The sequence below is a fragment of the Rugosimonospora africana genome, from assembly GCF_016862975.1.
In the GTDB taxonomy this organism is placed as follows: domain Bacteria; phylum Actinomycetota; class Actinomycetes; order Mycobacteriales; family Micromonosporaceae; genus Rugosimonospora; species Rugosimonospora africana.
Genome location: NZ_BONZ01000020.1, coordinates 1 through 47,205 on the forward strand (window position 1 = coordinate 1; position 47,205 = coordinate 47,205).

Annotated in this window: 40 protein-coding genes; 16 read left to right on the forward strand and 24 right to left on the reverse strand. The window is 72.2% G+C overall.

The window, feature by feature from the left end; translation table 11 throughout:
• Window positions 1-44 precede the first annotated feature (44 nt).
• From prcA to Raf01_RS10750, 9 genes are all read right to left on the reverse strand, one after another.
• Complete coding sequence (gene prcA / locus Raf01_RS10710) at window positions 45-986, reverse strand: proteasome subunit alpha (RefSeq protein ID WP_373319520.1); 942 nt, start codon at window positions 984-986, stop codon at window positions 45-47.
• A 62-nt stretch (window positions 987-1,048) separates the two neighbouring features.
• Window positions 1,049-1,888 (reverse strand): proteasome subunit beta, encoded by an 840-nt coding sequence (prcB, locus tag Raf01_RS10715; RefSeq protein WP_203917637.1) that lies wholly within the window; start codon window positions 1,886-1,888, stop codon window positions 1,049-1,051.
• 162 nt (window positions 1,889-2,050) lie between these two features.
• The gene (locus Raf01_RS10720) at window positions 2,051-2,269 is read right to left on the reverse strand and encodes a ubiquitin-like protein Pup (RefSeq protein WP_203917638.1); all 219 of its coding nucleotides are present in this window, start codon (window positions 2,267-2,269) and stop codon (window positions 2,051-2,053) included.
• A 237-nt stretch (window positions 2,270-2,506) separates the two neighbouring features.
• A complete protein-coding gene (dop, locus tag Raf01_RS10725) occupies window positions 2,507-4,015 on the reverse strand; it encodes a depupylase/deamidase Dop (RefSeq protein ID WP_373319521.1) in 1,509 nt (502 codons plus the stop codon).
• A gap of 213 nt (window positions 4,016-4,228) precedes the next feature.
• On the reverse strand, window positions 4,229-5,824 hold the full coding sequence (locus Raf01_RS10730) for a DUF2142 domain-containing protein (protein WP_203917639.1): 1,596 nt from the start codon (window positions 5,822-5,824) through the stop codon (window positions 4,229-4,231).
• 72 nt (window positions 5,825-5,896) lie between these two features.
• Entirely contained in the window at window positions 5,897-6,829 is a 933-nt protein-coding gene (locus Raf01_RS10735; protein ID WP_203917640.1) for a glycosyltransferase family 2 protein, read from the reverse strand.
• Window positions 6,830-6,831: 2 nt separating this feature from the next.
• A complete protein-coding gene (locus Raf01_RS10740) occupies window positions 6,832-7,779 on the reverse strand; it encodes a Gfo/Idh/MocA family protein (protein WP_203917641.1) in 948 nt (315 codons plus the stop codon).
• Window positions 7,772-8,884 (reverse strand): DegT/DnrJ/EryC1/StrS family aminotransferase, encoded by a 1,113-nt coding sequence (locus Raf01_RS10745; RefSeq protein ID WP_203917642.1) that lies wholly within the window; start codon window positions 8,882-8,884, stop codon window positions 7,772-7,774. The genes Raf01_RS10740 and Raf01_RS10745 overlap by 8 nt, the downstream gene beginning before the upstream one ends.
• A 37-nt stretch (window positions 8,885-8,921) precedes the next feature.
• Window positions 8,922-9,464: an acyltransferase gene (locus tag Raf01_RS10750; protein ID WP_203917643.1), complete on the reverse strand. Its 543-nt coding sequence runs from the start codon at window positions 9,462-9,464 to the stop codon at window positions 8,922-8,924.
• 182 nt (window positions 9,465-9,646) lie between these two features.
• On the opposite strand from Raf01_RS10750, the gene Raf01_RS10755 reads away from it, so the two are divergent.
• Window positions 9,647-9,982, forward strand: coding sequence for a GtrA family protein (locus Raf01_RS10755; RefSeq protein WP_203917644.1), 336 nt, complete (start codon window positions 9,647-9,649; stop codon window positions 9,980-9,982).
• Window positions 9,983-10,045: 63 nt separating this feature from the next.
• On the opposite strand, the gene Raf01_RS10760 is transcribed toward Raf01_RS10755, so the two are convergent.
• From Raf01_RS10760 to Raf01_RS10780, 5 genes are all read right to left on the reverse strand, one after another.
• Window positions 10,046-11,974 (reverse strand): hypothetical protein, encoded by a 1,929-nt coding sequence (locus Raf01_RS10760; RefSeq protein WP_203917645.1) that lies wholly within the window; start codon window positions 11,972-11,974, stop codon window positions 10,046-10,048.
• A 210-nt stretch (window positions 11,975-12,184) separates the two neighbouring features.
• Window positions 12,185-13,966, reverse strand: a complete 1,782-nt coding sequence (arc, locus tag Raf01_RS10765; protein ID WP_203917646.1) for a proteasome ATPase — start codon at window positions 13,964-13,966, stop codon at window positions 12,185-12,187.
• 365 nt (window positions 13,967-14,331) lie between these two features.
• On the reverse strand, window positions 14,332-14,913 hold the full coding sequence (locus Raf01_RS10770) for a hypothetical protein (RefSeq protein ID WP_203917647.1): 582 nt from the start codon (window positions 14,911-14,913) through the stop codon (window positions 14,332-14,334).
• Between the two features lie 82 nt (window positions 14,914-14,995).
• Window positions 14,996-15,958: a tRNA (adenine-N1)-methyltransferase gene (locus Raf01_RS10775; RefSeq protein ID WP_203917648.1), complete on the reverse strand. Its 963-nt coding sequence runs from the start codon at window positions 15,956-15,958 to the stop codon at window positions 14,996-14,998.
• On the reverse strand, window positions 15,955-17,166 hold the full coding sequence (locus tag Raf01_RS10780; RefSeq protein WP_203917671.1) for a site-2 protease family protein: 1,212 nt from the start codon (window positions 17,164-17,166) through the stop codon (window positions 15,955-15,957). The genes Raf01_RS10775 and Raf01_RS10780 overlap by 4 nt, the downstream gene beginning before the upstream one ends.
• A gap of 622 nt (window positions 17,167-17,788) precedes the next feature.
• Here Raf01_RS10780 and Raf01_RS10785 point away from each other — a divergent pair.
• The 4 genes from Raf01_RS10785 to Raf01_RS10800 all read left to right on the forward strand — a co-directional run bounded on the left by Raf01_RS10785 (window position 17,789) and on the right by Raf01_RS10800 (window position 23,007).
• Complete coding sequence (locus Raf01_RS10785; protein ID WP_239133519.1) at window positions 17,789-18,799, forward strand: RecB family exonuclease; 1,011 nt, start codon at window positions 17,789-17,791, stop codon at window positions 18,797-18,799.
• Between the two features lie 3 nt (window positions 18,800-18,802).
• Window positions 18,803-19,507, forward strand: a complete 705-nt coding sequence (locus Raf01_RS10790) for a response regulator (protein ID WP_239133515.1) — start codon at window positions 18,803-18,805, stop codon at window positions 19,505-19,507.
• 180 nt (window positions 19,508-19,687) lie between these two features.
• Window positions 19,688-20,455 (forward strand): ABC transporter ATP-binding protein, encoded by a 768-nt coding sequence (locus tag Raf01_RS10795; RefSeq protein ID WP_203917673.1) that lies wholly within the window; start codon window positions 19,688-19,690, stop codon window positions 20,453-20,455.
• Window positions 20,455-23,007 (forward strand): ABC transporter permease, encoded by a 2,553-nt coding sequence (locus Raf01_RS10800; protein WP_203917650.1) that lies wholly within the window; start codon window positions 20,455-20,457, stop codon window positions 23,005-23,007. The genes Raf01_RS10795 and Raf01_RS10800 overlap by 1 nt, the downstream gene beginning before the upstream one ends.
• A gap of 93 nt (window positions 23,008-23,100) precedes the next feature.
• Here Raf01_RS10800 and Raf01_RS10805 read toward each other — a convergent pair whose 3' ends face one another.
• A complete protein-coding gene (locus tag Raf01_RS10805) occupies window positions 23,101-23,772 on the reverse strand; it encodes an HAD family hydrolase (protein ID WP_239133516.1) in 672 nt (223 codons plus the stop codon).
• A 250-nt stretch (window positions 23,773-24,022) separates the two neighbouring features.
• Between Raf01_RS10805 and mscL the strand changes: the two genes are divergently transcribed.
• Window positions 24,023-24,466 (forward strand): large conductance mechanosensitive channel protein MscL, encoded by a 444-nt coding sequence (gene mscL, locus Raf01_RS10810; protein WP_203917651.1) that lies wholly within the window; start codon window positions 24,023-24,025, stop codon window positions 24,464-24,466.
• 18 nt (window positions 24,467-24,484) lie between these two features.
• Here the strand turns inward: mscL and Raf01_RS10815 are convergent, their stop codons facing one another.
• From Raf01_RS10815 to Raf01_RS10825, 3 genes are all read right to left on the reverse strand, one after another.
• Window positions 24,485-24,841 carry a hypothetical protein gene (locus Raf01_RS10815; RefSeq protein ID WP_203917652.1) on the reverse strand — a complete coding sequence of 119 codons (357 nt, stop codon included), beginning with the start codon at window positions 24,839-24,841 and terminating at the stop codon, window positions 24,485-24,487.
• 159 nt (window positions 24,842-25,000) lie between these two features.
• A complete protein-coding gene (locus Raf01_RS10820; RefSeq protein ID WP_203917653.1) occupies window positions 25,001-26,515 on the reverse strand; it encodes a glycosyl hydrolase family 79 C-terminal domain-containing protein in 1,515 nt (504 codons plus the stop codon).
• A gap of 150 nt (window positions 26,516-26,665) precedes the next feature.
• Window positions 26,666-29,563 carry a M36 family metallopeptidase gene (locus Raf01_RS10825; RefSeq protein ID WP_203917654.1) on the reverse strand — a complete coding sequence of 966 codons (2,898 nt, stop codon included), beginning with the start codon at window positions 29,561-29,563 and terminating at the stop codon, window positions 26,666-26,668.
• Window positions 29,564-30,070: 507 nt separating this feature from the next.
• Here Raf01_RS10825 and Raf01_RS10830 point away from each other — a divergent pair.
• From Raf01_RS10830 to Raf01_RS10860, 7 genes are all read left to right on the forward strand, one after another.
• Window positions 30,071-31,306 carry an amino acid ABC transporter substrate-binding protein gene (locus Raf01_RS10830; protein WP_203917655.1) on the forward strand — a complete coding sequence of 412 codons (1,236 nt, stop codon included), beginning with the start codon at window positions 30,071-30,073 and terminating at the stop codon, window positions 31,304-31,306.
• Window positions 31,303-32,190, forward strand: a complete 888-nt coding sequence (locus Raf01_RS10835) for a branched-chain amino acid ABC transporter permease (protein WP_203917656.1) — start codon at window positions 31,303-31,305, stop codon at window positions 32,188-32,190. The genes Raf01_RS10830 and Raf01_RS10835 overlap by 4 nt, the downstream gene beginning before the upstream one ends.
• On the forward strand, window positions 32,187-33,257 hold the full coding sequence (locus Raf01_RS10840) for a branched-chain amino acid ABC transporter permease (protein ID WP_203917657.1): 1,071 nt from the start codon (window positions 32,187-32,189) through the stop codon (window positions 33,255-33,257). Before Raf01_RS10835 ends, Raf01_RS10840 begins: the two co-directional genes overlap by 4 nt.
• A complete protein-coding gene (locus tag Raf01_RS10845; RefSeq protein ID WP_203917658.1) occupies window positions 33,254-34,171 on the forward strand; it encodes an ABC transporter ATP-binding protein in 918 nt (305 codons plus the stop codon). The genes Raf01_RS10840 and Raf01_RS10845 overlap by 4 nt, the downstream gene beginning before the upstream one ends.
• Window positions 34,168-34,860 (forward strand): ABC transporter ATP-binding protein, encoded by a 693-nt coding sequence (locus tag Raf01_RS10850; protein WP_203917659.1) that lies wholly within the window; start codon window positions 34,168-34,170, stop codon window positions 34,858-34,860. Before Raf01_RS10845 ends, Raf01_RS10850 begins: the two co-directional genes overlap by 4 nt.
• A 75-nt stretch (window positions 34,861-34,935) precedes the next feature.
• Window positions 34,936-35,619 carry a response regulator transcription factor gene (locus Raf01_RS10855; protein WP_203917660.1) on the forward strand — a complete coding sequence of 228 codons (684 nt, stop codon included), beginning with the start codon at window positions 34,936-34,938 and terminating at the stop codon, window positions 35,617-35,619.
• A gap of 10 nt (window positions 35,620-35,629) precedes the next feature.
• Window positions 35,630-37,042 carry a sensor histidine kinase gene (locus Raf01_RS10860; protein WP_203917661.1) on the forward strand — a complete coding sequence of 471 codons (1,413 nt, stop codon included), beginning with the start codon at window positions 35,630-35,632 and terminating at the stop codon, window positions 37,040-37,042.
• On the opposite strand, the gene Raf01_RS10865 is transcribed toward Raf01_RS10860, so the two are convergent.
• Together Raf01_RS10865 and Raf01_RS10870 are read right to left on the reverse strand one after the other, a co-directional pair.
• Entirely contained in the window at window positions 37,021-38,004 is a 984-nt protein-coding gene (locus Raf01_RS10865) for a TAXI family TRAP transporter solute-binding subunit (protein WP_203917662.1), read from the reverse strand. The genes Raf01_RS10860 and Raf01_RS10865 overlap by 22 nt on opposite strands.
• 121 nt (window positions 38,005-38,125) lie before the next feature.
• Window positions 38,126-39,310 carry an FAD-dependent monooxygenase gene (locus tag Raf01_RS10870; RefSeq protein ID WP_203917663.1) on the reverse strand — a complete coding sequence of 395 codons (1,185 nt, stop codon included), beginning with the start codon at window positions 39,308-39,310 and terminating at the stop codon, window positions 38,126-38,128.
• A 65-nt stretch (window positions 39,311-39,375) separates the two neighbouring features.
• Here Raf01_RS10870 and Raf01_RS10875 point away from each other — a divergent pair, with 65 nt between their 5' ends.
• From Raf01_RS10875 to Raf01_RS10885, 3 genes are all read left to right on the forward strand, one after another.
• Complete coding sequence (locus Raf01_RS10875) at window positions 39,376-40,140, forward strand: TetR/AcrR family transcriptional regulator (RefSeq protein ID WP_203917664.1); 765 nt, start codon at window positions 39,376-39,378, stop codon at window positions 40,138-40,140.
• Between the two features lie 78 nt (window positions 40,141-40,218).
• Window positions 40,219-40,992, forward strand: coding sequence for a hypothetical protein (locus Raf01_RS10880; protein WP_203917665.1), 774 nt, complete (start codon window positions 40,219-40,221; stop codon window positions 40,990-40,992).
• A gap of 323 nt (window positions 40,993-41,315) precedes the next feature.
• The gene (locus Raf01_RS10885; RefSeq protein WP_239133517.1) at window positions 41,316-41,894 is read left to right on the forward strand and encodes a response regulator transcription factor; all 579 of its coding nucleotides are present in this window, start codon (window positions 41,316-41,318) and stop codon (window positions 41,892-41,894) included.
• Here the strand turns inward: Raf01_RS10885 and Raf01_RS10890 are convergent.
• From Raf01_RS10890 to Raf01_RS10905, 4 genes are all read right to left on the reverse strand, one after another.
• A complete protein-coding gene (locus tag Raf01_RS10890) occupies window positions 41,873-43,852 on the reverse strand; it encodes an ATP-binding cassette domain-containing protein (protein ID WP_203917666.1) in 1,980 nt (659 codons plus the stop codon). The genes Raf01_RS10885 and Raf01_RS10890 overlap by 22 nt on opposite strands.
• Window positions 43,849-45,624 (reverse strand): ABC transporter ATP-binding protein, encoded by a 1,776-nt coding sequence (locus Raf01_RS10895; protein ID WP_239133518.1) that lies wholly within the window; start codon window positions 45,622-45,624, stop codon window positions 43,849-43,851. Before Raf01_RS10895 ends, Raf01_RS10890 begins: the two co-directional genes overlap by 4 nt.
• A gap of 32 nt (window positions 45,625-45,656) precedes the next feature.
• Window positions 45,657-45,788 (reverse strand): SapB/AmfS family lanthipeptide, encoded by a 132-nt coding sequence (locus Raf01_RS10900; RefSeq protein WP_203917667.1) that lies wholly within the window; start codon window positions 45,786-45,788, stop codon window positions 45,657-45,659.
• Between the two features lie 31 nt (window positions 45,789-45,819).
• Window positions 45,820-47,205: lanthionine synthetase LanC family protein (locus Raf01_RS10905; protein ID WP_203917668.1), on the reverse strand; the 1,386-nt coding region annotated here is incomplete at its 5' end.

Sequence of the window (47,205 nt, forward strand, 5' to 3'; positions counted from 1 at the left end):
GGCGTTGACAGTCGGACGCGGCGTTGACAGTCGGACGCGGGTTATCAGTCGGTCTCGGCGGACTGCGTCGAGTCGGGGCCGGTGTCCTCATCGCCAGCCGTGCCCGCATCGGCCGGTGGTGCGTCCGTTGCGGCACCGGACCCGGTCGCCTCCGGTGCGGTCGCCCCGGCGTCCTTGGCAGCAGCGTCCTTGGCGGCACCGTCCTTGGCGGCACCGTCCTTGCCTTCGCCAGCCGCGCCCTCACCACTCGCGCCCTCACCAGCCGCACCCTCGGCGGCCGGCTGCTCCGGCGCGGCCAGGAGATCGGTCAGCGCCCGGTCGGTGAGCCGGCGGAACGCACGCCCGCGCCGGTGCCGATCCAGGATCGCGACTTCCAGCTGGGTGGCGGTCAGCGTGCGCGGGGCGTTGCCCTCGCCGCCCACGCTGCCCAGCGCCTCGACGGCCAGCCGCAGCGCGACGTCGAGCGCCATGTCCGGGCTGTGCCGCTGGCGCAGGCCGCCGGAGATGGACTCGGCCTGGCCACCCATGGCCACCACGCCGGGCTCGTCCTGCACCGAGCCGTCGTACGTGAGCCGGTACAACTCGTCCTGCTCCGGGGTCGCGCCCACCTGGGCGACACACAGCTCCACCTCGAACGGCTTGGACTGCTCGGTGAAGATGGCGCCCAGCATCTGCGCGTAGAAGTTCGCCAGTGCCCGGCCGTTGACGTCTCGCCGGTCGTAGGAGTAGCCGCGCAGGTCCGCCAGGCGTACCCCGGCGGCGCGCAGGTTTTCGAACTCCGGGTACCGGCCGACCGCCGCGAAGCCGATCCGGTCGTAGATCTCGCTCACCTTGTGCAGCGCGGTCGACGGGTTCTCCGCCACGAACAGCACGCCGCCGGAGTACGTGAGCACCACGACGCTGCGGCCGCGCGCGATGCCCTTGCGCGCGTACTCGGAGCGGTCTCGCATGATCTGCTCAGGCGAGGCGTAGAACTGCATGGCCACGGCGGGCGGTCTCCTCGGTCTCGACGATCGGTGGGGACGGGGCGGTATCGGTCAGCGCGGCGTCAGCCGCCGGGGTTCTCCATGCGACGGGCCACCACGGCCTCCGACACCTCCGCGGACTGCTCGTCGGAGATGCGTCGGGTGCCGTCGGCTCCGGCGGTCATCACGACCGGGAAGATGCGGCGGGTCAGATCGGGGCCACCGGTCGCGGTGTCGTCGTCGGCCGCGTCGTACAGCGCCTCGACCGCGAGGGTGATCGCCTCCTCGACCGGCAGGCCGGGGCGGTACCGCTTCTTCAGCGCGGCCTTCGCGAACAGCGAACCGGAGCCGATCCCGTCGAAGCCACGCTCCTCGTAGACCCCGCCAGCCACGTCGAAGCTGAAGATCCGGCCGGCCCGGCCGGGCTCGGCGGCGTCGAGGTCATACCCGGCGAACAGCGGGATCACCGCGAGCCCCTGCAGCGCCGCGCCGAGGTTGTTACGGATCATCGTGGCCAGGCGGTTGGCCTTGCCGTCGATCGAGAGCATCGCGCCCTCGATCTTCTCGTAGTGCTCCAGCTCGACCTGGAACAGGCGCATCAGCTCTATCCCGACGCCGGCCGTGCCGGCGATGCCGACCAGCGAGAACTCGTCGGCGGCGTGCACCTTCTCGATGTCCCGGTTGGCGATCAGGTTGCCCATCGTGGCCCGCCGGTCGCCGGCCATCACGACACCGTCCGCGCAGCTGATCGCGATGATCGTGGTGGCGTGCGGGGCGATGTCGGCGTTGATCCCCGTTGGCAGCGGCCTCCGGCCGGGCAGCAACTCCGGCGCGGCGGCACCCAGAAACTCGCTGAACGACGACAGGCCAGGCACGGTGAACGCCGCCGGTAGCCGCCAGGATGGATCAAGACCCGCTGCCACGTGTGTTCCCTTCAGGTACGCGATCAGGTTGCCACCGCAATCGTTGGCACCGCACTCGTTGCCGCTGCACTCACCAGCGCCTGCGGCGGCGAGGTTGACCCGTGCCGCCGCGGGCGCTTGCCGAGATGGGACGCGTTGAGACTACCGTCCCGATGATCGGGTTTACTGGCCGCCCTTCTGGACGTACCCCCGGACGAACTCCTCGGCGTTTTCCTCCAGTACCGAGTCGATCTCGTCGAGCAGGTCGTCGACGTCCTCGGTCAGCTTCTCCTGCCTCTCGGCCACCTCCGGGTCGACCGCCGGCGCTCCGGCGTCGTCGATCTCTTCGTCGCGCCGGCTGCGACCCGACTGCGACTGTCCGCCCGTGTCCCGGGTTGCCATCGTTGCCTCCTGCTAGCTGCGCGGCCCCGCTTGCGTGCCCTGTGCGACCAACTTACCCCGACCGTCGACCCCGGTCCCACCGACGCGGCGGCCGGCCGGGCGCCACGCGGGGCCCCGGAGCAGCCTGGGCCGGGTCGGCGGTTTCGCCCATGGCGTAACGATCGTCGCCCGCGACGCCGTGTCCGGGCGGGCGTCCGGGAGGGGGCGGTGCGGCCCGGTCCCGGCGGGGGGGGCCGGTCAGGCGCCGGTCAGCGCCTCCAGCAGGTCCTTGGCGCTCGGACAGCGGTCGAACAGGGCCCCGACGTGGGCCTTCGTGCCCCGCAGCGGCTCCATCATCGGTACCCGTACCAGCGACTCGCGCCCGACATCGAAGATCACCGAGTCCCAGCTCGCCGCGACCACCTCGGACGCATACTGCGCCAGGCACCGCCCTCGGAAGTATGCCCGGGTGTCCTCCGGCGGCTCGGTCATCGCCTCCCGGACCTGCTCCGGGGTGAACAGCGTCTTCATCGCCCCGCGGGCCACCAGCCGGTGGTACAGGCCCTTCTCCGGGCGGACGTCGGAATACTGCAGGTCGACCAGCTGCAGCTTGGGCGAGCCCCAGCCCAGGTCCTCCCGGTCGCGGTATCCCTCCAGCAGGCGGAGCTTGGCCACCCAGTCCAGCTCGTCGGCGCAGGACATCGGGTCCTTGCCGAGCCGGTCCAGCACGGACTCCCAGCGGCGCAGCACGTCGAGGGTCTGCTCGTCGCCGCCCCGGTTGTCGACGAACGCCGTGGCCCGCTCCAGGAAGGCCCACTGCAGGTCCAGCGCGGTGAGCCGGCGGCCGTCCCGCATCTTGATCCGGTAGGTGAGCGTCGGGTCGTGGCTGACCTGCTTCAACTCACCGACCGGATCGGTGATGCCCAGGTCGGCGGTGAGCGCCTTCTCCTCGATCATCTCCAGGATCAGCGCGGTCGTGCCGACCTTGAGGTACGTGGAGGTCTCGGACAGGTTCGCGTCCCCGATGATCACGTGCAGCCGCCGGTACTTGTCGGCGTCGGCGTGCGGTTCGTCCCGGGTGTTGATGATCGGCCGCTTCAGCGTGGTCTCCAGGCCGACCTCGACCTCGAAGAAGTCGGCGCGCTGGGAGATCTGGAAGCCGGGCGTCGAGCCGTCCTGCCCGATGCCGACCCGGCCCGCGCCGCAGACGATCTGCCGGGTCACGAAGAACGGGGTCAGGAACTGCACGATGTCGGCGAACGGCGTCTGCCGGCGCATCAGGTAGTTCTCGTGGGCGCCGTAGCTCGCGCCCTTGTTGTCGGTGTTGTTCTTGTAGAGGTGGATGGGCGCGCTTCCCGGGATCGTCGCGGCCCGGCGGGCGGCCTCGGCCATCACCCGCTCCCCCGCCTTGTCCCACAGCACGACGTCGCGCGGGTTGGTCACCTCGGGCGTCGAATACTCCGGGTGGGCGTGGTCGACGTAGAGCCGGGCGCCGTTGGTGAGGATGACGTTGGCCAGCCCGAGATCCTCGTCGGCCAGCGCCTCGGAGGGGTCGTACAGCGCGCCGGAGTAGGTGAAGCCGCGCGCGTCCCGCAGCGGCGACTCCTCCTCGTAGTCCCACCGGGCCCGTCCGTTGCGGGAGAGCTCCGGCCGCGCGCCGTAGGCATTCACAATCTGAGACGAGGTCACCATCGGGTTGGCACCCGGCTGGCCCGGCACGGAGATGCCGTACTCGATCTCGGTCCCCATCACCCGGTGTACACCCATACCCAGAGCCTAGTCGAGCGCCTCCGGTTGGCGGTCATCCTCGTCGTACCGCGTTGTGCCATCGACGCCGAATTGCGGCCATCTGGACGGGAAAGGACGCAGCCGCGGCGACGCCGACGGACCGGCCGCCGGCTGGCGCCCGCCCTACGGCGGCGACTGGTCTGGCTCGGCGCATCTGACGCCGCGCCGCGACCCAGACCAGTCAAAAGGGTTTCAGGCGCCGGCCATGGCGGCTTCCGCCGGGCGGTCCGGATCGGCTTCCCGTGTGTGCTCGACCTGCCCCGCGGCGGAAAGCGAGGACAGTTCGGTGGCCGGCCGGCCCACGGTTCGCCAGAGCAGCGCTCCGACGACCACCAGGCCGGCCACCTCGACGAGCAAGGGAGTCAGCGAGCCGACCACCGGATGCCACGGGCCAGCCAACGGGTTGAGCTCGTGTGCCTTGGGATAGCTCTTCGTGATGCCATGCTGCCAGCGGACCATCGTGTAGCCGAGGGCGACGATCTGCAGCGGCAGCAGCGTACCGGCGACCAGCCGGGCGATGGTGCGGGCACGTCCCGCGCCGACGCCGCGCTCCTCCATGATGAAGGCGGCCATCAGGACCAGCCCGACCAGGACCGGCAGTAGGTACCGCCCCTGCGTCACGAAACCCTGTTCGTTGACGTACTTGATCTGCATCAGGGTCGGCACCACGGCGCCACCGAGGAACACCACGAACAGCCGCCACCGGTCCAGCCGGTTACTCAGGACGACACCGGCCAGGATCAGGGCACCCACGGCCAGTTCCCAGATGATGTAGAGGAACGCGGGCAGCCGCAGGTCCAGCCAGGACATCACGCCGACCAACTCGTCCGTGTACTCCCGCCACTGCTGCAGCACGGCCCAGGTCGCCTGCCCGTGCGAGAGCCAGACCGTGTGCCGGAAGTCCCCGAGGTCGGTGGCCTTCTGTACGACGGTCCACCCGACACCCGCCACGCCGACCACGAGAAGACCGGCCAGGCACCAACGCACCGCTCCGATCCCCCACAGCCGGCGGATTCTCGAGGGGCGCAACGGCAGCAGCAGCGCCAGGGCCGAGAACGCCAGCCACAGCGGGCCGGCGGCCCGCAGCGTGGCGAGGATCGCGGCGGCGATCGCGACCTGCCACAGCAGTCTGCGGTCGAACCGTTCACCGTCGGGCCGCATGAACAGCGGGACTCCACTGGCGAACAAGGCGATGCCGGCCGCGATCTCCAGACCGCTGGGGTTGACCGCGCTGGACATCTGCAGCGTCATCGGCGTGGCGACGGCCACCAACCCGACGGCCAGGAGCCGGAACCGTGACCAGCGCATGGCGCTGACGAAGGCACCGGCGAACAGGGCGGCGCTGGCGGCGGCGCAGATCAGCCGAGCCAGCAGCACCCCCGGCCAGCCCGGCCACAACCGGAGCGGCCAGCCGACCAACGCGTAGAAGACGGGGTTGTATCTCCCGGCACCGGTCGGCACGGTCACCGGAGTCCGGTCGGCGCTCGGCGACGTGGCGCACGCCGCCGACTTGGTCTGGTCGTAGGCCCAGCAGTTCGTCCTGACCAGGCCCTTGGGCACCGTCTGGAAGGCGCCGGAGCCGTGGGACGCGGCGACCGGCGCCGGCGCCACCTGGCCCGAGTCGACGCCCGCGGCCCGGATGATGTGCGCCTGCTCGTCCGGCGTCCCGTCATACGGCGCGGCGAGCGACCAGGCAGCGATCATGAAGAAGAAACCCACGAAAGCCAGCAGGCCATACCGGCGCACCCGGCGCCTGACCAGGGCCTGATTGTTCTGGTCGCCTACCATGGCGCGCCACCAATCGGTTCGAGTCGACTTCAACGGCCCGTGACGGCGGGCCACCTGAAAGGTGCGAGGCGCTCAGTCGGGCGTTGCCTGTATATCAAGAGTCCAGGCCGAGATCAACATATGGATACCGGTCAATAGTGGGCCCACGCTGAGCAGCACACTTCCGGTCGACGCGGCGGGCGGACCGAGCGTCTCGACGAGCACCCAGACACCCACCGCCAGCCCCCAGGCGCACAACGCCAGGCCGCTGAAGAACAGCAGGGCGATCGGGGAGAACGAGGCCAGGACGTGCTTGAGCATCAGCCGCCGCCAGAAGCCCCGCAGCAGCAGGCTGGCGATCGTCGGCGCCACCTTGCTGATCTTCATTGTCGAGACCTCGTCGCCGTAACGCGCCGGGATCGGGACGTCGCGAGCGCGCGCGTTCGCGATGTTCAGCCAGATCAGCAGGTCGTTCTCGAACTCATAGCCGCGCGCGATGAGGTTGAGGTCGAGCCGGCTCAACGCCGAGCGGTGCACCGCCGTATAGCCGTTCTGCGGGTCGAACAGATTCCAGTAGCCGCTGGCGACCTTGGTGGCGAACGACAGCCCGACACTGCCCAGCATGCGAACCGTCGGCATGGCGGCGTACGAACTGCGGGAGAAGAACCGGTTCGCCTTGGTGAATTCGTAGCCCTGGGTGCAGATCGGGCTCAGCAGGGCGGGCAGGTACTGCGGGTCCATCTGGGCGTCGCCCGCCATCACCACGTTGACATCCGAACCGAGTTCGAGCGCTTTCGTGTGCCCGTCCAGAATGGCACCGCCGACGCCGGTGTTCTTGGTGTGCTCGATCAGCACGACCCGAGAGTCGCCGACCTCCAGCGCGCGCTGCGAGGTCTCATCCGTCGAGCAGTCGTTGACGACCACAATGATGTCGACGAAGTCCGGCATCGTGGTGATGGTCGTGCCGATGAGTTTCGCCTCGTTGTACGCCGGTACCACCGCCGCGATGGTGCAGCCCTCGAACACGGCTACCCCACCACCGCGGAGTCCCGGATGTCCAAGCAGATCCGCAGCGCCGCCAGGCCGTCCGCACCACTGACGAGCGGATCGGTGCGCTGCGTCACGCACTCGGCGAAGTGGCTCAGTTCGTGCATGAGTGGCTCCCCGTGCTGCGACAGGAACGGGATCTCGACCCGACCGCTCTGGCGGTACCGTACGCCGCCGTCGTCGAGGTACTCCGAGTGCTCGATGCGGTGCACCTCGACGTGCTGGCGCAGCAGGTCGGCGACGACGCTGTTCTCACGCTGAGTGAGCGTGATGCGACGGATCTTGTTCTGGCTCACCCGACTCGCCGTGATATTCGCGATCACGCCGTTCTCGAACCGGAGCAGGGCGCAGGCCAGGTCCTGGTCGCCGGAGCGCACCACCCGGGCCATGGCCTCCTGCTGGACGACGTTCTGCCCCACGATCGCCATCGCGAGATCGACATCGTGGATCATGAGGTCGAGCACCACGTCGGCCAGGTTGCGGCTGGAGAACGGGCCGACCCGGGTGATCTCCAGGGACAGCGGCTCGTCGACCAGCTGTCGCAGCTCGACGACGGCCGGGTTGAACCGCTCGACGTGGCCGACCATCAGGATCCTGTCGTTCGCCGCCGCCGCCTCGACCAGCCGCTCGGCGTCCGCCACCGTGGTGGCGATCGGCTTCTCCACCAGCAGGTCCCGGCCGCTCTTCAGGATCCGCTCGCCGAGCTCGCCGTGCATGTCGCTCGGCGCGGCCAGCACGACCGCCTCGGCGTCCCGGATCGCCTCGTCGAAGTCGGTGGTGGCGACCGCCTGGAGCGGACCGGCGACCGCCTCGGCGCGGGCCAGGTCGGGGTCGCAGATCGCGGTGACCGTGTACTGCGGCATCGACCGCGCGACCCGCCCGTGATTGGCGCCCATGATCCCGGCGCCGAAGATCGCTAGATTAACCATTGAACGCCTCCCGGACGGTGCCGACGATGCGGTCGAGCTGGCTCGGCGTGAGGTTCTGGTGGACCGGCAGGGACAACACCTCAGTGGTGATCTGCGCGGCTACCGGCGTGGGGTCCACCGTGATCTGGGGGTGCCCGCGGTAGCAGTCATAGTCGTGCATGAGCCGGGGATAATACAGTCCGTAGCCGATCCGCGCCTGCTCCAGCTTCTTGGCCAGATCCTCCCGGTCGATCGGCGCCTCCGGGGTGACCCGGATCGTGTACTGGTGCCACACGTGCCCGCGACCGGCGGGTACTCCCGGCGTGATCAGGCCCGGCAGCCCGGCCAGCCCCTCGTTGAGGGCAGCGGCGTTGGCGGCCCTGGCGGCGCCGTTGTCCGCCAGCCGGGCGACCTGCGGTACCGCGATTGCCGCCTGCAGGTCGGTCAGGCGCCAGTTGTGTCCGGCCGCCTCGTACTGGTACCGCACCCGCATGCCCTGGTTGCGCAGGAGCCGCAGCCGGTCGGCGAGCAGGTCGTCGGACGTGGTGATCAGGCCACCTTCGCCGCACTGCAGGTTCTTCGTCGCGTAGAGGGAGAAGCAGCCGACGCCGAAGGAGCCGACGACTCGGTCCGCGATCGTGGCGCCGTGCGCCTGGGCGGCATCCTCCACCAGGTGCAGGTCGTGGGCTCGGGCGATCTCGGACAGCGCGTCCATGTCCGCCGGCAGGCCGTACAGGTGCACCGGGAGCAGCGCCCGGGTGCGCTCGTTGACCAGGGAACGGACCGAGTCCGGGTCCATGGTGAAGTCGTCCCGGATGTCGGCGAACCGGACCTTCGCCCCGCTCTCCAGGATGGCGTTGAGGGTGGCGACGAAGCTGAACGGGGTGGTGATCACCTCGTCGTCCGGGCCGAGGCCCAGCGCTTCGAGGGCGGCGACCAGAGCAACGGTGCCGTTACTGACCGCGACGGCGTGCGGGACGCCGGTCAGCTCGGCGAACTGCCGCTCGAGTTCGGCCACAACCGGTCCCTGGGCGAGCATGCCCGAGTCGAGAACCCGCTGCACCGCCGCCTTCTCTTCGGCACCGATAACCACAGAGGTGATGGGAATCGGCTGCGGGGTGTTCATGAGGGGAGATGCCTCGCTATCTGTCGGGGGTCAGGGATCAGAGGCCGGCCGGACGTTGCGGGTCGCGCGACACGACCTCACCACGCTCGTCGACCCAACCTCGGGGACGGGCCGGGTTGCCCGCCACGAGTTGGTTGGGCAAGACGTCGCGGGTCACCACGGCGCCCGCTGCCACCAGGGCGTACTCGCCGATCTCGACGCCGCAGACGATGGTGGCATTGGCGCCGATCGACGCACCTCGGCGCACCCTGGTCGGGGTGATCTTCCAGTCGGTGTTGGTCGCCCGGGGATTGTGGTCGTTCGTGAACACCGCGCTCGGACCGACGAAAACGTCGTCCTCGATGGTGACGCCCACGTAGACCGAGACGTTGTTCTGGACCTTGACGTGGTCACCGATGGTGACGTCGGCGTCTACGTAGACGTTGCGACCGACGGTGCAGCCCGCACCGATGCGTGCCGTCGAACGCACGTGAGCCACGTGCCATATCTTTGTGCCCGGGCCGACCACAGCGCCATTCTCGACTTCGGCGCTCGGATGGATGTAGGGCGACGGTTCGGGGGGAGAACCATCTGGCGACACAGACAGACCCTTTCGAAGAACGATTCAGCGTACCGCGACCGATCGCTGCACCCGGCGGAACGATAGCCTGTTCGATCTGGCCCCCGCATCAGGGGTCGCGGACAGGGGGAATTCGAGTGTCGTCGAGTCTTACCGCCTCTATCACCAACCTGAGCAGGCATAGCGCGGTCAGGTTCGTCCTGGTGGGCGGCACCAGCTTCATACTCGACGCCGGCACGCTCTTCTTGTTGCACGGTGTGTTGAAGCTCTGGTTACCGTTGGCGACGGTATTGGCATATGCCGTTGCATTCGTCGCCAACTTCGGCCTAAACCGCAAATGGGCCTTCGCCGCCGAGGGCCATGTCGGGCGCCAACTGCACCGCTATCTCTATCTCGTCGCCGCGAATCTGGTGCTGACCGTCGTGGGAGTGCAGGGACTGACCTGGCTGGGCCTGCCCTACCTGGTGTCGAAGGTGGTCACCTCGGGCGTGGTCGCGGCCATCAACTACGTGGCGTTCCGGTTGTGGGTCTTCCGCTGAGTGCCCCGGTGCCACCCGGGAGCGCAGCGGCCTCAGGAACCCGCCGGAGCGCCGCCCGGGCGGTCAGCCGCCCGCGTTGAAGTCCACGACCTCCAGCTTCCCCGACGGCAGCGTGGCGGCGAACGCGCGCAGGTCGGCCAGGTCCTGCGGATCCTTGGCGATCACCCGTACCGGCCTCGTGCTGCTCGCGATGAGCGGCTCGATCTGCGGCAGGTTGTGCTTGCCGTTCCAGGGACGGATGTGCTGCGCGAAGTCCTCGGCCGTGCCGTACTGGTGGTGCATGATGCCGAGGTAGATGGTGGTGTAGAACTGCGGCCACTGGCCGTCCATGTAGACCACGGTGAGCTTGTCGTCGGCGTGCGGGAAGCGCTGGAACACCGCGACCGTGTCGCGTGCCGCCGGGCTCGGCTCCGCAGTCCGGCCGGTGAGGTAGCGCCGGCCCTCGCTCATCGAGGTCGCCGTGCCCCGGGCGAAGTACCCGACCGACCCGATCGCCACGATCGCGGCCGCGACCGGGGTGACCAGCCGCCACCAGGAGCGGTGGGACAGCCTCGGCGGCAGCCGTAGCACCGCGGCGAGGACGCCGCTGGCCACCAGGATCACGATGATCGCCTCGTGCAGCGTCTTGTACCAGAAGTACGAGGCCCCCGCGTTGGCCGCCTGGTACTTGTTGACGCCGGCCGAGAACGCCCCGACCACGATGACCGCGACCGCCGCGACCACGCCGAACCGGCGGCGCCGGGCGATCAGCAGGATCGAGGCGGCGACGCAGGCCAGCCCGAGTCCCCAGAGCGGGTGGGTGCGCACCGGGATCGCCTGCCCGTTCTGCAGCAGTACGGTGCCCGGATCGGCGGACCGGTTCAGCAGTGGGGGCACGGCGGCCAGCGCCAGCGACACCACCCCGACGACGAGCGTGTACCGCCACCGGGGCAGCACCCGCCGCCGGTACGCGACCAGCCATCCGAGCGCGATGACGCCGGCCACCGGCAGGAACAGGTAGTAGGTGAACGAGATCGCCACCAGCAGCGCGCCGACCAGGAGGATCTGCTCACGGTCCCGGGCAATGGGGCGGATCGCGACGCCGGCCAGCATCGCCACCACGGCCAGGGACGTGACCTCCTGCGGGTACCCGGAGTCGAACACCGTGATCGGGACGTCGAGCAGCAGGTATGCGGTGATCAGCGCGCCGAGTGCGCCGGCCCGCCAGATCCCGACACTGGGGCCGGCCACCCGCTGCGCCGCCCACAGGACCGCGAGACACATCGCGATGAACCCGAAGGTGTGCAGCCAGATGAAGTTGCTCGTCCAGGTCAGCGGGTTGCCCGGCACGGCCGAGGACTCGAGGAAGTTCTCCAGCAGGGCGTAGGTGAAGTGCCCACCCTGCGGGTAGGTCAGGAAGCCCGGCTCGTAGACGTGACCGATCGACTGCGCCTTGTGCAGGAACAGGTAACCGCCCTGGGTCCGGATCGTGTCGTAGATCATCAGGTGCCGGGAGAAGTCCTCGACGTGCATGAACAGCGACAACCGGCCGGCCAGGTCGCGGCGTACCAGTGGGAGGAGCGCGACGGCCGCGCACACCGCGGCGTATCCCAGGGTGATCAGGTCGGATCGCCGGAGCAGCCGCGGCAGCTGCGGGCGGCGGCCGGTGACCGCCGCGACGGCGGTCAGCACCGTGCCGCCCAGCCCGGCGGCACCGACCGGGGCCAGGTGCCAGGGCCAGACCGACAGCAGAAGCCCGGCGGCCAGGGTCGCCCCGAATACCAGCGCCATCGCGCACATCAGGCGGTCGAGCACGGTACGTCCGGCGCGCAGCAGCGAGGCGGTCGCCAGCAGCAGCAGCGGCGGCAGCAGCCAGTCCACGTGGGCCAGGTTGGTCAGGAGCGGCACGACCCAGGACGCGACGAGGGCGACCAGCAACGGCACGAGACGCTTGCGGCCGGTGGCCGGCGACGTCTCGGTGGCGGGGACGGTGGGCGGGCGTTCAGTGGACATGTTGCCGGTGATCACTGTGTGCGGCCCCCTGCCGTCGCCAGATGTCGGGCCCGGCCACGATCACCGGGCGCTGTCCGACGGCATATTACGTCCCTTTGGTGGGTGCCGGCGCGCCGGCACCCGGCAGCGTACGTGGTACGGCAGGGCTGCCCTGTGGGTCGCCCTGCCGTACCACGATCATGCCGCTCTCCGGTCCCCTGCGGGGGACCGTTACAGGTACTGTCCGGTATTGGTCACCGTGTCGATCGAGCGCCCGGATTCGGTGCCCTTGCCTCCGGAGACCAGCGTGCGGATGTAGACGATCCGCTCGCCCTTCTTGCCGGAGATCCGTGCCCAGTCGTCCGGGTTGGTCGTGTTGGGCAGGTCCTCGTTCTCCCGGAACTCGTCGACGCACGCGTCGAGCAGGTGCTGCAGGCGCAGCCCCTTGCGGGCCGAGGACAGGTACTCCTTGATCGCCATCTTCTTCGCCCGGTCGACGATGTTCTGGATCATGGCGCCGGAGTTGAAGTCCTTGAAGTACAGGACCTCCTTGTCACCGTTGGCGTAGGTGACCTCCAGGAACCGGTTTTCCTCCGTCTCCGAGTACATCCGCAGCACCGCGGCCTCGATCATCGCGGCCACGCACGCCTTGGGGTCGCCCCCGTGCTCGGCGACGTCGTCGTCGGCGAGCGGCAGGTCCGACAGGATGTACTTGCTGAAGATGTCCCGTGCGGCCTCGGCGTCCGGTCGCTCGATCTTGATCTTCACGTCGAGCCGACCCGGGCGCAGGATCGCCGGGTCGATCATGTCCTCACGGTTGGACGCGCCGATCACGATGACGTTTTCCAGGCCCTCCACGCCGTCGATCTCGGAGAGCAACTGGGGAACGATCGTGTTCTCCACGTCGGACGAGACGCCGGAGCCACGAGTGCGGAAGACCGAGTCCATCTCGTCGAAGAACACGATCACCGGTGTGCCCTCGCTGGCCTTCTCCCGGGCGCGCTGGAAGATCAGCCGGATGTGGCGCTCAGTCTCGCCGACGTACTTGTTGAGCAGCTCGGGCCCCTTGATGTTGAGGAAGTAGCTGGTGTGCTTCTCCTCGCCACGCCGCTCGGCGATCTTCTTGGCCAGCGAGTTGGCCACCGCCTTCGCGATCAGGGTCTTGCCGCAGCCGGGCGGCCCGTAGAGCAGCACGCCCTTCGGGGGCCGCAGCTGGTGCTCACGGAACAGGTCGGCGTGCAGGAAGGGCAACTCGACGGCGTCGCGGATCTGCTCGATCTGCGAGTGCAGGCCGCCGATGTCCTCGTACCCGACGTCCGGCACCTCCTCGAGTACCAGCTCCTCGACCTCGCTCTTGGGCACCCGCTCGTACGCGTAGGCCGAACGCGGCTCGATGAGCAGCGAGTCGCCGGAACGCAGCGCCGCCACGTTCAGGCTCTCCGCCAGGTGCACCACCCGCTCCTCGTCGGCGTGGGAGATGACCAGGGCGCGGTCGGGCTTGCCATCGATCGGGCTGTCCAGGACCTCCTTGAGCATCACCACCTCGCCGGCGCGCTCGAAGCCGAACGCGTCGACGATGTTGAGGGCATCATTCAGCAGGACTTCCTGGCCCCGGCGCAGTTCTTCGGCCGCGAGTGCCGGAGAGACCGCGACCCGCAGCTTGCGACCGCCGGTGAACACGTCCACCGTGCCGTCCTCATGCCGCCCGAGGAACACGCCGTAGCCGCTGGGCGGCTGGGCGAGCCGGTCGATCTCCTCCTTGAGGGTCACGATCTGGGCACGCGCCTCCTTCAGCGTGGCCACCAGCCGCTCGTTGTTCTCGGTCAGCCGGGCCAGCTGAGACTGAGTCGCGGCAAGCCGCTCCTCCAACTGGCGCACGTGCCGCGGGCTCTCGGTCAGCTTGCGCCGCACCAAGGCGAGTTCCTCCTGAAGGAACGCGACCTGGGTCGAGAGATCGTGGGCCTCCTTCTCCCAACGGGCGGCGCGGGTCTCCGCGTCGTCACTACGTGCCACGTCCCACCTCCCCGGGGGCTCGAACGTTGTGGTCTAACACTAACCGCTGATCGCCTCTGTTCGCCCCTACCGGCTAGGCCGTCACAGACTCTTATTGTTCCGGGTACCTTCAGGGTGATGTTCGCGGCATTTTCCGGGCGGTTCGGCGTGTCGGCGTTGACCGATGGGCTGAGCGCCAAGAACGCGCCGTCCGCACCGCGGTCGGGAATGCTCGACGCGGCCGGCGACCGCCCGCCGGGCCACGTCCCGGGCATCCGGAGCAGCGGCGCGACCCGGACCCGTCGCGGCCGATCGATGGCCGCGAGATCGCTGGCCCGGACACCGAGGACCGATCCCCCGTATCGCCTCTCACCGCTCATCATGGGCTAAATGGGACGACCGACGAGGGACGCCACCAGGCGGGCGAACTCCTCCAGGCGCGCGATCTGCCCGGCTCCCCCGTCGTCGAGCGTCTTGCCGAACCGCAGCGCGTCGTGCCGGATCAGCGTGCTGGCCTCCTCGCTGGCGACGGTGCCGAGACCGGCCTCGTCCAGCGAGCTGAGCAGCAGGTACACGTCCACGCTGTCGACCCGGACCGGCCCGCCGCCGCCCCGCGTCAGCCGTCGCCGGCAGCCCACCTCGGTCACCGCGGACAGCGGCACCACCCGCAGCGAAGAGGTCATCGAGCCGGGTGGGCCCTCGCTGGGCGGCACGTCCTCGCCGTGCCAGAGCACCAGCCGGGTGCCGTCGCAGACCACGACCTCCTGCCAGACGCCGTTGACCTCGTTCACGAACCGTTCGAGGGTGAAGCCGAGAACGGTGGCGCCGCGCAGCACTCCGCCCAGCGCGTCGAGGGCCACCTCCGGATCGCGCAGGTAGGCCCGCGCGGCGGACTCCAGGTCGGGGTACGGCGACCAGTCCGGGAAGACGGCGGGCAGGTCGTTGAACGCGGGACCGGACGGGGTCATGCGGCCTCGCTCTCCGTGCTGCCCGGGCGGGCGGGTCGAGGGGTCCGGGCACCGCCCGGCGCAGGGGTGCGGACGCGACCGGTCACGTCGCGTCCTCGGGCAGGCTCGCCGGCGGTGCGTCGGCCGGCGCGGCCGGCACCTCGCCGGACGGCTCCACGGACGGCTGGGTCGCGGCCCGGCGCAGCGCGTACGCCTCGGCGCCCTTGCTCGGCTTGCGGCGGCGCGGTGGCGCCAGCACTCCGGGAGCCAGCCGGCGCGCGCTGACCAGGAACGCGGTGTGGGCGATCATCCGGTGGTCGGGGCGGACCGCGAGGCCCTCCGCGTGCCAGTCCCGGATCAGCGACTCCCAGGCCCGGGGCTCGGTGAACCCACCCCGCTCGCGCAGCGCCTCCACCAACTCGGACAGCTGGGGCGTGGTGGCGACATAGCCGATGAAGACCCCACCCGGTACCAGAGCCCGGGAGACGAGGTCCAACATCTCCCACGGGGCGAGCATGTCAAGAATGATCCGATCGAACCCGGTCTCTTGGCAATCGGCGACGTCGCCGGTACGCAGGGTCCAGTTCTCCGGACGCTCCCCGAAGAAGTCGGCCACGTTACGCTCCGCGATCGCCGCGAAGTCCGGCCGCAGCTCGTACGAGATCAGCTCACCGCGCGCCCCGACCGCCCGCAGCAGCGAGCAGGACAGCGCGCCGGAGCCGGCGCCGGCCTCCAGCACCCGCGCCCCGGGGAAGATGTCACCCATCGCGACGATCTGGGCCGCGTCCTTCGGGTAGATCACCTGAGCGCCACGAGGCATGGACAGCACGTAGTCGGCCAGCAAGGGCCGCAGCGCGAGGTAGGCCGTGCCGCCGCTGGAGCTGACGACGCTGCCCTCCGGCGCGCCGATGAGGTCGTCGTGGGCCAGGCCGCCCCGGTGGGTGTGGAAGATCCGGCCGGGCTCCAGTACCAGCGTGTGCAGCCGCCCCTTCGGGTCGGTGAGCTGGACCCGGTCGCCGGGCTGGAACGGGCCGCGCCGGGCGGTGACGGTGGACGGTGCGGTCAACGGGACTGCCCCCTGGGTTCGAGTACGCGCATGAGATCGGCGACCCGCAGGACGCCCACCACATCCTCGCCCAAGGTCACCACGTACTCGCTCGCCGGGTTGGCCTGAACGGCCTCGACCAGGTCCATCCCGCCCAGGCCGGCGGGCAGCACCTTGGCCCGGTCCAGCCCGGCGGCCACGGTGTCGACCGCCACCCAGGCCCGGCGCTCCTGCGGTACCGCGGCGACCGCGGCCTCGTTGACGACGCCGAGCAGCTGGCCGGCCGAGTTCACCACGACCAGTACCGGCGGCTGCGGCGGGAACGGGGCGGCCGGATCCGGGTACACCGGCGGGGACGGCGGCCCCTGGGACGCGGGTGGCGGGGACGGCAGCGGCGGGTACCCAGCCGGCGGCGGGGGCGACGGCGCCTCCCCGTACCGGCGCAGCGCCTCGGCCAGCGGAGTGCCGGTGAGCACCGCGACCAGCGGCCGGGCCAGCCGGCCGGCGTTGACCATCGGCAGCCGTACCCCGATCCGGCCGAACCGGATCGACTGGCTGGCCCCGCTCCACAGCGTCCAGGCGACCAGCACCGTGATGATCAGGCCGAGCCAGAGCAGGATGTGGCTGAGATACAGCGCCACGGCGGCGAGCAGGCTCGCGACCGCGACCAGCCGCCCGGTCCAGCCGGCCACCCGGTCGCCCAGGTGCCGGTCCTTGCTGATCGCCCAGACCCCGGCGCGCAGCGCCCGGCCGCCGTCCAGGGGCAGCCCGGGCAGCACGTTGAACACGGCCACCACCAGATTGCTGAACGCGAGCTGGAACGCCAGCTCGTGCAGGACGGTGCCGTCCGGCAGCACGGCGGTCGCCAGGGCGGCGAGCAAGCCGATCGCGAACGACACGGCCGGCCCGACCAGCGACACGATCGCCTCGATCCCGGGGCGGGGCGAGTCCCGGTCCATCTCGGTGTAGCCGCCGAGCATCTCCAGGGTGATGCCGCGGACCCCGATGCCGTACCGGCGGGCGGTCAACGCGTGCCCCAGCTCGTGCAGCAGCACCGAGACCAGCAGGCAGATGACCAGGCCGAACCCGATGAGGTAGGCGAACCCGGTGGGCAGCTCCGGACGGCGCGCGGCGACCACGCCGCCGTACGTCACGGTGATCAGGACGGCCAGCACGAACCAGGAGGCGGTCAGGAACACGGGTACGCCGGCCACCCTGCCCAGCGGCATGCCGGCGTTCCGCGGCGGTGGCGAGCCGGCGGGGGTGTTCCCGGCCGGGGGTGGCGCGACTCGGTCCTCCATCGTGTCGATGCTACGGACTCACGGCGACGCGTACCCAGCCGCAGGGCGCGGCGACCGTCTGGGTCATTCCGCGGCGCCAGACGCGGCCCCGCGCCAGCCGCGCCGGGCCTGAGCGGGCGTCCGGTCCGAATTGCGGCGCGGCCGTCAGCCGCGTCGGGCCAGAGTGGTCGGCGACTGATCCCGGTCGCGGCGCGGCGCCAGACGCGCCGCGGCCCAGACTGTCGAAGGTTTCGTCGTACCCCTGCCCTAGCCTTGTCCCATGACGGTGCACGCGGCGACGACGGGTCCGGGTAAGGCGAACACGGCACTAGACGACTCGGCACCAGACGACTCGGCACCAGACGCCGCGGCACCGGGAGACGCGGCACCAGACGTCGCAGCGCCGAGAGACGCGGCACCGGCCTGGGCGGGCGGCATACCCGCCCAGGGCAAGGGTCCGGAGTTCCACCGGTCTGGCTCGGCGCGTCTGCCGCGCGACGCCCCAGGCAGGTCGCCGGGATCGGCACCGGCCGGGGGCACACCGGAGGAGGCCGCGCCCCGCCGGCCCTCGCTGTCCCCCTCCCGGGCGGCCGACTTCAAGACCTGTCCCCTGCTCTACCGGTTCCGCTCCATCGACCGGCTCCCCGAGCGGCCGACGCCGGACCAGTTGCGGGGCACCCTGGTGCACGCGGTGCTCGACCGGCTGTTCGACCTGCCGGCGGCCGATCGCGTCCCGCAGCGGGCTGTCGACCTGGTCGAGCCGGAGTGGCGGCGGATGGTCGAGGAGCAGGCCGACCTGCTGGAGGTGTTCACCGCCGCCCCGGCACCCGGCGAGACCGGGGGCACCGCTCCGGCCGACCCGCCAGCCGCTCCCGCTGACGGACCGGCGGCTCCCGCTGACGGCCCGACCGCTGCCGCCGACGGGCCGGCCGCTGCCGCTGACGGGCCGGCGGCTCCCGCCGACGGGCCTGCCGGGCCGGCCGACGTGCCCGCCGGGCCGCGCGCCGTCGCCATGACCGCCGAGGAGTTCCTGGCCGGCGCCAGGGACCTGCTCGGTGGGTACTTCGCCGTCGAGGATCCGCGCCGGCTGGCGCCCGCCGAGCGGGAGTGCCTGGTCAGCGTCGAGGTCGACGACGGCCGGCTGCTGCTGCGCGGATACATCGACCGGCTCGACGAGTCTCCGGCCGGCGACCTGCGGGTGGTCGACTACAAGACCGGTGGCGCGCCACGCGAGGCGTTCGAGGCGCGGGCCCTGTTCCAGCTCAAGTTCTACGCGCTGGTGCTCTGGCGCACCCGCGGCGTGGTCCCGAAGGTGCTGCGCCTGCTCTATCTCAAAGACGCCGAGATCTGCGACTACGCGCCCGAGGTCGACGAGCTGGACCGGTTCGAGCGCACGCTGATCGCGCTGTGGGACGCGATCGACCGGGCCACCGCAGAGCGCGACTTCCGGCCCAAGCCGAGCCGCCTGTGCGGCTGGTGCGCGCACCAGGCGCTGTGTCCGGCATACGGTGGCACCCCGCCACCGTTCCCGCAGCTCGTGGTGGCGCCGTCGGCGGAGCCGCCGGGCCCGATGGACAACTGAACCGTGGCCACCCGCCGGCCGGTGCGGCTGCTGATCGCCGACGACCAGGCGTTGCAGCGCACCGGATTCCGCACCGTCCTGGCCGCCCACGGCGACCTGCACGTGGTCGGCGAGGCGGGTGACGGGACGGAGGCGGTCGACCTGGCCCGCCGGCTGCTGCCCGATGTCGTCCTGATGGACGTCCGGCTGCCGCGCCTGGACGGCATCGCGGCCACCCGGGCGATCGCCGCCAGCGGGTTGCCGGTCCGGGTGCTCATCCTGACCAGCTTCGACGTCGACGACTACGTGGTCGGCGCGTTGCGGGCCGGGGCGCGCGGCTTCCTGGCCAAGGACGTGGCCAGCGAGGACCTGGTCGCGGCGATCCACACCATCGCGGCCGGGGGCGCCGTGATCGCACCGCCCGTCCTGGGCCGCCTGCTGGACCGGTTCGGCGCGGCGCTGCCCGATCCGGCCGAGCGGGTTCCGGACAGCCTGTCCGCGCTGACCGACCGCGAGCGGGAGGTGCTCGTGGAGGTCGCCCGGGGGTGGACCAACGCCGAGATCGCGGCGCGGCTGTCGGTCAGCGAGACCACGGTCAAGACGCACGTCGCGCACGTGCTGGCCAAGCTCGGCGTGCGCGACCGGGTGCAGGCGGTGGTGCTGGCCTACGAGTGCGGCCTGGTGCGTCCGGGCGCCCGGGCGGCGGCGCCGGCCCGAGGTCAACCCTGACTCGGGGTCAACCCTGACTCCGGGTGGGGGCTGACCCCCACCCGGAATTCCGCCTCGGTTACACCCGTGGGCGGAGGTCGGCAGCCGATCGTGCCCCGAGGATGGGCAGTGCCGGCCGGGTGAACCGCCCGGCCGGTCCACATCACTCGGGAGGAATCGGTGACAAGGACGCCGGGAACCATCACGGCATCTTCGACGGGGGTCGCCGCCCGTGCGACAGACGTCTGGAAGGTGTACGGCGCGGGTGAGGCTCAGGTCGTCGCCCTGCGCTCGGTCAGCGTCGAGCTACGCCGCGGTCAGTTCACTGCCATCATGGGGCCGTCCGGCTCCGGCAAGTCGACCCTCATGCACTGCCTCGCCGGCCTGGACACGGTGACCCGCGGCGAGGTGTCGATCGGCGCCACGAAGCTCGCCGGCCTGTCCGACGCGGGGCTGACGAAACTGCGCCGCGATCAGGTCGGCTTCATCTTCCAGCAGTTCAACCTGCTGCCCACGCTGACCGCGGAGGAGAACATCCTGCTGCCGCTGTCGATTGCCGGGCGCAAGCCCGACCCCGCCTGGTACGACACAGTGATCGAGACGGTCGGCCTGCGCGAACGGCTGCACCACCGGCCCAGCCAGCTCTCCGGCGGCCAGCAGCAGCGGGTCGCCTGCGCCCGCGCGCTGGTGTCCCGACCCGAGGTCGTCTTCGCCGACGAGCCGACCGGAAACCTGGACTCCCGCTCCGGCGCCGAGGTGCTCGGCTTCCTGCGTCACTCGGTACGCGACTTCGGCCAGACGATCGTCATGGTCACCCACGATCCCAACGCCGCCTCGTACGCCGACCGGGTCATCTTCCTCGCCGACGGTGAGGTCGTGACCGAGCTGCGGGAGCCGACGGCGGACGCGGTCCTGGAGACCATGAAGCGCATCGACGTGCTGGCCGCCAGCCGGGACGGAGACGTCTGATGCTGCGCGCCACGCTCAAGAGCCTGATGTCGCGCAAGCTGCGGCTGGTCCTGTCGGGACTCGCCGTGGTGCTCGGCGTCATGTTCGTCGCCGGGGCGTTCGTGCTCACCGACACCCTCGGCCGCTCGTTCACCAGCCTGTTCTCGACCGCGTACGCCAACACCGACGTGCAGGTGGCCGCGAAGTCGAAGGTCGCTACCGGGGTCGGCAACGACCAGGGCGTGGCGAGCCTGCCCGGATCGCTGGTCGACACCGTCCGGCAGGTACCCGGGGTGGCTTCGGCCACCGGTGAGGTACAGGTGGACGGCGCCCGGGTGATCGGCCACAACGGCAAGGTCGTCACCACGTACGGCGCCCCCCAGTTCGGCATGAACTGGACCGGCGGCGGGTTCGCCCAGCTGGAGCCGGGCAGCCGGGCTCCGGCGGCGGACGACGAGATCGTGATCAACGCCGGTCTCGCCAAGACCGCCGACCTCAAGATCGGCGATCAGGTCTCCGTGCTCACGCTCGAGCCGAAGAAGACGTTCACCCTGGTGGGCATCTTCGGGTACAGCGGTGGCCGCGACTCGCTGGGCGGCGAGCAGAGCGTCGCGTTCACCACGCCGGTGGCCCAGCAGCTCATGCTCGGTACGCCGGACGCGTACTCGGACGTCGACGTGCGGGCAGGCCCCGGGGTGAGCGACTCCGCGCTGCGCGACCGGGTCGCCACCGCGGTCGGCGGTGACTACCAGGTCAAGACCGGCAAGCAGTTGGCCGATGACGCGTCGGCGGGCTTCCAGAAGGCCCTGTCGTTCTTCAACTACGTCCTGCTCGGCTTCGCCGGCGTGGCGCTGTTCGTGGGCATCTTCCTGATCCTGAACACGTTCTCCATCATCGTGGCGCAGCGCGTCCGCGAACTCGCGCTGATGCGCTCGCTGGGCGCCAGCCGCCGCCAGATCATCAACTCGGTACTGCTGGAGGCGCTGGTCATCGGGACCATCGCGTCGGTACTGGGGCTGGGCGCCGGGATCGGCGTCGGGGCGCTGCTCGCGTACCTGTTCGCCAACCTCGGCGCGAGCGGCCTGCACCTGGCCGGGATCGGGGTACCCGCCTCGGCGGTGATCGCGTCCTTCGCGGTCGGCGTCGTCATCACCCTCGTGGCCGCCACGCTCCCCGCTCTGCGGGCCGCCCGGGTGGCACCGATCGCGGCGATGCGCGAGGTGGCCGCCACCGACCGCCCGCTGACCCGGGTGACGGTCGCCGGCAGCGTGGTCACCGCGGCCGGGATCGGTGTGCTGGGGGTCGGCCTGGCCGGTGACGGCGGCGACGCGACGCTGTGGGCGATCCTTGGCGGCGTACTCGTGTCGTTCATCGGGGTCGCGCTGCTCACCCCGCTGATCGGCCGCCCGGTGGTGTCCGTTCTCGGCCGGCTGTTCGCCTGGTCCGTTCCGGGTCAGCTGGGCCGGCGCAACTCGGCGCGCAACCCGCGCCGTACCGCCATCACGGCGGCCGCGCTGATGGTCGGCCTCGCGCTGATCACCGGGGTGAACGTCATCCTGACCTCGGCGACATCGAGCATCCACAACGTGGCCGACACCCAGGTCAGCGCCGACCTGGTCATCTCCGGCGAAGGGGGCAACTCGTCGATTCCGCCGACCTTCGACAAGGCGGTACTGGACAAGACGCGCTCGACTCCCGGGGTGGCCCAGGTCGCCGGGTTCTACCACGACCAGGCGCGGGTCGACGGCAAGGTCACGGGCGTCGACGCGGTCGACGATCCCCAGGCACTGCGGGACATGTTCGGGCTGTCGGCGAAGTCGGGCACGATCGGCACCGAAGGTTCCGGGCAGCTGATCGTGGACGAGAAGCAGGCCACGTCGCTGGGGCTGCACGTCGGCAGCCAGGTACCGGTACAGCTGACCCGGGGCGACGCGCGGACGTTCACCGTCACCGGGATCTACCGGGACAACGACGTGTACGCCGGGTGGGTCCTGTCGGCCGCGGACGTCTCCGGGTTCCGGTCGGCACAGCCGCAGCAGGCGATGATCAAGCTAACACCGGGGGCGGACGTCAACTCGGTCAAGACCGCGGTGAACGGGCTGCTGGCGGACAGCCCCGGGATCAACGTCGCCGACCGTACCGAGTACGTCGACCAGCAGACCTCGCAGTTCAACACGATCCTCACGATGATCCAGATCCTGCTGGCGCTGGCCATCCTCATCGCGGTGCTCGGGATCGTCAACACCCTGGCGCTGTCGGTGCTGGAACGGACCCGGGAGCTGGGCCTGCTGCGGGCGATCGGGCTGCGCCGGGCGCAGGCGATGCGCATGGTGACGGTCGAGGCGGTGGTCATCTCGGTGTTCGGCGCGCTGCTCGGCCTCGCGGTGGGCAGCGGGCTGGGTGCCGCGGTGGTCCGTGCCCTGCGCGACCAGGGCTTCACCGTCCTCGCGTTCCCGTGGTCCCGGATGGCGCTGTACCTGGTGCTGGCCGCTGCCGTCGGGGTGGTCGCCGCGATCCTGCCGGCGATCCGGGCGGCGAAGGTCAACGTGCTGGCGGCGATCGCCTACGAGTGAGGCAGTCGTCGGCACCCGACGGGGGTGAAGACGCGGTCCGGTACGCACCGACGGGGGGTGTACCGGGCCGCGTTTCCGGTGCGGTGCCCGGCGTCAGCTCTCCCGGCTCACCATGCGGCGCAGGTACGGGAGGTCGATGTCGACCAGGCTGTCGACCAGCGTCACGCCGGCCAGCCCGGACAGGTCGACCTCGCACGGTACGGCGATCACCGCCGCACCGGCCGCGCGGGCGCTGGCCGCCCCGGTCGGCGAGTCCTCGATCGCCACGCACCGGCTCACGTCGACGCCGAGCAGGGCGGCGGCGGTCAGGTACGGCAGCGGATGCGGTTTGCTCTCGTCGACCTCGTCGCCGCAGACCACCGCGTCGAAGTACCGCCGGCCGATCGTCTCCAGCGCCACCTCGACCAGGTGCCGGCGAGTCGCGGTGACCAGTGCCATCGGGATCCCCGCGTCGAACAGCGCACCCAGCAGCTCCGCCGCACCCGGGCGGAACACCAGCCCGTCGGCGAACAGTTCCTTGACCCGCTCCTCCAGCCACTGCGTGCTGGCGTACGGGTCGCGCCAAGGCTGCCCGATGTCGTTGTGCAGGATGGTCATCGAGTCGATCATGCTGGTGCCGACCATCTGCACCCGGGCCTGTGCGGAGAGTACGCCGCCGTAGCGCGCAGCGAGCTCGGTGAGCCCGACATCCCACACCTTCTCGCTGTCCACGAGCGTGCCGTCCATGTCGAAGAGGACGGCCGCGAGGGGATCGGCGCCGGTCATGATCGCAATCTTAGCCCGGCGTGGCCCGAGACAGCGCCTGCTGTGACGCAGGTAGCGCAGCCCGCCACCGCTCGCCCGGCGACTGAGCCCGCGGCCGGGTCCAGCGGTCGGCCCGGTTTTTGGCCCCGGGTGGACGTGGCCCGGCCGGTCGCCGAACCGGCGGCGAACGGCCGGCGTACGGCACCGGGGTGGCACGCCGCGCGGCACGTGCCGGTTTGGCCGGCCGGGTCCCGCGCCATAGGGTGACCCGATGCTCAGGGGATTCAAAGACTTCATCATGCGCGGCAACGTCGTCGACCTGGCGGTCGGCATCGTGATCGGTGCCGCGTTCACCGGTCTGGTGACACAGTTCACCGACTCCTTCCTCAAGCCTCTGATCCAGGTGTTCGGGGGCAGCACCGAGACACACCAGGGTGCGACGTTCAGCGTGCGCCACGCGAAATTCGACTACGGCTCGTTCATCAACGCCGCCATCACCTTCCTGCTGACCGCCGCCGTCCTGTACTTCCTCGTGGTCTTCCCGATGAACAAGCTGGCCGAGCGGCGCCGGCGCGGCCAGGAGCCGCCGCCCGCGGCGCCGTCGGAGGAGGTTCGGCTGCTCACCGACATCCGGGACGCCCTGGTCGTCCAGCAGGGGGCGGTCCGCCCCCGTACCCCGCTGGACCCGCCGCCTCAGGGTCGCGCCCGCCCGTAAGACCCCGCCGGGGCGTCCCTACCGCGAGCAGGCGGTCGGGGATGCCTCGGCGGCGACGAGCCGGCCGGCCTCCGACGGGCGGGACACGGCCGCCGTCGGGCGTGACGTGGGGGCGCAGGCAGCGGAGCCGGCCCGGTTCCGGCTGGCGGCGCCGACCACGCACGCGAACGTGATGACGACCAGGAGGATGCCGACCCCGACCCAGCTCAGCGTGGTACGGGCGGCGTCGCGGGCATCCCGCTCGTACTGCTTGGCCATCTCCCGGGCCTTGCCACGGTCCGACCAGCCACGCCGGGCCACCGCGTACGTGAATCCCGCCGGCCCCCCGATGAGGAGGCCGACGAACAGTCCGACCATTGCCGTCGCCGCCGACACAACACGGAGTGTGACCGTGAGCATCGCTCACGCACTGTCACTCAGGCGACTCAAGCCGGCCAATCCGGCCGGTCGAGCCGGTACTGGCTCCGGGAATACGAACGGCTGTCGCCAGTACGGACGAGCACGGGTCGGCCGTACTGGCGAGGAAGCCGAGCCTCAGCGGTCGAGCGTCACGATCACCGCGCTGCCCGACGCCACGTCGAGGTTCACCGTGCCGTGGCGGGCCCGTACCCGGTCCGGCCGTTTGGGGTCGAGGCGCCCGTGCCGGTCCACGGTCGCGCCCTGGACCGCGACCCCGTCCGCGCTGTCCAGCGCCGAGCCGGTGAGGTGGACGACCGACGCCGTCGCGTCCCGCCCGCCGACCTCGATGCTCACCGGTACCGCCGGACCCGAGGTGTCGTCCTTCTCGATCACCGCGATCCGGGTGCGCTCGTCGTCGCCACGGACCGCGTACGCCGTCACGTTGTGGTCACTGGACACGGTCACCGGCAGGAACCGGCCCGACGCCAACTGGCTGGCCATGTAGAGCCCGTAGTACTCGGGCGCCGCCGTGTAGATCTTGTCCTGCTCGTCCTGCGCGGTCGCGGCGCAGATCGGGGTGTACCGCTGGTACTTGCCGTTGAACAGCGGCTCACCGCAGACGCCGAACCCGCCGTGGAAGTTGAGCCCGGCGAAGCCCGCCTGGGCCATCGTCAGGTTGTAGTCCATCGCCCACAGGGCCGAGGCGTACACATCGCTCACGCCCTCGATGCCCCCGCCGACCGCCGAGTTGGTCTCGTCGAGCCGGATGGGGATGCCCAGCGCCCGCGCGGTGGCCAGCTGCGGGGCGACGTTGGCCAGCTCGCTCGCCCGGATTTCCGGCGAGAGCAGCTGAGCGATGGTCGTGGCGCCGGTGTAGTTGTGGATCGTCAGCATGGCGACCCGGTCGCGTTCGGCCTGCGCGAACTGGTCGAACCAGTCGACCGTGCTGGTCGGCGACGACAGGTCGGGCGCGGCGATCGGCGAGTCGCCGACCAGGGCGGCGCACGCCTCCCAGTCCTGCTGGTGCTGCGCGAAGCCGTAGGGCGCGGTCCGGTATCCGTTGCTGGCGTAGTGGTTGGGTTCGTTGCCGCACTCGACTCCGGCCAGGCGCGGTCCCAGGATCGACGCGAGGGTGTGCGCCTCGTCGGCGGCCAGCGCCGGATCGTAGTGCGCGAGGTTGATGCCGACCTCGGCCTTCCAGCCGGTACGCCGCAGGACGCCGTCCAGCCGGGCGATGTCGGTGGGCGTCACGACGTCCGCGGTCCAGCTGGGCAGCGGGTCGGGTGGCTGCTGCCCGGCGGGTACCCACAGGGTGTCGCGGTCGAGCTGGTTCCCGGCGATGCGGACGTTGCTGACGCCGAGGTTCTTCAGCAGCGCGACGAGGTCGCCCCGGTCGGCGGCGAAGTTTCCGGTGCAGTCCCCGGTCAGGCACTGCGCCGACAGTTCGCGCATCTCGTAGGACAGCCCGACGAAGTCCCCGGGCATGCGGCCCGATGGGTGCGCGGAGTCCACCGTGACCACGCTGCCCGCGGCCGGCGCCGAGCCCGCCGCCTGGTCGACCGCCACCGCCTGGCCCAGCGCCGCGACCAGTACCGCGGTCACCCCGGCCGTGTACCAGCGCCGTCGCCGTCCCGTCCTCGCCCCGTCCATCCGCAGCACCTCCGGTCACATACCTGAACGACGTCCATCAATGTGTTCGGCCACGATAGCCGTCGATCATCCGGGCGGCAACGGATCATTCCGCGGGAACGAACCGGGGCCGGTGGAAAGTCCACCGGCCCCGGTAGGGATGTGCCGCGATCAGTGAGCGAACGCCTGGAACTCCGCCACGCGTACCTGGGCCGCGAACGGGCTCCCGGTGGCGCAGTCGGTCGTGGCGGCCGGATCGTTGTCCTGCTCACCGGCGTACCGGGGGCCGCCGGTGCACTGGCTCGCCAGTACCCGCAGGCGCAGGTGCGTGGCCCGGGTGGGCCTGATGTCGAACGAGCGCAGGTTCAGCTGCGGCGCAGTCGGCCGGAACGCCGCGGCCGGGAACGCGTCCGGGGCGCTGCGGTACACCTGGTGGTACCCGGCGTCGGTGGAGCAGTCCGAGACCGTCGCGTCGCAGGCCAGGATCGCGAACGAGCGCAGCGCGGAGAACCGGTTCTGGGTACCGGTGTCCACGTCGCCGGTGATCGCCGGGCGCAGCAGCGCGCTGACGTTCACCCGCCGTACCGTCTGCGGCCGGCCGCCGGCGAGCGCGACGGTGACCTGCCGGCCCGCGACGCCGTCCAGCGACGCCCAGTCGGTCGCCTCGGTGTCGTCCACGATCTTGTCGAGGTTGACGCCGTCGCCGGAGACCGTCGCGCCGGACGCGCCGGACGCCAGGTTGCGCGACAGGTCCGGCCTCAGGTCCTGCGTCTTGCCGTGGAACGACTGCCGCAACCTCTCCGTCCCGAATCCGGGGGCCGTGACGGTGAGGTCGAAGGACGTGCCCGGCACGATCGCGAAGGTGTCCGGGATCGGGGTCGCCGGGTCGGTGTCCGCGACCGGTACCGCCCGGGCCTCGTAGTCGCCGACATAGAGCCGGACCGGTGCCGTGGCGGCGTCGCCCTTCGGCTTCAGGGTGACCGTGACGTTCTTCGCGTACGGGGAGGCGAAGCTCGGCGTCGGATCCGTGTCGTTGGGGGCGGACGAGGCGTCCCGGCCCATGCCGGATTCCGCGAACGCGCCCCAGATCAGCGCCTGGTCGGCACCGTGGAACCGGGCCACGTCGGCGGCCAGCATGTTGTCCCGCATGTCGAGCATGCTGAACTGGCTGTCCGCCTCCAGCAGGTAGGAGTCGAACATGAGCTGGATCCAGCGCCGGTTGCCGGGGCAGGCGGTCACCGGGATCGCGCCCTGGGCGCAGGCCCGCTGGATGAGGGCGTTGCCCGTCCCGTACCGCTTGACGAACGCGTCGCGTACCCGCAGGTTCGTCGCGACCCAGATCTCGCCGTCCGCGTGCACCTCGGGGCCGACCAGGTCGAAGCCCACGTCCGAGTAGTTCAGCGGGCTTCGGCTGCCGTCGTAGTCGCGGATTCCGGTGACGTCGTTGCCGGTCACGTACGCGCCGACCACGAACGGGGTGGCGCCGGGCGCGCGCAGCCCGTTCTCGGCGAGGTACTCGACCGCGGTCAGGTCGCCCCACGCCTCCCCCATCGCCCCGCCCTGGAAGGAGGTGATGCCGCTGTCCGGACCGGCGATCATGCGGTTGGTGATGGCGTGGGTGTACTCGTGCCCGATCACCGTCATGTCGTAGTCGCCGTCGACGCACGGCGGGTAGGCCGCGCCCGCCTGGGGCTGCCACAGGAACATGTTGGTGGTCGGCGGCAGGCCGTCGGCCCCGGTGCCCTGGTTGGCGTTGTTGCGGCTGCCGGTCAGCGCGCCGGACTGTGCCCGGCCCTGCTCGGCGTCGGCGCCCTTGCCGGCTCCGCTGAGGTTGACCGCCTGCAGGTTCCAGGTCGCTTCGGTGAAGCCCAGGTGGTACGCGAAATCGTGCATGCTGTTGTGCATCGCGAACAGGTTCGTCACGGCCGCGTCGGCGTCGTTGCGCTGCGCCGAGGCGAACCCGGCCGGGTCGCACCGGGCGGCCTGCCACTGGTCGGTGAACGGGTAGGTGTACTCGCGGTCCGGGCTCGGGGTCGCGTTCACCGGGGTGCTGGTGCCGCCCCAGCGGACCGTGTCGTTGGCCGAGTTGCCGACCGACGTGCCGGTGGGCGCGCCGGTGGTCAGGTCGACGTCCCACGCCTGGCCGCTGACCGGGTCGCTGACCGTCTTCACGCAGCCGGGCTGCCAGTGCAGGCACCAGTGCACGCGGGGATCGGTACCGGGCTTCACGACCCGTGGCGCCGTCGCCGGGAACACCGCCCAGGTGGGGTTGTCGGAGTCGAAGTCGACGAGGTCCTCGCGGACCAGCACCCGACCGGTACGGGCGTCGACGTAGGTGTTGTACGCCGCCGGGTCGGCGGTGTCCGTCGAGATGAGCGTGACCAGGTACGCCGCGCGGGGACCGTCCAACGGAGTGGGTACCGCGACCTGACGGGTCTCGGGCGCCTGCACCCGGTCCCGGGACAGGCCGGCGTCGGCCAGCGCCGCGTCGACCGCCTCCGAGGCGGACAGCGTGGCCGGCTGCGGGGCGCGGGTGTCGCGGGACAGCGACGAGGTCACCCGGATCACCGAGCCGTGCGAGACCAGGATGGAGACCAGCCCGTCGTGGCCGGCCGGCAGGTCGCCGAACCGCTGGCGCAGCGTGACCACCGACGCGTCACCGATCGGCTGGACGAGCACCGTGTCCATCGCCGCGACGGTCGCCGCGTCGAAGCCGTACAGGTCGTGGTTGCCCACCAGGTACTGGCGGGCCGCGCTGTCCGGGTCGGCGGACAGGCCGGTCGCCAGGGCCGCTCCCGGACCCAGCGCGCGCGGGGTGCCGAGGGTGTTCCACGGTACGGCCCCCAGCCGGCCGGCCATCGCCCGCTGGGTCGCGTCCGGCGCCGCGGTACCGGCGCGGTTGTCCTCGTCCCGGGGACCGTGCCCCTCGCCGAGGAACGGCGACGCCGTGACGGACGCCGGCCTGTCGGGCGGGGCCGCGTGGGCGGCCGGGCCGGCGGCGGTCAGGCCGGCCACCACCACGGCCGCCAGCGGGTACCCGGCGGTCCATCTCGAACGGTGTCTGTTCATCCAGCCACGTCTGTGCACGTAAGCCACCTCCTTTGGTGACTGGTCTGGGTCGCGGCGCGCGTCAGACGCGCCGAGCCAGACCGGTCGCGGCAACGGGAAACCGCACCGGTTCACCGGTGCGACAGGGGACGAGGTTCGGAACCGGAAGAGATCGGGAGGGTGGTCGCGGGTGCTCGCGAGGGGCTCGCGGGTGGTCGCGGACAGTCGCGAAGATGCGCAATTGATCGACTAACCTCAATATTCGAACGTTACTCGTGGATAACAGATCGTGCCCCGGCGCGCAAGGATCGCCGGGCCCAGCGCCCGGCAGACCTCCAGTCTTCGTCAAGAAACGTCCGGAGATCATCGTCGGTCATCGAAGGATCCCTACGGTTGTGCCACGCGTTCCACGTCCCGGTTCCGCCCGGTTCCCGGCCCGACGCACGGCTGATCCCGCCGGGCCGGCGAGGCATCCGGGCCGGGTCGTGGGTCGGGCTGGCGAGAACTCAACGAACGGTGGGATGGACCGTGAAGACACGATTGATGCGCAGCGCCGCCGTGGCGTCAGTGTTGGTGTTGGTCGCGGCCGGCTGCGGCTCGAAGGGCGAGGCGACGGACACCGGAGCCAAGACCGGCACGCTGACCGTGGGCGCCTCCCTGTCGCTGACCGGTTCCCTCGCGCGGGAGGGGACACTGACCAAGGAGGGGTACCAGGTCTGCCAGGACGTGGTGAACAAAAAAGGCGGGGTCAGCGTCGGCGGCAAGAAGCTCACCCTGCAGATCCAGTACCAGGACGACACGTCCGCGCCGGACACCGCGGGCCAGCTGGTCGACCAGTTCAACGACAAGGGGGTACGGCTGATCCTCGGGCCGTACGGTTCGGCGACCACGGCGTCGACCGCCGCGGTGGTGGAGCGCAACGGACAGGTCATGGTGGACAGCTCCGGCGCCGATGACAGCATCTTCACCAAGGGCTACAAGCGCACCTTCGCGGTGCTCTCCCCGGCGACCGAGTACGCGGCGAGCATGGTCCAGGCGCTCTACGACCTGGCGAACCCGCGCCCGAAGACGCTCGCGTTCGTCTCCGCCGACGACGGCTTCTCCAAGACCGCCACCAAGGGCGGCGTCGACAAGGCCAAGCAGCTCGGCTTCACGGTGGTCGACACCGAGTACGTGCCCAACGGCACCTCGGACGTCTCCGCGGCGCTGACCAAGCTGAAGGGCAAGAACCCGGACGTCATCCTGGGCTCCGCGCACCTGGCCGAGGGCGTGGCCATCGTGAAGCAGAGCAAGGAACTGGGCATCACCCCGTCCGGCGGGTTCGCCGAGACGGTGGCGCCGCCGACCCCGGACTTCGCGCAGACGCTGGGTCCGGCCGCCAACGGCGTGCTCGGGTCGACCCAGTGGACGGTCAAGACCACGGGCAAGGACGACTGGTTCGGTACCGCGTCGGACTACGCCACCACGTTCAAGGCGGCGTTCTCCGGCCGGGAGCCGGAGTACCACGGCGCCGAGGCCACGGCCGCGTGCCTGGTGCTGGTGCTGGGCGTGCAGAAGGCCGGTTCGACCGAACCGGACAAGGTCCGGGACGCCATCGCCGGGCTCGACGAGCAGAGCTTCTTCGGGCCGCTGAAGTTCGCCCCCAACGGCGAGAACCTCACCAAGACCATGGCGGTCGTTCAGATCCAGAACGGCAAGCCGGTCGCGGTCTGGCCGAAGGAGTCCGCGGAGGCCGCCATGACGTGGCCCGGGACCACCTCATGAGTCAGTTCCTCCAGGCCACCCTGTACGGGCTGCTCCAGGGCGGAGTCTTCGCCCTGGTAGCGGTCGGCTTCTCGCTCGTCTGGGGGGTGATGAACGTGGTCAACCTGGCGCACGGCGCGTTCGTGGTGGCCGGCGCCTACCTGGCCTTCGAGCTGCACTCGTGGACCGGGATCGACCCGTTCCTGTCCGTACCGGTGGTGGCGGTGGCGCTGTTCGCCCTCGGGTACCTGGTGCAGCGGTACCTGGTCAACCTGGTCATCAACGCGCCGGTGTTCATCACGCTGCTGCTCACGTTCGGGCTCGAACTGGTCATCGTCAACGGGATGATCATGCTGTTCACGGCGAACTATCGTTCGATCCCGACCGGGTACGCGACCACGTCCCTGGCGCTGCCCGGCGACGTCCGGCTGCCACTGGGCCGGCTGATCGCCGCGCTGCTCGCGGTCGGGCTCACGCTGGCCCTCGGGTACCTGATGCGGCACACCCGGATCGGGCTGGCCATCCTGGCGACCGGGATGGACCGGGGCGCGGCCCGGCTGATGGGCATCAAGGCCGCGCACGTGTACGCGCTGACGTTCGGGCTGGCCGTCGCGCTGGCCGGCATCGCGGGTGCGGCGGTCGGCACCATCGGCACGTTCTCCCCCGCCGACGCCGGGCGGTTCACGCTGTTCAGCTTCGTCGCCGCGGTACTCGGCGGGCTGGGCACCATGTCCGGCGCGCTGTACGGGGGCCTGCTGCTCGGGCTGGCCGAGGCGTGGGGCGGGCAGTTGCTGCCCGGGACCCTGGTCAACGCCGTGGCCTTCGCCGTACTCGTGGTGGTGCTCGCGGTACGGCCGCAGGGGCTGGCCGGGCGCTCCTTCTACGCGGCCAGGGTCGAGGTGTGACCGGGGTGCCCACAGTGGACACTGCCGCGCCGGCCACCGGGTCGCCGGCCCGGCCGTCCGAACCGGGATCGGTGCTGCGGCCGCCCCGGTGGCGGCGAACGACGCCGTGGCTGCTGCTGGTGCTCGCGGTCGTCGCGGGCTTCGGCCTGCAGACCCAGCTCTACACCGGGCAGGAGCGCACGGCCAGCACGATCCTGATGTTCGTGTCGCTGGCCGTGGCGTGGAACCTCATCGGCGGCTACGCCGGGTACGCGTGCTTCGGCCAGGTCGGGTTCTTCGGTCTCGGCGGGTACACGACGGCGGTGCTGATGACCCACGCACGGCTGTCGTTCTGGCTGGCGCTGCCGGCCTCGGCGGTGCTCGTCGGGGTGTTCGCCGCGCTGATCGGCGCGCCGCTGCTGCGGCTGCGCGGGCACTACTTCGCGGTGGCCATGCTCGGGGTGGCCGAGGGGCTGCGCGAGGTGGTGACGAACGTGCCGGGGCTGACCGGCGGCGGTGCCGGGATCACCGTACCCACGGTCGACGCCGGGGCGCCGACCCGCTGGCTGGGCAACGACGGGTTCTACGTCCTGTTCCTGCTGCTGGCCGGGGTGCTGGTCGGCGTCGGGCTGCTGGTGTCCACCTCCCGCGCCGGGTACGCGCTGCGCGCGATCAACCAGGACGAGGACGCTGCGGCGGCGATGGGCATCAACACCACCGTGGCCAAGACGATGGCGCTGGCCGTCTCCGCCGCGTTGACCGGGGCGGTCGGCGCGGCGTACGCCTTCCAGCAGGTCACCATCTATCCGGAGCGGCTGTTCGACGTGGACATCACGGTGCTGATGGTCGTGATGGTGATGCTGGGTGGCGCGGGTACCGTGATCGGTCCGGTCATCGGCGCCGTCGCCGTCGCGTTCGCCTCCGAGTGGCTGCGCCAGCACTACCCGCTGGTGCACACGTTCCTGCTCGGCGGGCTCATCATCGCCGCGGTGATCCTGCTGCCCCAGGGCTTCACCACGTACGTCCACGACGCGGTGCGTACCCGGCGGTTCTCGCCGCTGGCCAACCTCCGGAGGTACCGGCTGTGACCGCGCCCATCCTGGCGGCGCGCGGCCTGTCCCGGCGCTTCGGCGGCCTGCGCGCCACCCACTCGGTGGACCTCGACCTGTACCCGGGCCAGATCCTCGGCGTCATCGGGCCCAATGGCGCCGGCAAGTCCACCCTCATCAACCTGCTGACCGGGCACCTGCGGCCACACGCCGGCACCGTGCTGCTCGACGGGCACGACGTCACCGGCAAGCGCCCCTGGCACATCGCCCAGGCCGGGGTCGCCCGCACGTTCCAGATCGTCAAGCCCTTCCGGGGCATGACGGTGGCGGACAACGTGGTGGTCGCGGGGCTGTACGGCGCGCGGGGACCGGCCGGCACCACGACCGGTGCGCCCGCCGGGGCGGTGGGCGGGCGGCGCTCCGGGACCGGCGCCGCCCGCCCGCGCGCCGGCCGGCGCACCCTGGCCGCGGTGCGGCGGGACGCGCTGGAGACCCTGGAACGGGTGGGCCTCGCCGACAAGGCGCACCTCGCGCCCGCCGAGCTGTCGGTGGCCGACGCCCGGCGGCTGGAACTGGCCAAGGCGCTCGGCCTGCGCCCCCGGGTGCTGCTGCTGGACGAGGTGCTCGCCGGGCTGCGACCCGGCGAGATCGGGCCGGCCCTGGAGCTGATCGGCTCGCTGCGCCGCGACGGCCTGGCGCTGCTCATGGTCGAGCACGTGATGAGCGCCATCTCCGCGGTCTGCGACCAGGTTCTCGTCCTGCACCAGGGCGAGGTGCTGACCACCGGCGAACCGACCGCCGTCCTGTCCGACCAGCGGGTCATCGCGGTGTACCTGGGCACCCGGTTCAACCAGTCCGGCTCGGCGCGTCGGACGCCACGCGGCGATTCCGACCCGTCGTCCGAGCAGTCGGGGCCAGCGCCACTGGCGGAGCGGGAAGAGGAGCCGCGATGAGTTTCGCGCTGGAGGGGATCAGCGCCGGCTACGGCCGGGTGCTGGTGTTGCACGACGTCACGGTCACCGTGGCGCCCGGCGAGATCGTGGCGCTGGTCGGCCCGAACGGCGCCGGGAAGTCCACGTTGCTGCGGGTGGCCTCGGGCATGGTACGGGCGAGCCGCGGCAGCGTACGCGTGGACGACCGCAACCTCGACCGCGCGTCGATCGAGCAGATCGCCCGGGCCGGGGTGGCCCACGTACCCGAGGGGCGGCGGCTGTTCCCCGGCCTGACCGTACGCGACAACCTGCGCCTCGGCGGCTGGCAGAACCGCAACCGGGACCTGGAGCCGGTGCTGGCCCTGTTCCCCCGGCTGGCCGACCGCCTGCGCCAGGCCGCCGGCTCGCTGTCCGGCGGCGAGCAGCAGATGTGCGCGATCGCGCGGGCGCTGATGAGCCAGCCCCGGTTCCTGCTCATCGACGAGCTGTCGCTCGGCCTCGCCCCGGTGCTCGTCGACGAGATCATGGCGCGGCTCGTCGCCATCGCCGCCACGGGCACCGGGATCCTGCTGGTGGAGCAGGACGCGGGCGCCGCGCTGGAGCTCGCGGCCCGGGGGTACGTGCTGGAGAACGGGGTGGTCGTGCTGGAGGGTCCGGCCGCCCAGCTCGCCGGCGACGCGCGGGTCCGCGAGGCGTACCTGGGGATCTGACGCGCGCCGGAGACTTGCGTGATTCTTGCGGTTGCGACCCTGATGCCGGACACGCCGCGCGCCTATGCTGCCGCTATGCGGGTGCTCCTGGTGGAGGACGACATCCGGGTCGCCGGCGCGTTGCACACCGCCCTCGCCCGGCGCGGGTACGACCTGTTGCACGCGTACAGCGCCGCTGAGGCGCTGGCCGCGCCGCACGTCGACCTCGTCCTGCTGGACCTCGGCCTGCCCGACCGGGACGGCATGGAGGTCTGCCGCGAACTGCGCCGCCGCGGCGACGTGGCCATCATCGCGGTGACCGCGCGGTCCGACGAGCGCGACCGGGTGGCCGGGTTGCGGGTCGGCGCGGACGACTACATCGTCAAGCCGTTCGGCATGGCCGAACTCCAGGCGCGCATCGAGGCCGTCATGCGCCGGGCGGTGCGGACCCGAGCGCACCACGGAGTCGTCCGGCTCGGCCCGATCGCGGTCGACCTGGACGCCCACCGGGTGACCGCGGGCGACACCGAGATCGTGCTGACCCGCAAGGAGTACGACATCCTGGCGGTACTGGTCCGGCACGGTGGAGCCGTGGTCACCCGGGACCAGTTGCTCGCCGAGGTCTGGCAGACCACCTGGACCGGCAACCCGCACACGGTCGAGGTGCACGTCGCCGCGCTGCGCGGCAAGCTGGGCGACCCGGGGCTGGTCCAGACCGTCCGCGGGGTCGGGTACCGGCTGCGCGCGGCGTCGGCCGGGGCACCGACCGCCGACCGGTAGCGGGGGCGGGATGCGCAACCGGTTGGTCCTCACGTACCTCGCCCTACTCACCCTCGTCCTGCTGTGCCTGGAGATCCCGCTCGGGATCAGCCTCGCCGTGCGGCGTACCCAGCAGACCGTGCTCGACCGCGACATCGACGCGACCCGGTTCGCCTCGCTCGCCGATCCGGCGCTGCGCACCGGCGAGCTGGTCACGCTGACCGCGGACCTGCGGCGCTACTACGAGCTGTACGGCATCGAAGCGGCGGTCGTGGACCGCGACGCCAACCTCGTCGTCACCACCGGCAACCGCGCCGACTTCACCACCTCGGCCATGCGCTACCCGATCGGCCAGGCGCTGGCCGGCGAGCGGATCGGCGCCGGCCGCACGGTCTGGCCGTGGCAGCACGCGCCGCTGGCCATCGCGGTACCGGTCAGTGCCGGCGGCGAGGTCACCGGCGCGGTGATCACGTTGTCTCCCACCGACCGGCTGCGCTCCGACGTGCTGCGCGGCTGGCTGGAGATGACCGGTGGCGGGCTGGCCGCGTACGCCCTGTTCTCGCTCGTCGCCCTCGCCCTGGCCCGGTGGCTGCTGCGCCCGGTCGCCCGGCTCGACGACGCTGCCCACCGGATCAGCGACGGCGCGCTGGACACCCGGGTACCCACCGCGCTCGGGCCGCCCGAGCTGCGCCGGCTCGTGCACTCCTTCAACACGATGGCCGACGAACTGGCCGACGCGTTGGAGCGCCAGCGGGCGTTCGTCGCGCAAGCCGGCCACCAGTTGCGCAACCCGCTGACCGCGCTGCGGCTGCGGGTGGAGGAGCTGGGTACGTTCATCGCCGACCCGACCGGAGGCGAGGAGCACCGGCTGGCGCTGGAGGAGACCGAGCGCCTGCGCCGCATCCTGGACGGCCTGCTCGCGCTGGCCCGGGCCGAACGCGGCCGGTACGCCCTCGAGACGGTCGACGCCGCGGCCACCGCCGACGAGCGGGTGGCCGGCTGGCAGCCGCTGGCCACGCAGCGGGGCATCACGCTGCGCCGTACCGGTGTCGGGCAGGCCCGCGCCCGGGCCGTGTCGACCGCCGTCGGCCAGGCCCTGGACGCCCTGATCGACAACGCGCTGAAGTTCGCGGGGCGCGGCGCGACCGTGGTGGTGGACGTCGCGGCCGACCCGGACGCCGTCGAGATCAGCGTGACCGACGACGGTCCGGGCCTCGGCGAGGCCGACTGCGGCCGGGCGACGGAACGGTTCTGGCGCGCCGCCCACGTACAGAACATCGACGGCACCGGGCTGGGACTGCCGATCGCCACCGTCCTGGTCGAGGCGTCCGGCGGGCGGCTCGACCTCCGCGCGGCGCGGCCCACCGGGCTGTGCGCGCGGCTGCGCTTCCCGGCCGCCACGCCGCCGGAACTGGCGGCCAGTCAGTTCTTGGCTTCCCGGTAGTAGCGCACCGCGCCCGGGTGCAGCGGCAGCGGATCGGTGGCGATCGCGGCGCCCCGGTCCAGCCGCTGCCCCTCCGGATGGGCGGCGGCCAGCAGGTTGCGGTGCTCGAAGAGGGCTTTGACCAGCCGGTACGCGAGCCGCTGCGGCATCGACCGCTCGACCACCAGGAAATTGGGTACGCCGACCGTGGCGGTGGGAACGTCCAGCCCGTACGCGGACGCCGGGATGGTCCGCGCGAAGTACACCTCGCCGTAGCGCTCGCGCAGCGCCGGCAGGTACCCGCTGAGGTCCACCAGGGTGATCGGTACCCGCCGGGACAGGTCCACGATCGCCGCCGTGGGTACGCCGCCGGAGAAGAACATCGCGTCCAGCACCCCGGCGGCCACCGCGCGCGCGGCCGCGTCCGGGTCCAACCCGTCGGCGCGCAGGTCGCGGGCAGGATCCATGCCGGCAAGGGACAGCAGCCGGGTCGCCACCACCTCGGTCGCCGACCCCACCGGCCCGATCGACACCCGGCGCCCGCGCAACTGCGACAGGACGGTCACCCGCAGATCCCGGCGCACCGCCAGGTGCAGGTAGTTCTCGTAGACCCGGGCCAGCGCCACGACCGGCAGCGGCGTGGCGAACGATGCCGTGCCCCGGTAGGCGTCGGCGGCCACGTCGGCGGTCGCGAACCCCACGGCCGACCCGTCATGGGAGACCAGGCGGAGGTTCTCCACGCTGGCGGCCGTCGCCAGGACCACCGGACGCAGCCTCGGCAGCGCGGCCTGCACCACGTTGGCGATGCCGTGCGCGTAGGCGTAATACACGCCGCCCTCCCCGCCGGAGGCGATCCGGAACGGGCCCGCCGGGAATTCTGACCCGGCCGAGCAGGCCGCCAGCGACCCGGCCAGGGCCGCCGGTACCGCGGCCAGGAGAGCGCGACGCGAGGCCGGGTGCGCCGTGACCGCCCGTACCGCCACGCCGGTCGCACCCCCTCCCTGTGACGTACGCCGCTGGGGCGCACCTTAGGGGGCTACCGGCGAGGAGGGAAGCGGCCGATCGACGGACTTGCCGAAATCGATGCGATGCGGGCTGGCCCGATCACCGTGCCGCCGGGACCGGCGGCGGTACCCAGGCGATGACCCGCCGCATGCCGCGCTCGGCCAGCTTCGGCGGGGTGAGCCGGACCACGAGGTCGCGCAGCGGGCCGGTCAGCGGCCCGTGCGCCTGCGAGATCCGGCTCATCCGGTGCGACGCCCGGACCACCGACTGGGTGCGCGGCCTGCGCTGGGCGTCGTACCGGCGCAGCGCGTCGGGCAACTCGACGTCGCCGGCAAGCGCGGCGGCGAGGGTGACCGCGTCCTCGATCGCCATGCAGGCACCCTGCCCGAGATCCGGGGTCATCGCGTGGGCCGCGTCGCCGACCAGGGCGACCCGGTCCGTGACGTAACCGGGCAGCGGCGTGCGCAGTTCGTACGTGTCGTGACGCAGGACGGCGGCGGGATCGGTACCGGTGATCAGCTCGGGGATCGGCGCGTGCCAGTCAGCGAAGCGGCGCAGCAGCTCGGCGCGCTCGTCCGGGCGCGCGTCCGGGTTCCCGCCGGCGGTGCCTGCCCGGGCCGGGACGCTGGCCGTAGCGAACCAGTACACCCGGCCGTCGCCCAGCGGCAGGATGCCGAACCGGGTGCCCCTCCCCCACGTCTCCCCGCTGGCCTCGACTGCCGAGGCCGGCGTCGTGACGCCACGCCAACTGGTGTAGCCGGCGTATGCCGGGCCCGGGTACGCCGGCCAGTGCGCGGCGCGCAGCCGGCTGCGCAGCCCGTCGGCGCCGACCACCAGGTCCGCGCCGGCGCTCAGGTCCCGGCCGGCCGCGCGGTAGCCGACCTCGACCCGGTCGGCCTCGACCCGGGTACCCACGACCTCCGCCCCCGCTGACAGCACGCCGTCCGGCAGCGCACCGGCGAGCGCGCCGTAGAGGTCCTGGCGGTGCACCGCGTACATGTCGTGGATCGGCTGCTGGCCGTCGACCCGCACCACCCAGCGCCCGGACGGGTCGCGCATCCCGGCCGGCCCGGCGACCCCGCCCGAGGGCAGCGCGCGGACCCGGTCGCCGACCCCGATCGCGTCCAGCGCGCGCAGAGCGTTGGGGAACAGCGTGATGCCGGCCCCGACCTCGCCCGGAACCTCGGCACGCTCCAGGATCCGCACCTGCCAGCCCGCCCGGATCAGTGCCAGCGCGCTGGTCAGTCCGCCGATCCCGGCTCCCACGACGATGGCCTGCCGCATGCCCGCCTCCTCTACAGCTGTAGAGACGTACTCTACACACGTAGAGGATGGGAGTGTGAAGTGCCATGGCCGCGACCGGCAGCCGGCGCGAGGCGATCGCCGAGGCGGCGGTGAGCGTCATCGCCGAGGCGGGCATCCGCGGCCTGACCCACCGGGCGGTGGACGAGGCCGCGGGGTTGCCGGCCGGCTCGACGTCGTACTACTTCCGCACCCGGGCGGCGCTGCTGGAAGCGGTGGTGGCGCACCTGGTCGCGGTCGACCGGGCCGCCTTCGCGGAGGCGGAGGGGGCCGGGGCGGCGCTGTTCCCGGCCGGGACGGATGGGCCGGTGCCGGGCGGGCCGGCGCTGTCTCCGGCCGGCCCGTCCGGAGCGGTGCCAGGCGGGCCGGGGACCGACAGTCCGGGCAGCCCAGACCAGGGCGGGCCGGGGACCGGCGGGCCGGGGACGGACTTGCCGCCACTGGGCGCCGCCGAGCTGGACGCGCTGGCCGGGGCGATGGCGGCCACGATCGACGCGATGCTGACCCGGCGCCGCCGGTACGCGCTGGCCCGGTACGCCTGCCTGCTGGAGGCGGCCCGCGTCCCGGCGCTGCGTTCGCTGCTGGCGGCCGGGGTGCCGTTCCGCGCGATGGCGGCCGACCTGCTCCGCCGCGCCGGCGCACCGCAGCCCGAGGCGCAGGCGGCCGACCTGGTCGCGTGCCTGGACGGATTGCTGTTCGACCGGCTGGCCGGGGCCGGCGCGCAACTGTCGCCGGCGCCCGGCACCGCGGCCGGGCGCGACCAACTGCGCGCGACCATCCGCTCACTGCTGGCCGGGATGACCGGCCGCTGAACGGCTGGCGGCGGTTCGCGGCCTGGCACGGCAGCGCGGAGTTGCCGGTCCGCACGCGGCTACGGCAGACTGCGCCGGATGAGCGACACGGTCAGCGTGTGGCCCCGGCCCGACTGGCAGCCCACCGGGTCACGCGCAGCGATGATGTTGCTGGCGTTCTCCGAGGATCCGCTGGACCCGGGCGACGACTTGTCCGCGTCCCGGTTCGGGTTGCCGTCACACGCCGCGATCGAGCAGTTGGACGTCCGGACCCACGCACGCGAGCAGGATCCCGGGTGGTTCGACGAGTGGCGCACGGACGCGCTGCGCCACATCGCCGAGGACGACCTGGCCGATCCGGCCAGCCTCGACGCGGCGCGGTACTGCCATTCGATCCGCATCGAGGTCGACGACCCGCGGGACCTCGGCCACGTCCAGGTCTGCTGGGCGGTCGCCTCGTGGCTCATGACCCGCGGTTGCCGCGCGATCCTGGACGGCTTCGCCTGCCGCTGGTGGGACCGGGACGCGGTGTCCCGCCTGTCCCCGGGGCGCCCGTTCGCGCTCGACGACGAGGTGCGGTTCATCTGCGAGACCGAGGCGACTCCCGGCTTCGGCCACGCGATGCACACCCGGGGGATGCTCAAGTTCGCCCGGCCGGACGTGATCTGCGGAGTGGAGCCGTCCGCGATCGGCCTGATGGAGCGGGTACTGCGACGGCTGGCCCGGATGCAGGCCGACGGCGCGGTGATCCCCGTCGGGCAGCGCCTGCGCGCGGACGAGTCACACACGTTCGTGATCGAGGCATACCGCCCCGGCGCCAACGGACCGCAGGTACACCTGAACAACGACGCCTTGCTCGTCACCGCGGCCTGACCCCGAACCCGCCGGCCACCGGACTGTCCGGAAGGCGACAATCGCCGCCGCGAGCTGCGGCGCGGCGTCCCTTACCACCCGAATAAAGGTGGTACGCCACGTACCGGTGACACATCGACGGCTGCTGCGAGTGAGGTCTCGGTAACGTTTAGTCGCCCCGTGACGATGCCACACGAGGGGGTCCTCGGTCGCGTCCGTGCACGGGGGAAAACCCGCACCGCGTGGCCGGTGCCGGGTGTGCGCGACCGCCGAGGCGTGGGCTACCGGGCTGACAAAAGGTGGGGGCGTTGATCCGGATCCTGTTAGGGCAACAAGGAACGCTGGTGCGCGCCGCGGTCGCGCGGCTGCTGTCGGAAGAGGAAGACCTCCAGGTCATCGCGGAACTCGCCGATGCCGAGGCGGTGTACTCGGTGGCCACCCGGGTACGGCCGAGCGTCGTGCTACTCGACCACGCGCTGCCCGGCACCCTGACCGTGAGCGAGGTGTGCGAGAAGCTGTGCGCGGCGCTCCCGGACTGTGCCGTGCTGACCCTGCTGGACCGGCGGTCCAGCGCGACGATGCTGGAGATCCTCACCCGGCTGGTGCCCCGGGTCGGCATCCTCACGGAGGAGGCGACGCCGTCGGAGCTGATCGACGGCATCCGGCAGATCGCGCGGGGCATCCCGGTGCTCGACGCGAGGCTGACGGTCGTCGCGCTGACTTACGGCAACAGCCCGCTGACCCAACGGGAACGCGACGTGCTGCGCCGGGCGTCGGGCGGCACGCCGGTCAAGGAGATCGCGGCGGAGATGTTCCTCAGCTGCGGCACGGTCCGCAACTACCTGTCCAGCAGCATCACCAAGACCGGAGCGCGCACGCGGATCGAGGCCATCCGCATCGCTCACGAAGCGGGCTGGATCTGAGCGGGCTGGATCTGAGCGGGCTGGATCTGGGCCGGCTGGACGATCTGAGCGGGCTGCGCGGACGCGACCGGGGGCGCGTCGGGCCGCGCGGGCGAGCGCACCTCAGGTCGTGCGGGCGCGGGCGCGGACGGGGCGGGTCGCACCGACGGAGCCGGCCGCGCGGGCGGGGCGGCGTGTGCCGACGGGGCGGCGTGCGCTGGCCCGGTCGGCGCCGGCCGGCTGGGTGGCCAGGCGGTCGCCGGAGGAGGAACCCGCCGGCCGGCCTCGCCGCCGTCCCAGTACCCGAGCAGGTCCCGGTACAGCGGCGAGACAGCCAACAGCGTCGCGTGGTCCCCGACGCTCGCGCTGACGCCGTCAAGCACGAGGATCCGGCGGGCCCGCAGCGCCGAGCTGATCCGGTGCGCGATCACGATGAGGGTGCCGCCCCGCCGGGCGAACGCCTCCTCCGCCCGGCGCTCCGCCGCCGGATCGAGGTGACAGGTGGCCTCGTCCAGCACCGCGATCGGTGCCGGCGACAGGTAGGCGCGCACCAGGCTGAGCAACTGCCGCTGGCCGGCGGACAGCTCGGCCGGCGCGACCGTCGCCGCCCAGCCGCCCAGCCCCACCACCAGCGAATCGGCCCCCACCGCGGCGGTCGCGGCGGAAACCTGTTCCGGCGTCGCGGCCGGGCACAGGTACGTGAGGTTGTCCCAGACGGTGCCGGCGAACACGTACGCCTCCTGCGGGATCAGTACCCGCAGCGCGGCCAGCCGCTGCACCGACATCGCGCCGGTCGCCGCGCCCCCGATCGCGATCGTGCCGCGGTCCGGTTGCAGCAGCCCGCAGACGATTCCGGCGAGCGTGGACTTGCCGATCCCGCTGGGCCCGACGACAGCGAGGTGGTCGCCGATCGGCACGTCCAGATCCAGGCCGCGCAGGACCGGCGCGGCGTGCGGCCCGTACGCGAAGGTGATGCCGCGCAGCGTCACGCCGTACCCGGCCTGCGGCCCGGGTGCCGTGGCGGCGGCCCGTACCGGTGACTCCGGCTCGGTGACGTCCAGGATGCGGCCCAGTACGACGGCGAACCGCAGCCCGCTGCCGCTCATGCTCTGCACCACCGTGTGCAGCGCGGGCTGCAGGCCGGTGAGCACGTACAGCAGGCCGCCCATGATGTCGCCGGTGGTCAGGCCGCGGCCGGACAGCCAGGGGCCGGCACCGAGCAGGACGATCAGCGGCACCCATCCGCCCACCGCGTAGCACACCGTACGCAGCGCCTGTACCCGGGCGAGCGCGCGCTCGGCGGCCACCTGTTCGGCGACGGGTACGGCGACCATCGTCGTCGCACTGTCCTCGATCCCGCAGGCGACGACGTCGCGGGTGCCGGCCAGTACCGCGCCGGCCGTCGAGGCCAGCCGCTCGTCCGCCCGGACGTAGTCGCGTTGCCGGGCCGCGGCCATGCCCAGAGTCAGCAGGAACGCGCCGAACCCGACCAGGAACGGTGGCATCACCAGCAGCAGGATGACCGGTGACAGCGACAGCAGGCCGATGACCGCGCCGATCACGATGATGACGAAGCTGCGCACCACCACGATCAGGCCGGCGTACGCGTCCCGGACGATCTCCACCTGATGGGTCAGCCGGGCCACCGCGCCGTCGTCACGCTGCCCGGCCACCCCACGGCGCAGCGCGCCGCGCACCACCCGGCGCACCAGGTCGTCGCGGAACGGCTCGACGATGTCGCCCAGCCGGCGGTACCCCTGGCGGGCACCGATCGAGCCGACGACCGCGGCGGCCAGCAGCACCGCCAGCCAGCCGAGTCCGGTCAGCGGCCGGCCGGCCAGGAACCCCGAGTCGACCGCGTGCGCGACGGCCAGCCCGGACACCGTGGCGGGTACCGCCTCGGGCACCGACCACCCGGCCAGCGCCAGCACCGGCCGGCGGCGCAGCGATGCCACGCCGAACCGCAGCGCCCGCCTCACTGGAAGACCGCCCGGTACCGCGCGTCGTCCCACAGCACCTCGTGCCGGCCGACCGCCCGCACCCGGCCGGCCTCCAGCCACACAACGAGGTCGGCCCGCGCCGCCGTGGCCGGCCGGTGGGTGACGATCAGCCGGGTACGCCGGCCGTGGTCCTCGGTCAGCGTCCGGCTGATCTGCATCTCGGTGACTATGTCCACGCTGGACGTCGCGTCGTCCAGGATCAGCACCCGGCCGGCCCGCCACGCCCGAGCAAGGCCCAGCCGCTGGTACTCGCCGCCGGACATCGGCGCCTCGGCCAGCGGGGTGTCGTACCCGAGGGGCAGCCGGCTGACGAAGTCGTGCGCGTGCGTGGCCCGGGCCGCCGCCCGCACCGAGACGAGATCCTGGCCCAGCCCGACCGCGTCGACGATCCGTTCACCGACCAGCACCGGGCGCTCGAAGGCGCAGCTGATCGCGGCGCGTAGCGCGCCCTGGTCCAGCCGCCACAGCGGCACGCCGTCCAGGTACACCTCACCCTCGTCCGGCTCACGCAGCCGGGCGGCGAGCGCGGCGAGCACCGACTTGCCGGCGCCGGACCGGCCGACCACCGCCACGGCAGCGCCGCCGGGCACCGTGAGGTCCACCGAGTCCAGCAGCGTGACCTCACCCTCGCGGGCGCTGACCGCCCGGAACCGCAGCGTCCCCGGCCCCTCGGGCGGGGCTTCGGCGCCGTATCCGGGCGCGGCCACGTCCAGTACCTCGCCGGTGCGCCGGGCGCCCGCACGGGCCCGGGCCAACTGGCCGATGACCCCGGTCAGGGCACCGAGGCCGGCTCCCATCGCCGCGTACCGGCTGGCCGCGAACAGGTCGCCGGCGGTGATCCGCCCGTACCCGAGGGCCAGCCCACCGGCGGCCAGCACGGCGACCTGTACCAGCGGGCCGACGATGCCGGCCTGGGCGCTGGCCCGGGACAGCACCCGCCAGGTCCGCGCGCCGTGTTCACGCAGCCGGGGCAGCGGCTCCAGCACCCGGCCCGTCTCCCGTTCCAGGGTGCCGGCCGCCGCGATGGTGCGTACCCCGGACAGCGACTCGGCGAGCAGCGCGGCGATCCGCCCCTGCACCCGCTGGTACCGGATGAGCACGTCGGCGGTACGCCGGGCGAAGGCCCGCAGCATGACCGCCACCAGGGTCAGCCCGGCCAGGAACGCCCCGGCGAGCCAGGGGTCGATGAGTGCGAGCAGCACCAGGCTGCCGATCGGCGGCAGGACCCCGGTGACCACCGAGAGAAGGCTGGGGCCGGCCAGGGCGGCGTCCGCCGCGTTCGCGGTGACCCGGGAGACCGAGTCGCCGGTCTCGAACCCGCCCCTGGGGCCGATCGCCAGCAGGTGGCGCACGAGGCGCCGACGCAGCCAGGCGGTGGTGTCCGCGACGCAGACCGTGCTGGCGTACGCCACGACCAGGTCGCAGGCCACGCTCAGGACGATCAGCGCGGCGGAGAACTCCATCCACCGGGCGCCACCGGCACTACCGGCGCCGGCGACGATCGCGTCGACGGCGCGGCCGAGCACCGCCGGCAGTGCGAGGTCGCTCGCCGTCCCGGCGAGGGACGCGAGTCCGATCAGCGGCAGCCACGCGCCGCCGTGGCGGGCGATGGTGCGGAGCGTCGCCGCGCCCCGCTCCCGTTCGTGCGCGCCCGGCCGCCGGCCGGGTGCGGTGCGCCGCTGTCGCGGCGGCCGACCGGGTTCCGCGCGCGGACCTGGCCGCGGGCGCGGGCGCGGTCCCGGGCGACCCACCGCCGCCCGGGACCGTTCAAGGGGTTGCGCCGTCAGAGGCAGGTCACCAGGCTCAGCGAGCTGGCCACACAGATCAGCAGGCTGGCACTGCTGGCGTGCCCGCCGTGACCGCCGTGGTTCCCCGGCGCCGACGGCTCCATGCCTTGCAGATCGAGAAGCGCCATGTTGATGGCTCCTTTCGTGGGACGTTTTCACCTACCCGCGCCCCTGTGGCGCGGGAGCTTGTGGAGCCTGCCGGCCGGCCCTGGGCAGCAGCGGCAGGTGAACGGGCTGCCCGTGCAGGGCGGCGCCGACCGCCAGCAGCACCCCGGCGGTACCGGTGGCGAGGTCCATCGACAGGCGCAGCAGCTGGTCGCCGGGGAAGGCGACCCCGCCGGCGAACGGCAGCGCGTGCCAGGACAGGGCGGACAGCTGCGCCAGGACCTCCGGGTCGGTTTCCGGGGCGGCGGTGGCTTGCCCGGCCAGGTACAGCAGCATCCCGGCCCGGCCGCCGAACACTCCGGGCTGGACGTACAGCGGCGAGCACGCGGCCCGGCGCACGGCGTGGCTGGCCTGCTCGAACTGCTCGTCGGGCCGGCGGGCGAGGTACTCGCCGAGCGCGACGCCGACGCCCGCGCTGCCGAACCCGAGGTACGGCATGGTGCGCCAGCCCTCGTTGACCTCCAGGACGCCGTTGTCCCGGAGCACGCACCGGCGCAGGTCCTGGCGCAGCGCCACGGCGGCCCGGTCGAGGTACGCCCGGTCGCCGGTGCGGTCGTACGCGCCGATCAGCAGCAGCGCCGGGCCGGACGAGCCGCGCAGCAGGCCCGCGTACGGCTGGTCGAGGCCGCTGGTCTCGCCGACCGAGTCCTCCTCGCCCAGCCGCTCGGCGACCAGCGCGACGGCCCGGTCGGCGGCGTCGCGCAGGGCGGAGTCGCCGGTGCGGTCGGCGAGGTGGGCCAGGTTGAGCCCGATCCCGGACAGCCCGCCGAACAGGTCGAGCCCCAGGCTCTCCCACCCGTCGCCGAGGCACATGTCCAGCGTGTCGAGCGCTTCCGCCCGGTACCCGAGGTGGTCCAGCGCGAACGCCACCCCGTGCAGGCCGTCGTACAGGCCCATCATGGTGCCCTGCGGCGGCTGTTTGACCTGGCGCAGCAGCCACTCCTCGTGCTCCGGGCAGCGGCCGGCTCCGGTGACTGACAGCGCGTACAGCACGCCGGCCGCGCCGTAGGCCAGCCCCAGGCCGCCGAGCCGGAACTGCTCGATGTCGCCGGGAAACAGCCGGTCGACGCGTTCCGGGGTGGCGCTGGCGAGGATGGCGCGGACCAGGCGCTCGCGGATTCCTGGCCAGTCGGCCGGGTCGAGCGTCGCCGTCGCGGCGTCCGGCCGCGCACCGGTGGCGGCCCCGGTCGCGGTTCCGGGGACGCCCGCCGGGATGACCGGCGCCGACTCGACCGGTGCCGGGTCGAGCGGCGCCGGCCCGTCCGGAACCGGCAGATCACGGGTTCGCGGGGCGGCGGGGTGGGGGGCGGGGCGCGCTGTGGCCGCGCGCGGGTCAGCGGTGCGTGGGTCAGCGGTGCGCGGGGCGGGAACCGGCGGGGG

Excerpts from the sequence above, each read along its gene's own strand:
- Raf01_RS10855 (WP_203917660.1), top strand. The coding sequence starts at position 34,936 with ATGCGGGTGCTCCTGGTGGAGGACGACATCCGGGTCGCCGGCGCGTTG.
- dop (WP_373319521.1), bottom strand. The coding sequence starts at position 4,015 with ATGGGTGTACACCGGGTGATGGGGACCGAGATCGAGTACGGCATCTCC.
- Raf01_RS10760 (WP_203917645.1), bottom strand. The coding sequence starts at position 11,974 with ATGTCCACTGAACGCCCGCCCACCGTCCCCGCCACCGAGACGTCGCCG.
- Raf01_RS10835 (WP_203917656.1), top strand. The coding sequence starts at position 31,303 with ATGAGTCAGTTCCTCCAGGCCACCCTGTACGGGCTGCTCCAGGGCGGA.
- Raf01_RS10740 (WP_203917641.1), bottom strand. The coding sequence starts at position 7,779 with ATGGTTAATCTAGCGATCTTCGGCGCCGGGATCATGGGCGCCAATCAC.
- Raf01_RS10745 (WP_203917642.1), bottom strand. The coding sequence starts at position 8,884 with ATGAACACCCCGCAGCCGATTCCCATCACCTCTGTGGTTATCGGTGCC.
- Raf01_RS10820 (WP_203917653.1), bottom strand. The coding sequence starts at position 26,515 with ATGGACGGGGCGAGGACGGGACGGCGACGGCGCTGGTACACGGCCGGG.
- Raf01_RS10875 (WP_203917664.1), top strand. The coding sequence starts at position 39,376 with ATGGCCGCGACCGGCAGCCGGCGCGAGGCGATCGCCGAGGCGGCGGTG.
- Raf01_RS10780 (WP_203917671.1), bottom strand. The coding sequence starts at position 17,166 with ATGCCGCTGGGCAGGGTGGCCGGCGTACCCGTGTTCCTGACCGCCTCC.
- Raf01_RS10720 (WP_203917638.1), bottom strand. The coding sequence starts at position 2,269 with ATGGCAACCCGGGACACGGGCGGACAGTCGCAGTCGGGTCGCAGCCGG.
- Raf01_RS10880 (WP_203917665.1), top strand. The coding sequence starts at position 40,219 with ATGAGCGACACGGTCAGCGTGTGGCCCCGGCCCGACTGGCAGCCCACC.
- Raf01_RS10870 (WP_203917663.1), bottom strand. The coding sequence starts at position 39,310 with ATGCGGCAGGCCATCGTCGTGGGAGCCGGGATCGGCGGACTGACCAGC.
- Raf01_RS10800 (WP_203917650.1), top strand. The coding sequence starts at position 20,455 with ATGCTGCGCGCCACGCTCAAGAGCCTGATGTCGCGCAAGCTGCGGCTG.
- mscL (WP_203917651.1), top strand. The coding sequence starts at position 24,023 with ATGCTCAGGGGATTCAAAGACTTCATCATGCGCGGCAACGTCGTCGAC.
- Raf01_RS10730 (WP_203917639.1), bottom strand. The coding sequence starts at position 5,824 with ATGGTAGGCGACCAGAACAATCAGGCCCTGGTCAGGCGCCGGGTGCGC.
- Raf01_RS10770 (WP_203917647.1), bottom strand. The coding sequence starts at position 14,913 with ATGACCCCGTCCGGTCCCGCGTTCAACGACCTGCCCGCCGTCTTCCCG.
- Raf01_RS10900 (WP_203917667.1), bottom strand. The coding sequence starts at position 45,788 with ATGGCGCTTCTCGATCTGCAAGGCATGGAGCCGTCGGCGCCGGGGAAC.
- Raf01_RS10825 (WP_203917654.1), bottom strand. The coding sequence starts at position 29,563 with ATGAACAGACACCGTTCGAGATGGACCGCCGGGTACCCGCTGGCGGCC.
- Raf01_RS10850 (WP_203917659.1), top strand. The coding sequence starts at position 34,168 with ATGAGTTTCGCGCTGGAGGGGATCAGCGCCGGCTACGGCCGGGTGCTG.
- Raf01_RS10805 (WP_239133516.1), bottom strand. The coding sequence starts at position 23,772 with ATGACCGGCGCCGATCCCCTCGCGGCCGTCCTCTTCGACATGGACGGC.
- Raf01_RS10860 (WP_203917661.1), top strand. The coding sequence starts at position 35,630 with ATGCGCAACCGGTTGGTCCTCACGTACCTCGCCCTACTCACCCTCGTC.